This is a genomic window from Rhodanobacter sp. UC4451_H18, from assembly GCF_052978225.1.
The window spans coordinates 1,756,071-1,812,044 of the sequence record NZ_CM129663.1 but is presented as its reverse complement, the minus strand read 5'-3'; the positions used below and the strand labels follow the sequence as shown (position 1 = coordinate 1,812,044).

General features: G+C 68.7%; 53 protein-coding genes and 1 pseudogene (2 of these 54 running past the window's edge). 34 read left to right on the top strand and 20 right to left on the bottom strand.

Going from position 1 to position 55,974, the window contains the following annotated elements:
* The 3 genes from ACVCMG_RS08325 to ACVCMG_RS08315 all read left to right on the top strand — a co-directional run.
* Positions 1-606 carry the 3' end of a M3 family metallopeptidase gene (locus ACVCMG_RS08325; RefSeq protein WP_447097393.1) on the top strand. It extends 1,584 nt beyond the left edge of the window, so 606 of the gene's 2,190 nt are visible here — the last part of the coding sequence; its start codon lies off the left edge, out of view; it ends in the stop codon at positions 604-606.
* 164 nt (positions 607-770) lie between these two features.
* Complete coding sequence (locus ACVCMG_RS08320) at positions 771-2,537, top strand: sensor domain-containing diguanylate cyclase (RefSeq protein WP_447115372.1); 1,767 nt, start codon at positions 771-773, stop codon at positions 2,535-2,537.
* Positions 2,534-3,013 carry a YbaN family protein gene (locus tag ACVCMG_RS08315; protein ID WP_447115371.1) on the top strand — a complete coding sequence of 160 codons (480 nt, stop codon included), beginning with the start codon at positions 2,534-2,536 and terminating at the stop codon, positions 3,011-3,013. The genes ACVCMG_RS08320 and ACVCMG_RS08315 overlap by 4 nt, the downstream gene beginning before the upstream one ends.
* A 48-nt stretch (positions 3,014-3,061) precedes the next feature.
* On the opposite strand, the gene ACVCMG_RS08310 is transcribed toward ACVCMG_RS08315, so the two are convergent.
* A complete protein-coding gene (locus ACVCMG_RS08310) occupies positions 3,062-3,751 on the bottom strand; it encodes a murein L,D-transpeptidase catalytic domain family protein (protein ID WP_447115370.1) in 690 nt (229 codons plus the stop codon).
* A gap of 148 nt (positions 3,752-3,899) precedes the next feature.
* Between ACVCMG_RS08310 and ACVCMG_RS08305 the strand changes: the two genes are divergently transcribed.
* On the top strand, positions 3,900-5,594 hold the full coding sequence (locus tag ACVCMG_RS08305) for a L,D-transpeptidase family protein (protein WP_447115369.1): 1,695 nt from the start codon (positions 3,900-3,902) through the stop codon (positions 5,592-5,594).
* 230 nt (positions 5,595-5,824) lie between these two features.
* On the top strand, positions 5,825-6,070 hold the full coding sequence (locus tag ACVCMG_RS08300; RefSeq protein WP_395116102.1) for a hypothetical protein: 246 nt from the start codon (positions 5,825-5,827) through the stop codon (positions 6,068-6,070).
* On the opposite strand, the gene tsaA is transcribed toward ACVCMG_RS08300, so the two are convergent.
* On the bottom strand, positions 6,065-6,628 hold the full coding sequence (gene tsaA, locus ACVCMG_RS08295) for a tRNA (N6-threonylcarbamoyladenosine(37)-N6)-methyltransferase TrmO (protein WP_447105472.1): 564 nt from the start codon (positions 6,626-6,628) through the stop codon (positions 6,065-6,067). The two genes, ACVCMG_RS08300 and tsaA, sit on opposite strands and share 6 nt — an antisense overlap.
* Positions 6,629-6,673: 45 nt before the next feature.
* Between tsaA and ACVCMG_RS08290 the strand changes: the two genes are divergently transcribed.
* Positions 6,674-7,048: a YciI family protein gene (locus ACVCMG_RS08290; RefSeq protein WP_447101035.1), complete on the top strand. Its 375-nt coding sequence runs from the start codon at positions 6,674-6,676 to the stop codon at positions 7,046-7,048.
* Positions 7,048-7,800: an HAD family hydrolase gene (locus ACVCMG_RS08285; RefSeq protein ID WP_447115368.1), complete on the top strand. Its 753-nt coding sequence runs from the start codon at positions 7,048-7,050 to the stop codon at positions 7,798-7,800. Before ACVCMG_RS08290 ends, ACVCMG_RS08285 begins: the two co-directional genes overlap by 1 nt.
* Here ACVCMG_RS08285 and ACVCMG_RS08280 read toward each other — a convergent pair.
* Together ACVCMG_RS08280 and ACVCMG_RS08275 are read right to left on the bottom strand one after the other, a co-directional pair.
* Positions 7,797-8,051, bottom strand: coding sequence for a hypothetical protein (locus ACVCMG_RS08280; RefSeq protein WP_395116110.1), 255 nt, complete (start codon positions 8,049-8,051; stop codon positions 7,797-7,799). The genes ACVCMG_RS08285 and ACVCMG_RS08280 overlap by 4 nt on opposite strands.
* A 79-nt stretch (positions 8,052-8,130) precedes the next feature.
* Entirely contained in the window at positions 8,131-10,113 is a 1,983-nt protein-coding gene (locus ACVCMG_RS08275) for a winged helix-turn-helix domain-containing tetratricopeptide repeat protein (RefSeq protein ID WP_447115367.1), read from the bottom strand.
* Between the two features lie 286 nt (positions 10,114-10,399).
* On the opposite strand from ACVCMG_RS08275, the gene ACVCMG_RS08270 reads away from it, so the two are divergent.
* The 3 genes from ACVCMG_RS08270 to ACVCMG_RS08260 all read left to right on the top strand — a co-directional run bounded on the left by ACVCMG_RS08270 (position 10,400) and on the right by ACVCMG_RS08260 (position 12,310).
* A complete protein-coding gene (locus tag ACVCMG_RS08270; RefSeq protein ID WP_447115366.1) occupies positions 10,400-11,467 on the top strand; it encodes a hypothetical protein in 1,068 nt (355 codons plus the stop codon).
* 139 nt (positions 11,468-11,606) lie between these two features.
* On the top strand, positions 11,607-12,065 hold the full coding sequence (locus tag ACVCMG_RS08265; RefSeq protein ID WP_395121324.1) for a putative toxin-antitoxin system toxin component, PIN family: 459 nt from the start codon (positions 11,607-11,609) through the stop codon (positions 12,063-12,065).
* A gap of 56 nt (positions 12,066-12,121) precedes the next feature.
* Complete coding sequence (locus tag ACVCMG_RS08260; RefSeq protein WP_395116116.1) at positions 12,122-12,310, top strand: CPXCG motif-containing cysteine-rich protein; 189 nt, start codon at positions 12,122-12,124, stop codon at positions 12,308-12,310.
* A gap of 83 nt (positions 12,311-12,393) precedes the next feature.
* Here ACVCMG_RS08260 and pncA read toward each other — a convergent pair whose 3' ends face one another.
* Positions 12,394-13,023: a bifunctional nicotinamidase/pyrazinamidase gene (pncA, locus tag ACVCMG_RS08255; protein ID WP_395116118.1), complete on the bottom strand. Its 630-nt coding sequence runs from the start codon at positions 13,021-13,023 to the stop codon at positions 12,394-12,396.
* A 108-nt stretch (positions 13,024-13,131) separates the two neighbouring features.
* Between pncA and ACVCMG_RS08250 the strand changes: the two genes are divergently transcribed.
* The 7 genes and pseudogenes from ACVCMG_RS08250 to ACVCMG_RS08220 form a co-directional block, all read left to right on the top strand.
* Positions 13,132-13,503 (top strand): hypothetical protein, encoded by a 372-nt coding sequence (locus ACVCMG_RS08250; RefSeq protein WP_447105476.1) that lies wholly within the window; start codon positions 13,132-13,134, stop codon positions 13,501-13,503.
* Between the two features lie 337 nt (positions 13,504-13,840).
* Positions 13,841-14,746, top strand: a complete 906-nt coding sequence (locus ACVCMG_RS08245; RefSeq protein ID WP_447115365.1) for a M9 family metallopeptidase N-terminal domain-containing protein — start codon at positions 13,841-13,843, stop codon at positions 14,744-14,746.
* A gap of 95 nt (positions 14,747-14,841) precedes the next feature.
* Positions 14,842-16,029 carry a M9 family metallopeptidase N-terminal domain-containing protein gene (locus ACVCMG_RS08240; protein WP_447115364.1) on the top strand — a complete coding sequence of 396 codons (1,188 nt, stop codon included), beginning with the start codon at positions 14,842-14,844 and terminating at the stop codon, positions 16,027-16,029.
* A 3-nt stretch (positions 16,030-16,032) separates the two neighbouring features.
* Positions 16,033-17,724: a collagenase gene (locus tag ACVCMG_RS08235; RefSeq protein ID WP_447115363.1), complete on the top strand. Its 1,692-nt coding sequence runs from the start codon at positions 16,033-16,035 to the stop codon at positions 17,722-17,724.
* Positions 17,725-17,848: 124 nt separating this feature from the next.
* Positions 17,849-18,133: a hypothetical protein gene (locus tag ACVCMG_RS08230; protein ID WP_447115362.1), complete on the top strand. Its 285-nt coding sequence runs from the start codon at positions 17,849-17,851 to the stop codon at positions 18,131-18,133.
* 107 nt (positions 18,134-18,240) lie between these two features.
* Positions 18,241-18,993, top strand: a complete 753-nt coding sequence (locus ACVCMG_RS08225) for a helix-turn-helix domain-containing protein (protein ID WP_447115361.1) — start codon at positions 18,241-18,243, stop codon at positions 18,991-18,993.
* A 29-nt stretch (positions 18,994-19,022) separates the two neighbouring features.
* Positions 19,023-19,304: pseudogene (locus tag ACVCMG_RS08220) on the top strand (IS3 family transposase); the annotation flags it as partial.
* Positions 19,305-19,553: 249 nt separating this feature from the next.
* On the opposite strand, the gene ACVCMG_RS08215 reads toward ACVCMG_RS08220, so the two are convergent.
* The 9 genes from ACVCMG_RS08215 to ACVCMG_RS08175 form a co-directional block, all read right to left on the bottom strand.
* Complete coding sequence (locus ACVCMG_RS08215; protein WP_447115360.1) at positions 19,554-21,122, bottom strand: APC family permease; 1,569 nt, start codon at positions 21,120-21,122, stop codon at positions 19,554-19,556.
* A gap of 115 nt (positions 21,123-21,237) precedes the next feature.
* Positions 21,238-22,992 (bottom strand): DUF885 domain-containing protein, encoded by a 1,755-nt coding sequence (locus tag ACVCMG_RS08210; protein WP_447115359.1) that lies wholly within the window; start codon positions 22,990-22,992, stop codon positions 21,238-21,240.
* Between the two features lie 36 nt (positions 22,993-23,028).
* Positions 23,029-24,246 carry a M24 family metallopeptidase gene (locus ACVCMG_RS08205; protein WP_447115358.1) on the bottom strand — a complete coding sequence of 406 codons (1,218 nt, stop codon included), beginning with the start codon at positions 24,244-24,246 and terminating at the stop codon, positions 23,029-23,031.
* The gene (locus ACVCMG_RS08200) at positions 24,243-25,838 is read right to left on the bottom strand and encodes an aldehyde dehydrogenase (NADP(+)) (RefSeq protein WP_447115357.1); all 1,596 of its coding nucleotides are present in this window, start codon (positions 25,836-25,838) and stop codon (positions 24,243-24,245) included. Before ACVCMG_RS08200 ends, ACVCMG_RS08205 begins: the two co-directional genes overlap by 4 nt.
* 1 nt (position 25,839) lies before the next feature.
* Positions 25,840-26,745, bottom strand: a complete 906-nt coding sequence (locus ACVCMG_RS08195) for a dihydrodipicolinate synthase family protein (protein ID WP_447105484.1) — start codon at positions 26,743-26,745, stop codon at positions 25,840-25,842.
* 21 nt (positions 26,746-26,766) lie between these two features.
* Positions 26,767-28,044: an FAD-dependent oxidoreductase gene (locus tag ACVCMG_RS08190; RefSeq protein WP_447115356.1), complete on the bottom strand. Its 1,278-nt coding sequence runs from the start codon at positions 28,042-28,044 to the stop codon at positions 26,767-26,769.
* Positions 28,037-28,291, bottom strand: a complete 255-nt coding sequence (locus tag ACVCMG_RS08185; protein ID WP_447115355.1) for a (2Fe-2S)-binding protein — start codon at positions 28,289-28,291, stop codon at positions 28,037-28,039. Before ACVCMG_RS08185 ends, ACVCMG_RS08190 begins: the two co-directional genes overlap by 8 nt.
* Positions 28,288-29,388 (bottom strand): NAD(P)/FAD-dependent oxidoreductase, encoded by a 1,101-nt coding sequence (locus tag ACVCMG_RS08180; RefSeq protein WP_447115354.1) that lies wholly within the window; start codon positions 29,386-29,388, stop codon positions 28,288-28,290. The genes ACVCMG_RS08185 and ACVCMG_RS08180 overlap by 4 nt, the downstream gene beginning before the upstream one ends.
* On the bottom strand, positions 29,388-30,326 hold the full coding sequence (locus tag ACVCMG_RS08175) for a proline racemase family protein (protein ID WP_447115353.1): 939 nt from the start codon (positions 30,324-30,326) through the stop codon (positions 29,388-29,390). Before ACVCMG_RS08175 ends, ACVCMG_RS08180 begins: the two co-directional genes overlap by 1 nt.
* 155 nt (positions 30,327-30,481) lie before the next feature.
* Between ACVCMG_RS08175 and ACVCMG_RS08170 the strand changes: the two genes are divergently transcribed.
* Both ACVCMG_RS08170 and ACVCMG_RS08165 read left to right on the top strand, forming a co-directional pair.
* Positions 30,482-31,195 (top strand): AraC family transcriptional regulator, encoded by a 714-nt coding sequence (locus ACVCMG_RS08170; RefSeq protein ID WP_395121326.1) that lies wholly within the window; start codon positions 30,482-30,484, stop codon positions 31,193-31,195.
* Between the two features lie 344 nt (positions 31,196-31,539).
* On the top strand, positions 31,540-34,587 hold the full coding sequence (locus ACVCMG_RS08165) for a TonB-dependent receptor (protein ID WP_447115352.1): 3,048 nt from the start codon (positions 31,540-31,542) through the stop codon (positions 34,585-34,587).
* A gap of 223 nt (positions 34,588-34,810) precedes the next feature.
* Here ACVCMG_RS08165 and cls read toward each other — a convergent pair whose 3' ends face one another.
* From cls to ACVCMG_RS08145, 4 genes are all read right to left on the bottom strand, one after another.
* Complete coding sequence (gene cls / locus ACVCMG_RS08160; protein WP_447115351.1) at positions 34,811-36,202, bottom strand: cardiolipin synthase; 1,392 nt, start codon at positions 36,200-36,202, stop codon at positions 34,811-34,813.
* Between the two features lie 18 nt (positions 36,203-36,220).
* On the bottom strand, positions 36,221-37,588 hold the full coding sequence (locus ACVCMG_RS08155) for an FAD/NAD(P)-binding protein (RefSeq protein WP_447115350.1): 1,368 nt from the start codon (positions 37,586-37,588) through the stop codon (positions 36,221-36,223).
* A gap of 32 nt (positions 37,589-37,620) precedes the next feature.
* Positions 37,621-38,199: a cysteine dioxygenase gene (locus ACVCMG_RS08150; protein ID WP_447115349.1), complete on the bottom strand. Its 579-nt coding sequence runs from the start codon at positions 38,197-38,199 to the stop codon at positions 37,621-37,623.
* 172 nt (positions 38,200-38,371) lie between these two features.
* A complete protein-coding gene (locus tag ACVCMG_RS08145; RefSeq protein WP_447115348.1) occupies positions 38,372-39,028 on the bottom strand; it encodes an energy transducer TonB in 657 nt (218 codons plus the stop codon).
* A gap of 239 nt (positions 39,029-39,267) precedes the next feature.
* Here ACVCMG_RS08145 and ACVCMG_RS08140 point away from each other — a divergent pair, with 239 nt between their 5' ends.
* Positions 39,268-39,696, top strand: coding sequence for a hypothetical protein (locus tag ACVCMG_RS08140; RefSeq protein WP_395121327.1), 429 nt, complete (start codon positions 39,268-39,270; stop codon positions 39,694-39,696).
* Positions 39,697-39,790: 94 nt separating this feature from the next.
* Positions 39,791-40,459, top strand: coding sequence for a PAQR family membrane homeostasis protein TrhA (trhA, locus tag ACVCMG_RS08135; RefSeq protein WP_447115347.1), 669 nt, complete (start codon positions 39,791-39,793; stop codon positions 40,457-40,459).
* A gap of 9 nt (positions 40,460-40,468) precedes the next feature.
* Here the strand turns inward: trhA and ACVCMG_RS08130 are convergent, their stop codons facing one another.
* Both ACVCMG_RS08130 and ACVCMG_RS08125 read right to left on the bottom strand, forming a co-directional pair.
* Positions 40,469-40,951, bottom strand: coding sequence for a DUF456 domain-containing protein (locus tag ACVCMG_RS08130; RefSeq protein WP_447115346.1), 483 nt, complete (start codon positions 40,949-40,951; stop codon positions 40,469-40,471).
* A gap of 198 nt (positions 40,952-41,149) precedes the next feature.
* The gene (locus ACVCMG_RS08125; protein ID WP_447115345.1) at positions 41,150-41,926 is read right to left on the bottom strand and encodes a ferredoxin--NADP reductase; all 777 of its coding nucleotides are present in this window, start codon (positions 41,924-41,926) and stop codon (positions 41,150-41,152) included.
* Between the two features lie 409 nt (positions 41,927-42,335).
* Between ACVCMG_RS08125 and ACVCMG_RS08120 the strand changes: the two genes are divergently transcribed.
* The 13 genes from ACVCMG_RS08120 to ACVCMG_RS08060 all read left to right on the top strand — a co-directional run.
* Positions 42,336-43,316 carry a sigma 54-interacting transcriptional regulator gene (locus ACVCMG_RS08120; protein WP_395116164.1) on the top strand — a complete coding sequence of 327 codons (981 nt, stop codon included), beginning with the start codon at positions 42,336-42,338 and terminating at the stop codon, positions 43,314-43,316.
* 263 nt (positions 43,317-43,579) lie between these two features.
* On the top strand, positions 43,580-45,025 hold the full coding sequence (locus ACVCMG_RS08115) for a C2 family cysteine protease (protein ID WP_447115344.1): 1,446 nt from the start codon (positions 43,580-43,582) through the stop codon (positions 45,023-45,025).
* Positions 45,026-45,268: 243 nt separating this feature from the next.
* Positions 45,269-45,544: a hypothetical protein gene (locus ACVCMG_RS08110; RefSeq protein WP_395116168.1), complete on the top strand. Its 276-nt coding sequence runs from the start codon at positions 45,269-45,271 to the stop codon at positions 45,542-45,544.
* A 37-nt stretch (positions 45,545-45,581) separates the two neighbouring features.
* Positions 45,582-47,099 (top strand): phage tail sheath family protein, encoded by a 1,518-nt coding sequence (locus ACVCMG_RS08105; protein WP_447115343.1) that lies wholly within the window; start codon positions 45,582-45,584, stop codon positions 47,097-47,099.
* A gap of 10 nt (positions 47,100-47,109) precedes the next feature.
* A complete protein-coding gene (locus tag ACVCMG_RS08100) occupies positions 47,110-47,634 on the top strand; it encodes a phage tail protein (RefSeq protein ID WP_447115342.1) in 525 nt (174 codons plus the stop codon).
* A 5-nt stretch (positions 47,635-47,639) separates the two neighbouring features.
* Positions 47,640-48,377 (top strand): T4 family baseplate hub assembly chaperone, encoded by a 738-nt coding sequence (locus ACVCMG_RS08095; RefSeq protein WP_447115341.1) that lies wholly within the window; start codon positions 47,640-47,642, stop codon positions 48,375-48,377.
* On the top strand, positions 48,374-49,129 hold the full coding sequence (locus ACVCMG_RS08090) for a hypothetical protein (protein ID WP_447115340.1): 756 nt from the start codon (positions 48,374-48,376) through the stop codon (positions 49,127-49,129). Before ACVCMG_RS08095 ends, ACVCMG_RS08090 begins: the two co-directional genes overlap by 4 nt.
* Complete coding sequence (locus ACVCMG_RS08085; protein WP_447115339.1) at positions 49,126-50,370, top strand: DUF4255 domain-containing protein; 1,245 nt, start codon at positions 49,126-49,128, stop codon at positions 50,368-50,370. The genes ACVCMG_RS08090 and ACVCMG_RS08085 overlap by 4 nt, the downstream gene beginning before the upstream one ends.
* Complete coding sequence (locus ACVCMG_RS08080; protein WP_447115338.1) at positions 50,367-52,547, top strand: ATP-binding protein; 2,181 nt, start codon at positions 50,367-50,369, stop codon at positions 52,545-52,547. Before ACVCMG_RS08085 ends, ACVCMG_RS08080 begins: the two co-directional genes overlap by 4 nt.
* The gene (locus tag ACVCMG_RS08075) at positions 52,544-52,831 is read left to right on the top strand and encodes a hypothetical protein (RefSeq protein WP_447115337.1); all 288 of its coding nucleotides are present in this window, start codon (positions 52,544-52,546) and stop codon (positions 52,829-52,831) included. Before ACVCMG_RS08080 ends, ACVCMG_RS08075 begins: the two co-directional genes overlap by 4 nt.
* Before the next feature lies 1 nt (position 52,832).
* Complete coding sequence (locus tag ACVCMG_RS08070) at positions 52,833-53,657, top strand: hypothetical protein (protein ID WP_447115336.1); 825 nt, start codon at positions 52,833-52,835, stop codon at positions 53,655-53,657.
* Positions 53,650-55,464: an eCIS core domain-containing protein gene (locus ACVCMG_RS08065; protein WP_447115335.1), complete on the top strand. Its 1,815-nt coding sequence runs from the start codon at positions 53,650-53,652 to the stop codon at positions 55,462-55,464. The genes ACVCMG_RS08070 and ACVCMG_RS08065 overlap by 8 nt, the downstream gene beginning before the upstream one ends.
* Positions 55,461-55,974: the beginning of an eCIS core domain-containing protein gene (locus ACVCMG_RS08060; protein WP_447115334.1), read on the top strand. Its footprint extends 914 nt past the window's final position; the window shows 514 of its 1,428 coding nt (coding positions 1-514); it begins with the start codon at positions 55,461-55,463; its stop codon lies beyond the right edge, outside the window. The genes ACVCMG_RS08065 and ACVCMG_RS08060 overlap by 4 nt, the downstream gene beginning before the upstream one ends.

Sequence of the window (55,974 nt, the reverse complement as noted above, 5' to 3'; positions counted from 1 at the left end):
TACCCGCGCTTCAGTGGTACCAGCGTGCCGCGCGACTTCGTCGAGTTCCCCTCGCAGGTGAACGAGATGTGGGCCGACTGGCCCAGCGTGCTGGCCAACTACGCCAGGCACTACCAGACCGGCGCGCCGATGCCCAAGGCGCTGCTGGACAAGGTGCTGGCCACCTCGAAGTTCAACCAGGGCTTTGCCACCACCGAGTATCTGGGCGCGGCGATGCTCGACCAGAGCTGGCACCAGCTCGGCGCGGACAAGATCCCCGACGCCGGCGGCGTGATGGCGTTCGAGGCGGCCGCGCTGAAGGCCAACGGCACCGATTACGCGCCGGTGCCGCCGCGCTACCGCACGCCGTACTTCAGCCACATCATGGGCGGCTACGCGGCCGGCTACTACGCCTACATCTGGTCCGAGGTGCTGGATGCGAACACGGTCGAGTGGATCAAGAGCCACGGCGGCCTGACCCGGGCCAACGGCGACCGCTTCCGCGCGACCCTGCTGTCGCAGGGCGGCAGCAAGGATGCACTGCAGCTGTTCCGCGATTTCGCCGGCCACGAGCCGCGGATCGAACCGCTGCTGGAGCGTCGCGGACTGGACGGCAGCGCCGAGTGACCGGCGTCGCCTGAGGGCGGCATGACGAAGCCGCCCGGAGCGATCCGGGCGGCTTTTTCGTGGCGGCAGCGGCCGAAACTGCGGTCGCGTGCGTGGCCGATTCAGATGCGGACTGCTACGGTGGCCACACGATGTGCCGACCCGCGAGCCGATTGCCGCCCCGTATGTCCGCTGCCTCCCACCACGCTGACGAAACGCTGCGCCTGGCGACGCTGCGCGCCATGGGTGCGCTGGATACTCGCGCCGAGCCGCTGTTCGATGCGCTCGTGCGCAGCGCTGCGGCGGCGAGCGGGCGGGCGCTGGCGCTGATCGTCCTGGTCGATGCCGACGGCCGCGGGCTCGCCGTGCATGGGCCGGCGGCGGATATCGACGAGCCGAGCGTGCTGCGGGTGCTGGCCAAGGCGAGTTCCGGCGTGCTGGCGATTCCCGACGCACGGCTCGATCCGCGCTGCGCCGACGATCCTCTGGTTGCCGGCGCGGCGGGCATCCGTTGCTTCGTCGCCGTGCCGATCAGACCGGGCGAGAGCGCGAAGGCGGGCGCATTGTGCGTGCTCGATCGCGTGCCGGGTACGCTCGACGAGCGGCAACACGAGACGCTGCGGCAACTGGCCCGCGCGGTGGCACAGGTGCTGGAAACGCGTCCGGTCGCGCACCGGAACAAGCCCGCACCGGTCGGCGCGGCACCGTCGCTGCGGCAGCCGCCGGAGTCGGCCCGCGAGACGGAACCGAAGCGGCGCACCCACGCAGCGCTGCTCGAACGCACCGGATGCCTGCTCGGCGCCGGCGGCTGGGAGCTGGACCTGGCCACCAAGGCGATCACCTGGTCGGACCAGACCTGCCGCCTGCACGACGTGCCGCCGGGTTTCCACCCGAGCCTGGAAGAAGCGGTGAGCTTCTACGATGCGGGGGCGCGGCCGGTGATCGACGCGGCCGTGCGCAAGAGCATCGACACCGGCGAGGGATGGGATCTGCAACTGCCACTGACCACCGCCACTGGCCGGAGGATCTGGGTGCGCGCGGTCGGCATCGTGGAACGCGCCGAGGATGGCACCCCGCTGCGGCTGGCCGGCGCTTTCCAGGACATCACCCTGCAGCGGCGCGCGATCGCGGCGTTGGAGGCCAGCGACCGCCGCTACCGCAAGCTGTTCCAGTACAGCCCCGGCCTGATCTGCACGCACGACCACGAGGGCGTGCTGCTGTCGGTGAACCCGGCGGCGGCCAAGTCGCTGGGCTATTCGGTGGGCGAGATGATCGGCCGCCCGCTGACCGATTTCATGTGCGCCGAACAGCGCCCGCGGTTCGCCGAATATCTGTTGCGCATCATGCGCAAGGACAGCGACACGGGCATGCTGCAGGTGATCGCCAAGGACGGCAGCGAACACGTTTGGCAGTACCACAACGTGCTGGACGACGACGTCGAAGGCGACGATCCCTACGTGCTGGGCCATGCGCTGGACGTCACCGAGCGCTTCCGCCAGGAGAGCCAGTTGCGCGAGTGGTCGATCCACGACGCACTGACCGGTTGCTTCAATCGCCGCTACCTGGCCGAGCTGACGGCCGGCCCGGCCGCGGGCTGGGGCTGCATCGTGTTCGACCTGGACCATTTCAAGCAGGTCAACGACACCCATGGCCACGCGCGCGGCGATGAGGTGCTGGTGGCCATGGCGACGTTCCTGCGCAACCATGTGCGGCCGCAGGATGCAGTGATCCGCCTCGGCGGCGACGAGTTCCTGGTGTTGCTGCGCGGTGCCGGCGAGGAGTTGACGCAAGGCGTGGTCGACCGGCTCGATGCCGATCGCGCCGCTGCGCCGATCGGCTTCACCATGGGCGCGACCACGGTGGTGCCGGGCGCCTCGCTGGAAGCCGCGCTGGGCGAAGCCGACCGGCGTCTGTACAAGGCCCGCGAAGGCCGGCCGAAGCGCGCAACGTGAAGTCGTCCGATCGCGGGCAGCCGGCGGAACAGGGCGGTGGACACGACCCGCACCCCGCGCATCCCCGCCACACCGGTCTGGTGCGCTGGCTGCTGCTCATCGCCGGCGGAGTGGCGTTGTTGCTGGGGCTGATCGGCCTGATGCTGCCGGTGATGCCGACCGTGCCGTTCCTGCTGCTGACGGCCGCGTGCTGGTCGCGTGCGTCGCCGCGCTGGCATCGCTGGCTGCTCTCGCTGCCCCGGTTGGGTCCGGCGATCGCGCGGTGGGAGCGCGATCGCAGCATTTCGCGGCGCGCGCGCTGGATGGCGCTGGGCCTGGTCACGCTGTCGATGGCCGGCACGATCTGGTGGTTCCGCGGGCACGCCTGGTTGCCGTGGCTGCTGGCCGCGCTGGTGGTGCTGCTGTGGCTGCTGATCCTGCGCCTGCCGGTGACGCCGGACGAGGGCGGCGCGAGCCTGCAGCAGACTCGCGAGTGAGAGGTTGCCCGCCGCGCGCTCCGCGGGGAGGGCAACCGTGCGGATGGATCAGGGCGCGCCGAGCGCGGGCGTCATCGCCAGTCCGCCGCCGCACTTGAGGTAGGGCGAGGCGCCCAGCCACCTGGCATCGGGATAATAGGAGAACACGTACTGGCCGCCCTTGAGCGCGTCGATCAGCGGTCGCGCGATCGCGCTGCGGACCGCCGGGCAACCGTAGCTGCGACCGATGCGGCCTTGCTCGCGGGCCAGTGCCGGGTTGACGTAGGCGGCACCGTGGATCACCAGCGCGCGCGCCAGTGCGCGGTCGTTGGTACCCGGCTCCAGCCCTTGCAGGCGCAGCGAATAGCCGTTGCGGCCGGCATAGGTGTCCAGCGTGCGGAACAGGCCCAGGCTGGATTGCCGGCTTTCCGGCGCGTTGGAGAACCTGCTGGCCAGGTTCTCGCCGGTGTTGCGCCCGTGCGCCACCAGTTCCTGATACAGCAGCTTGCGCCGGGCCAGGTCGAACACCCACAGCCGCGGCTCGGTGGATGGCCGGGAATAGTCGATCACCGCCAGTCGCGCGGGCGGCGGCTGGCCTTGCGCGGCGGCGCAGTCGGTGGCCGCCAGCGCCAGCGCGATCACCTGCGGATTTGCCTGCGGCGCGAGTTTGCTGAGCGTGTCGCGCAGTGTCGGCGCGGTCGCGTGCGCCGTACCACAGAGCGGCAGCAGCAGGATGGCAAGGAGGCGCAGTCGACTCATCGGGACGGCTTGGGCTTGGGGCGCGAACAGGCGTCGATGCTAGCAGTCGATCGTTAAGAACCTGTCCCGTGCGACCGGTCGCCGCGCCCGCCTGCGCCGGCCGGCGGTTGTGCTATGACTGGTCGCATCCTCCCGCACAGGACTTTCCATGTCGTCCGGCTTTTCCCGCGCCGTTTGCGCTGCTGCCTTGCTGGGCTGGCTGGCGGTCGCCGCGGCGCCTGCACAGCCGGCCGCAGTCGAGTCGGTCGGCATGGAACAAGCCGTGGCCCCGCTGCCGGGCCCGGTGGCCGAGCAGATCCGCGAACGGATCGAGCAATGGCGCGTCGCGCAGGCCGATGGCGCGACGGCCGCGGCGCCGGTCGCCGCGGTGGCGGCGTTCTACGAGCAGAACCGGTTCGCGCCGGCATGGACGCGACCGGACGACCTCGACCAGTTGCTGGCCGCGCTGCGCGGCATGGCCGCCGACGGCCTCGACCCGCAGGACTACGCGCTGGACGAACTGCAACGTCGGCGCCACGTGCTGGACGACCCGCAGGCCACCGCGCAGCAACGCGCGCAGTTCGACCTGCTGGCCACCGACGCCTGTTTCACCGCGTTGCTGCACCTGTATCGCGGCAAGGTCGATCCGGCCACGCTGGACACGCACTGGAACTTCGACCCGCGCCAGCTCGATCGGGCGCGGGGCCTGCAGGCGGTGCGCGAGGCGCTGGCGCAGGGCACGATCGGCGAGCTGTTCGCGCGGGCGCGGCCGCAGCACCCGTACTACGCCCAGCTGCGTGCGGCGCTGGCGAAGTTGCGCGGGGTGGCGGCGCAGGGCGGCTGGCCCGTGATCGCCGACGGCCCCACGCTGAAACCGGGCAGCCACGATCCGCGCGTGCCGACGCTGCGCCAGCGCCTGCAACGGGTCGGCTTTGCGGTGGGCGAGGGCATGGATGACCTGTACGCCCCGGCGCTGGAAGCTGCGCTGAAACAATTCCAGCGCGAACATTACCTCGTCGCGGACGGCCATCTGGGTACGGCCACCCTGGCCGCGTTGAACGTGCCGGTCACCACGCGCATCGAGCAGCTGCGCGCGAACCTGGAGCGCGCGCGCTGGCTGCTGCACCAGCTGCAGGGCGAGTTCGTGGTGGTCGACATCGCCGGCTACCAGGTCATCTACTACAAGGACGGCAAGCCGGTATGGCGCTCGCGCGTGCAGGTGGGCAAGCCGTACCGCAGCACGCCGGTGTTCAAGTCGAAGATCACCTACCTCACGCTCAACCCGACCTGGACGGTGCCGCCGACCATCCTGAAGAACGACATCCTGCCGAAGCTGCGCAGGAACCCGGGCTACCTCGCCGCCAACCGCATCCGCGTGCTGGACAGCCAGGGCCGCGAGCTGTCGCCGGCCAGCGTGAACTGGGCCAACCCGCGCGGCATCGTGCTGCGCCAGGACGCCGGCCCGGGCAATTCGCTGGGCCGGCTGGTGATCCGCTTCCCCAACGACTACGCGGTGTACATGCACGACACGCCGCACCAGGAACTGTTCGCCAGCGAGCAGCGCACGTACAGCTCCGGCTGCATCCGGGTGGAACATCCGCGCGAACTGGCCGAGCTGCTGCTGGACGATCCGGTGCAGTGGAATCGCGCGGGCATCGACCGCGCGATCGACACGCTGAAGACGCAGACCGTGATGCTGCCCAGGCCGGTGCCGCTGCTGCTGGCGTACTGGACGGTGGACCTGCGCGAGGACGGCCGGGTCGGCTTCCGCCCCGACGTCTACCGGCGCGACCCGCCACTGCTCGCCGCGCTGGCGCGCCCGCGCGTGTCGCCGTGGTTGCCGGCGGCCGCGACGCCGCCCTGAAAAAAAATGCCGCGCCGACGGGGGTGCCGGGCGCGGCCAAGGTCTGAACCGATCCACTGCCAATGCATCGGGCGCCGGCGACGGAGCGAGCCGCGCCGGCCCGGGCAGTTTGCCGGGCGCAGGTCTCACCGGCTGGGATCGCCCTGATCCCGGTCAGGGCGCGCGGCCGTGCCGGCCGCCATCATCGCCCCCGGCGGATGTGCCGCCTCTCAACCCTGGAGACCGTACCGATGCTGTTTCAAGTGAAGGATCTTGCCGGTGACACCGGCGCCATCGCCGCCATCCTGCGTGCCCATGACGCCAACGCGCAGGTCACCGGCGATCCCGTCGCGGGACAGATCGACGTGGCGGCGCAGTTGACCTCCGGTCAGGTCATCACCGCCCTGCAGGAGGCCGGTTACGAGGCCAGCCGCGTGTCCGAGCCGCGGCAGATCCACGTCAGCGGCGGCAGCACCTGCTGCGGCAGCTGCTCATGAGCCGCTGACGTCCCCGCCGCGCGGCCGCGTGCGCGGCTTGCGCGGCCCCGGCGCGGAATGCCGGCCCTGCGCCGCGTCGATCGCGTCGATCCAGCCCGCGCGTGAACCCGGAAACGCATCCGCGTACGGCACGTACGGCTTGATGTCGAGGATCGGCGTGCCGTCCAGCAGGTCGACGCCGCGCACGCGCAACGCGCCTTCCTCCACCGCCACCAGCTCCACTGCCGACAGCCCGATCGCATTCGGTCGGTGTGGCGAGCGCGTGGCCAGCACGCTGCGCTTGCCGCCGCCGCGCGGCGGGCGCACCTCGGCCTTCCAGCCCTCGCTGCGGTGGAACGCGAACAGCAACCAGATCCGCTCGAAGCCGGCCAGGTCGCGCCAGGCCGCCGCCGGAAAATCCGCCACGAACGCGATCACCGCGTTGGCTGCGGCCCCGCTTTCGGTGCCGGCCACCACGGTGGGCTGGTGCGGCGCGTCGATGCGCTGCGCGTAGGGCGAACGCACGAAGGCGATCGGCCGGCAGGACAATTCGCTGAAGGTATCGGCGCGGGTGTTCATTGCGGCATTATCCCTCTTCGCCCCGCCTTCCCCGCCGAGGACGCCATGAAATATCTCGTGATGATCTATTGCGACGACCAGCTGCTGGACGCGCTGCCCGAGGGCGAGTTCGACAGCCGCATGAAAAGCTGTTTCGGCAAGGCCGACGCGTTGCGCGCGCAGGGACAGTTGCTCGATTCGCAGCAGCTGGAAGCGCCGGGGACCGCGCGCACCGTGCGCGTGCGCGACGGCCGCACCAGCGTGGTCGACGGTCCGTATGCGGAGACCAAGGAATACCTGGGCGGCTTCAACCTGATCGAGGCGGCCGACATGGACGAGGCGGTGCGCATCGCGCAGTCGTTCCCGTGGTCGCAAACCGGCGCCATCGAGATCCGCCCGGTGCGCGACATGGATGCGGTACGCACGCGGGTGGGCGCCTGATGCTGCAACTGGTCGGCTTCGACGGCGACGACACGCTGTGGCACAGCGAGGACTACTACCGCCAGGCCGGCGACGCGTTCGCGGCGATCATGGCGCGCTACGTGGACGTGGCCGATCGCGATGTGCACGAGCGCATGCTGGCTACCGAGCAGCGCAACCTCAAGCTGTTCGGCTACGGCGCCAAGGGCATGGCGCTGTCGATGGTGGAAACCGCCATTGCGGTCTCGGACGGGCGCATCGGCGCGGCCGACATCCACGCCTTGATCGAGCTGGGCAAGACCGTGCTGCAGCATCCGGTGGAACTGCTGCCGGGCATCCGCGCCGCGGTCGAGGCGGTGGCGCAGCAGTACGAGGTGGTGCTGATCACCAAGGGCGACCTGTTCCACCAGGAGAAGAAGGTGGCGCAATCGGGCCTGGCCGACCTGTTTCGCCGCATCGAGATCGTCTCGGAGAAGGACGCCGCCGCCTACCGCCGCGTGCTCGGCGAGTTCGACATGCAGCCGGCGCAGTTCGCGATGGTCGGCAACTCGCTGCGCTCGGACATCGAGCCGGTATTGCGCCTGGGCGGCTGGGGCGTGCACATGCCCTACCACGTGACCTGGGCGCACGAACTGGAAAACGGCCTGGCTGCCGACGAGCCGCGCATGCTCACCGTCGATGCGCCCGCGGCCATCCCCGCCGCGGTGGAACGGCTGCGCGCCCTGGCCGCCGCGGCGCAGGGCGCGCAGCACCAGCCGGTCCGGCCCGCCTAATCGTCGAAGCCGGTGTAGTCCTCGGGAAAGATCGGCGTGCCGTCCGCCTCCAGCCCGGTCATGTCGGCCAGCGCTTTCGCCGCGGCGGCTTCGGCCACGTCCTTGTCGCGGAAGCTGCGGTTCTCGCAGATCGCGTAATACACCGGAAAGCCGTGGCGGCGCGGCGTGATCGCCAGCCACGCCGCGTAGCGCGAGCCTTCCAGGGTGGCGCCGGAGCGGGCCAGGTAGTCGTCGAACGCGCGCTCGGCCATGGTCGTCGGTTCCGCTCGGAAAGCCCGCATTGTATCGGCTGGGTCCGGGTTTGCCGCCGATCCCGGCGCTTCCCGCGCCTCAGCGGTTGCGCGTGCCGTTCGCGGCGCGGATCTGGTCGATGCTCAACGCTTCGCTTTCGCCCGGGGGCGGCAGGCCGATCCTTTCGCAGAAGGCGATGAAGCGCGGATCGTCGCGCAGGTTCAGGATGAACGGATCGGTCGGCAGGAACAGCAGATCGGCGGCCGAAGCATGCTGCAACCATTCCACGGCGTGGCCGGCATCGCCGCGCAAGGCGTAGATCTGCGCGATCAGATGCGGATCGGCGTTCGCCTCGGCCTTGCCGGCGAGGGCGTTCGCCAGCGCGGTGTCCGCGGCGGCGCGATCCGGCCCGATCTGGGCCGCCAGCGCCGTGTACGGGTTGCGGTACTTCGCGGGCATTTGCAGCGCGCTGCCCATGGCCTTGACCGCGTCGCCACGCGCCAGGGCAACCGCCATGCGCAGGAACAAGGATGAATAGCGCCAGTGCGCGTTCGTCTGCGGCAGGCTTTCGGCGGTGCCAAGGTATTTCTCCGCTTCGTCCAGCCGGCCGGACGCCAGCAACAGCTTCGCGTACTGCTGGTAATTGATGATGTACAGCGGCTCGATTGAAAGCAGATGCTGCCTCGACCGGATTGCCTCGCGCAGTTTCCCGACCTGGGCAAACACATAACCGCAGCCATTGAGGACGGTCCCGTCCTCCGGCGCCAGTTGCACGGCGCGACGGCATTCGGCCAGGGCGCCGCGATGGTCGAAGCTGTAGACCATCAGGTAGGCGCGGGCCGCGTGGGCCGCCCCCAGCCCGGGCGCCAATTGCAACGCCTGGTCCGCTGCGCGCCTTGCCTCGTCCATGTGCTGGCGGGCGGCCTCGACGGACTCGTTCGAGAACGTGGCGACGGTGCTCAGCGATCCCGACAGGTGTGCCCATGCCATCGCATAGCCGGGGTCGAGTTGCACGGCCTTGGCCATGTATTCGGATGCCCGGCGGAAATCCTCGTCGTGCCAATGCTTCAGGCCCTGCAGATAGGCGTTGTAGGCATCGATGCTGCCGCTGGGCGGCCGGTCGTCATGCCTGACGGATTCGCCGGGCGACAGCAGCTTCACCTGCAACGCACCGATGACCGCGGACGCGATTTCGTCCTGCAGGGCAAACAGGTTCCGGTACGGGCGATCGTAGTGCTCGGCCCACAGCGTGCTGCCGTCGGCGGCCCTGGTCAGCGCGGCGTTGATGCGCACGACGTCGCCCACGTGCTGCACGCTGCCGCTGAGCAGGTAGGACACACCCAGCTTGCGGCCGATGGTGCGGCTGTCGTCCCTGCTGCCGCGGAACTGGAAAGCGGAATCGCGACCGATCACTTTCAGCCCGCCGAAGCGGGAAAGGGAGTTGATCAGGCTTTCCGACAAGCCGTCGGAAAAGAACTGCTGTCCCTTGTCGTTGCTCGCGTTGACCAGCGGCAGCACCGCGATGCTGCGCTCCGGCGCCGGCTTCGGCGCGCTCGGCGCATGCGGCCACCACTGCCAGCCGGCCACCGCGAGCAGCGCCAGCAGCGGCAGCAGCCACCACATGGCGCGCGCCATGCCGTGCCGGTCGCCGGCGCGCCGCCGGGCCACCGGAGGATGTGACGCGGCGGGCAGCACCGGCACCGGCATCGTCGGCGCTTGCGACGCGGGGATCGGAACGGCCCGCGACGGCGCGTCGGGCGTGGCTTCGGGAAGGTCGAAGCGGTAGCCCACGCCATGCACGGTGTGCAGGTAGCGCGCCACTTTCGCGTCCTCGCCAAGCGCATGCCGCAGCAGGGTCATCAGCCGGTTCAGCACCCCGGGGGTGACGTGGCGGTGGCCCCAGACCGCGTCGAGTATCTCGTCGCGGGTGAAGACGCGGCCGGGCGTGCCGGCGAGCAGCGCGAGCACGGCGAAGGCCTTCGGTTCCAGCGGCTGTCCGATGCCCCCGCGCAACAGACGCCGGCCGGCGAAGTCGATCGTGCAGTCGTCGAAGGCGAGCGGGGCGGGCGTTGACGGGTCCATGGCGTCCTGTGGCGGGTAGCGCACGAGAGTGGACGAAAACCGGTGCTGCGGGCGACCCCAATGTTTTCCCAAGGAATCCAAGCAAAGTCCAGTCTTTCCCGAGCGGCCGCCTCAAGACCCGCCGCGCCACACCCCCGAAGCTGGACGCGCCGGCCCTCGCCGGCACGCTCGCGTGCAGTCGCGATGCCCGCGCCTGCACAGGGTGAGCGACGCGTCGCCATGGCGCAACCAGTCCGCGGGGAAGGGTTTTCTCCGCGGTCGTCCACACCCATGCAAGGAGAGACCCATGAACCGCAAGTACCCACAGTGCGCACTGGCCATCGCCGCCATCCTGTCCGCCAATGTCTACGCGCAGCACTACGGCGCGTGGAGCAACGCGCAGCTTGCGCCCGGCATCAACACCGCGGCCGCCGAAGGCTGTCCGATCGAGTCGCCGGACGGGGACAACCTGTACTTCATGTCCACCCGCAATGGCGGCCTGGACAACTGGCGCGCAACGTGGAATGTCGCGATGCGCAGCTGGGACCACGTCACCAACCTCGGCGCACCGGCGAATTCGCCCACGGCCGCCGACTACTGTCCCACGCCGTTGCCCGGCAAGTGGCTGCTGTTCGTCAGCTCGCGGCAGAACGCCGAGGATTGCACCGGCTGCAAGGCGATACCGCCGCCGCCGCCCGGCAGCCCGCCGGCCGGCGACATCTTTCTGACCCGCGAGAATCCCGCGCACGGCTGGGCGACGCCGGTGGATCTGGGCGGCTATGCGGACGGTGGCCCGAACACCAAGGGTTCGGAATACAGCCCGTCGGTAGTGAAAACCGCCCAGGGTACCTTCCTGTACTTCTCCAGCGACGGCTATCCGGACAGCAAGGGCCATGACATCTACATGAGCCGCCAGCGTGCCGACGGCAGCTTCGGGCCCGGCGTGCGCGTGGCCGAGCTGAGTACCGATGCCGCCGACCTGATGCCCAACGTGCGCAGGGACGGGCTGGAAATCGTGTTCAGCAGCAACCGGGCCAGCGCCGATCCGCGCAACCAGGACATCTGGTACGCCACGCGCCCGAACACCGCTTCGCCATGGACGGTGCGCGGCCGGATCGAGAATCCCGCGGTCAACACGGCGGACGGCGCGGAAACCCGCGCCACGCTGTCCAGCGACGGCACCCGCTTGTACTTCGGCCGCAAGCACTTCGCCCAGGTGCCGGCCGACCCGGGCGATGTCTACGTCAGCACGCGCGTCAGGTTGACGTGGGGACGCGGCCACGACGAGCACCACGGGCGCGACGAGCACCACGGGCACGACGATCGCCACGGGCGCGGCCGCTCCCACGATCACCACGGACACGGCACGCACTGAACCCTGCGTCGGCGGGACGGAACATGCGGTCGCGGCGGTGGTCGTCGCCGCGACCGCATGCGCAGCCGGAGCCCGCTCGTCCGTGCCGCGGGGGAGGCATCACGTACATCGCGTGACCCGCTTGCCGCATCATGTGCCGATGATCGCCGCATTCCCGAATGTGCCCCGTGTGGTGCTCGACACCAACGTGTGCCTGGACATCTTCCTGTTCCACGATGCGCAGTCCGCCGCGCTGCACGTGGCGATGCACGAGGGCCGCATCCAGGCGGTGACGCGCGCCGACTGCCGCGCCGAATGGCTGCGCGTGCTGCACTATCCGCAGGTGCCGCTCACCGCCGAAGCACGGCCCGGCGTCGAGGCCGCGTTCGATGCCCTGGTGCACTGCCTGCCCGACGATCAGGCCACGGCGTCGCCCGAGATGCCGCTTCCGCGCTGCGGGGATCCGGACGATCAGAAATTCCTGGAACTGGCACAGGCCGCGGGTGCGCGCTGGCTGGTCAGCAAGGACAACGAGTTGCTGAAGCTGGCCCCGCGCTGCAAGCGCGACGCGCTGTTCTGGATCGGCCTGCCGCAGGCGTGGTCGTTGCGCCACGCTTGACGATCGCGTCACCCGGAGCCGTGCTTCACTGGCCCGGCCATCCGCGGAGACACGCCATGCTCACGCCCCACACCATCGACTGCCCGTACTGCGGCGAACCCGTCGAAATCCTGCTCGACGCATCGATCCCCAGCCAGCAATACATCGAGGACTGCCAGGTGTGCTGCCGCCCGATCACGCTGACAGTGGACGTGGACGACGATGGCGCGATCGCGGTGCGCGCCCGCGGCGAGAACGACGCCTGAGCGAACTTCATGCCAGCGCGCTCCGCGCGCGATGCTCTTGCGAATCCCGAATCCGTGGGAAGAGCATCGCGCACAGGGCGTTCCTACAGGGCGTCGATGTCCTGCGCGAGCAACGCGGCGCGGGTGGCTTCGTCGCTGGCCGGGGTGACCGGGCGGGTGAGCTCCCACAGCATGCGCGCGCGAAAGCCCAGCGCCACGGCGTCCTGCGCGGTCCACAGCACGCACACGTCGCGCGCCAGTCCGCACACCACCACCTCGTCCACGCCGCGCTCGCGCAGCCAGCCGGCCAGGCCGGTGCCGGGGCGCGTGCCTTGCGGGCCGTGGTTTTCGCGAAAGCCGCTGTAGGAATCCACGCCCGGGTCGCTGCCCTTGCGGATCACCGCGTCCAGCGCCGACCAGTCCACCTGCGGATGCAGCGCGGCGCCCGCCGTGCCCTGCACGCAGTGATCCGGCCACAGGGTCTGCGGCTGGCCATGCAGGGTGATCTCGTCGAACGGCGCACGGCCCGGATGCGAGCTGGCGAACGACGCGTGGCCGCGCGGATGCCAGTCCTGCGTGGCCACCACATGGCGAAAGCGGCGCGCGCGCAGCAGCGCGTCGATGCCGTCGATGATCGCGTCGCCGTCGTGGCAGGCCAGCGCTCCGCCGGGCATGAAGTCGGGCTGCACGTCGACCACGATCAGGGCCGTCGTGGCGGAAACGGCGTGAGTCATGCAGACTGCTCCGGACAGGTGGAGCGGCAGTCTAGCGTGCGCGCGCGGCAGGCGGACACGCGCGCGGCATCCCGAAGGGGCAGAGCAGTGCATTACGACCAATCATGGATGGGCAGTGGCATCGTCGGCGGCCTGCAGGCCGGCGCGATCTCGGCAGCGGCCGGGCTACTGCTGTTCCTGGCGCTGCACTGGCTGGGCCGACGCCGCGGCTGGAGCGCCGCGCGCAAGATCGGCTGGGCGTTCCTGCTGGCCTGCGTGCTCACCGTCAGCGGCGACCTGTGGGACATGTTCTATCTCAACTACGCCAACCTGCAGTCGCTCGCCCTGCTGCAAGCGGTGCTGGCCGGCATGCACGATCCGGAGCACCTCGGCCTGCGCGTGCTGTGCGAGTTGCTCGGCGTGTCGCTGGGCATCGGCGTGGGGTACGCATCGTGCGGTGGGGATCGACGCGGCCGTGGCGGCAGCGACGCACGGACGTGATGGCGAGTTGACCGTCTTTCTCCGGATGGCGAGCCTCGCTCTCGCGCGGTGAACTCAAGCCGCCGGCTGCACCCCATTTGCAAATGATCGACGCGCCGACGGCACTCGTCATCCGGGAGTCGCCTCCGTGCGCCGGTGCGCGACGCCAGCGCCATCGCATCGCCGTCCGGGAGAATTTCATGCCGACTTCAGCGCCAGTCCTGGCCAGGATCGCCTAGAGCGACAGCATGGTTGACCCGTAGCATGGCGCTCGGTTCGTCGGTGCGTCGGGAGCGCACTCCATGCGCATCCAATGCGTGATGAACCAGGCCACGGGGGGCCTTTGCTGGAGGGGAACATGAATACTTGCGCACGCAAATCGCGTCCGCGATGCGCCAGCCTGTCGCTGTTGACGCCCGGATGCAGTCTGCCGCGCTATGCGGCACCGACAAAGGCCCGGAAAAAGGCACCGGCACCCGCCGCGACTGCCTTGCGCACCACCAGCTTGTTGCCGACGGTACGGCATCAGCAGGCCCGCCCACTCAAGCCGAGCGGGCGCCCGCCGCAATCGTCGTCGAAGGCTCACCTGTACACCGACTACGGTCGCCCGGAGCGCAATCCGTCGGCTTCGCTGCGCATGAGCGTGGCGGCCGCCGCCACCCATGATGTCAACGCGTTTGCGTCGGCCGGCGGCAGCAGCCTGGTCACCCTGGTACGCAACTCGTCGGTGGACGCTTGCATCGACACCTTGTTCAGCGTGACTGGTGCCAGCGCCGGCCAGGTGTTCAACCAGGCGAAGATGGTCACCATCGCCAACGCACTGCAATCCGGTGCACCCGGTCACACGAAATGCGGACGCGCTTCGCCGGCTTTTTTGGCGTATTCGCTACTCGACGCGGGCGTTTCCGCCTATCTCCGCACACCCGACCGGTTCAATCTTTCGCAGGTCCAGAGCCGCTGGGGGTGGGCGCGGCGAAGTCGGAGATCGCCGGGAACAGGCCCTGGACAGTTTGATCTGCATGCAGGATCGGCACTCGAGATCCTGTGCTGGAGCGCGAGCGTCACCGTCTCTTGGGGAGGTGGCGTGAATGACATCCGTTCACGCCAGCGAATTTGCAGGAGTGACCGAATCCCCGCGAAATCCATCCCGGTGGCGCGCAGCAACACCAGAAGGATCAGATTTTCGTCAGTCGCCGTTGTTTGTTCCCTCACAGAGCTGGAGCAGGCTTCGAATGTCTGCTCCTCCAAGGAGATTTCAGCATGAACCGTACGCGACCCCCGACTTTCAAGACGACGTTAAAGACATCGTCACTTGCCCTTCTCTTGGTCTTGTTCTCGCAAAGTGTCTTGGCATCGGGCGTGAGCCAGCACAAGCGTTCGATGCGACCCGCTCCGGCGGCAAATGCCAATGCGGTGAAGGCGATCGTGCACGCCAAGTCCGGTACTCCCGACTTCCGCCCCAGGCCGCCTGTCGGCGCTCGGCTCCCTGAACGCTATCTGGACTACGACCACAGCCCACAGACCTCATCTGCACGGTTCATCGTCGACAACTCGACCCAGGCAAAGCATTTCGCGCAGCTCGACACCAGGAGCCATACCGCTGCAGTTGCCGCTGCAGTTGCCAGTTGCGACACGAATGCCTTCGCCAGTGCCTCGAGCAGCACGATGGGCGAGTTGGTCCGGACCTCTACACTCGATTGCCTCAATACGCTCTTCAGCGTTTCGGGAAGTACCGGCGCCTCGGTGCTCTCGGCGAGCAAGATGAGCGCGGTGGCGAACTACGCCGCCGCGTATGCCGCGTCGTATCCGGGCGATGACACCACCGGCGTGCAGCAATTCGCGTTGTATCTCCGCGCTGGATATTACGTCCAGTATTACAACTCGAGCTCGATCCCCACGTACCCGTCCAGCGTCACTTCAGGCGTGACTGCGTATCTGGATGCCTTCTTTGCCAGCTCGCACAGTTACGACGTGAATGACGCCCACGGCGCGGTGTTGAATGAGGTCATTACCCTGACGGCCAGCTCAAATCAGGAAGCCCGCTACGCAAGCAGGTACAAGGCGCTGTTGAACGATTACAACAGCAGCTACAACGCCTATTACAACATGCAGGCGGCGATGGATTCGGTTCTGACTGCATATTTCCAGGGTGCCTGGCAGCCGGACTGGGTCAGCACGGTGAACTCCGATACTTCGATGGTCACCACGTTGTACGACTTCGTCACCCATAGCAGCTTCAACGCCAACACTTCCAACGAATGGTTGACGCGTGACGCTGCCGGCGAACTGGCGCACTTCCTCGACAACACCGTCTACGCGGCCAATGTCGTCAGTACGGCCAAGCCCTTGGTGGCCGGCGTCATCTCCAGCTACAACTACACCAACAACGGTCCGTCGATCTTCATTGCCGCGGTGTCCGGTCAGGATTACTACGACAGCGCGAACTGCAGCTATTACGGGACCTGCAACACCAAGGCGGATGTCAAGGCGTATGTGCAAGGGCAGACGTATCAGTGCCCCGGCGATGCGATCAAGATCGTTTCATAGGGCATGACGGCTCAACAGTTCAGCGATTCCTGCGCCACGCTCCACAATGAGGTCGCCTATATTCATGGCCTCATGCAAGACTCCGGCGCGGTTGCCGGCGACAACACGATCGGTCTCGAAATCGACGAGTTCAACTCTTCAGCTGATTACGCGACCTACGCCGGCTACCTGTATGGCATCAGCACCAACAATGGCGGCTTGAGCATGGAGGGTGACCCCTCGCAGCCCGGCAATGTCGCTCATTTCTACTGCTATCACGCCGATTGGATCACGGCCGACTGGGAGATCTGGAATCTCTGGCACGAGTTCACGCACTACATGGATGCCAAGTACGACCTGGCGGGGGATTTTTCCGCTGCACCGACGTCGAATGCCGACCTTCCTTATTCGACCGTGTGGTGGATCGAAGGCTTTGCGGAGTACGTCAGTTATTCGTATCGCAATCTGGTTGATTCGGGGGCCGTCAGCACCGCCACGAATCACTCCTACACTCTCCCGACGCTGTTCGACAATACGTACGACATGTCCAACTATGAGGACAGGACGTATCCGGGCGGCTATCTCGCTGTCAACTTCATGATCAACAACCATCGTGCGGACATCGACACGATGTTGGGGATCTTCCGCGCGGGTGCATACGGCACCAGCTATCACACGTTCATGGACGGTATTCGCAACAGCTACAGCTCGGAGTTCGAAGCGTTCGAAACCTGCTTCGCGAACAACGGTGGTACCGGCGGCTGTGGCGGCGGTGGCGGTGGCGGTGGCCCGACGGCATCGCTCAGCTCGGGCAGCCTGACCTTTGGCAGCACGAATGTGGGGTCCACGAGTGCGGCCCAGAACGTGTCGTTGATCAACAACGGTCCTGGCACGCTTTCGGTCAGCTCGGTGTCGATATCGGGCGACTACTTGCAAACCAACAATTGCAACTCCGCGCTGCCGAGCGGATCAAGCTGCACCGTTTCCGTGACTTTCAAGCCGACAGCAAGCGGAACGCGGACGGGCAGCTTGACCGTCAGCGACAACGCAACCAACGGTCCGCAGACGGCCAGTCTCACGGGCACCGGGGCCAGCAGCTCCGGCAGCGTGCTGACGAATGGTGTGGGCGTGGCGATTTCAGATGCGTCAGCCAATCATCCGCAGAACTGGACGATGGTGGTGCCTGCAGGAGCCACGAACCTGGTGTTCTCGATATCGGGAGGCACGGGTGATGCAGACCTGTACGTGAAGTTCGGTTCTGCGGCAACCACGAGCAGTTACGATTGCCGCCCGTATATCAGTGGCAACAACGAAACCTGCACGATTGCCAATGTGCAAGCGGGTACCTACTCCGTGATGGTGAATGGGTATTCGGCGTACTCGGGCGTGACGCTGAAGGGTAGCTATGCCGGCGGCGGTACCGGGGGCGGTGGCAACATCAGCTTCGCGGGAACTGTCGCTACGCAGGGCGGTTACGCCTATACCCCTCAATTCACGAGTGGGGCGGGGAACGCGACGGCGACGCTCAGTGTTCCGTCGGGTACCCAATGGAGATTCGATGTGATCGACAACAGCGCCAACCAAGTGCTGAAGGAAAAGAGCGGTAGCGGCCCATTGAATCTCACGTTCACGGCGACCGCGGGGCATAGTTACAGCTTCTTCGTGGAATCCACCTTGGGATCGGGCGCTTGGTCGATTACGGGATCGCATCCTTAATCTTCGAAAGCGTATCGCTCTAAGCTCTCAAATGGATGACAGGGCCGGCCCCGCAACGGGGCCGGCCCCCTCGGCCAGCGGAAGACGCAGGTGTACTGGAGTTGACGCAACGAGCAGCGCGTCGATGACGCGCGCCCGGGGTAGCCAGTTCACCGATCGCTTCACCCGCAAGGCCAAAGCACGGACCGGCCAGCACGCGTTCGATCGCGAGTGCGCCTTGTTCGGCATCCAGCGCCGCCTGATCATCGCCCGCCATCCGCAGACCAACGGCATGGTCGAGCACTTCAGTGAGCGCATCAGCGACATACTGGCGACCACGCGCTTTCGCTCGCGTGAGAATCTCCACGCCACGATCGAGTGCCACCAGACGCTTTATAACGACCGCCTGCCGCGGCCTGAAGTGACGTAACGTCTTCGGCTTCCATACATGTCGGTTGACTACAATTTGTGTGGGGTTGTACACGGTTTTTGCTATTTCCGACGGTTACCGTCGAATCGGGCAAATCGGGGTGGGGAATGCGGGACAGATGGGAGTGGCAGGCGACCTTTCTGGGTCGCATTGCATCGCAGGGTTATGTCGAGGGCTTGTTCGATCGCCTAGCCGACATCGTGTATTCGATCAAGGATCGCCAGGGACGCTACGTATTGATGAGCGCCGCAGCGGTCGCGCGTTGCCATTTGCCGAGCAAGGCGCATGCGGTCGGCCTGACTGCTTTCGACCTGTTTCCGGCACCCATGGCCGAGCGCTACGCGCGACAGGACGAGCAGGTTTTCCGCACGGGCAAACCAGTGCTGGACAGCCTCGACCTTACGCTGTATCCGGATCACGCCACTGGCTGGTGCATTTCCACCAAGATGCCGTTGCACGACAGTGCCGGCCAAGTGGTCGGCCTCGCATGCGTCTCGCGTGATCTGCACGAACCGGGACGTTCGGCGATGATCGATAGCGCCTTCGCCGATGCCGTCGAGTACATGCACGCGCACCTGTGCGAGCCGTTGCGCGAGATGCAGTTGGAGCGTCTGAGCGGATTGACCGCCGCCCAGTTCGAGCGGCGCATGCGCAAGCTGTTCCAGCTTTCGCCAGCGCGCTATTTGCTCAAGTTGCGCATTGATTCGGCCGCCCAGTGGCTGGTTCGCACCGACAGACCCATCGGCGAGATCGCCCAGCTTACTGGCTTCTGTGACCAGAGCGGCTTGTCGCGGCACTTCCGCAATCTTACCGGCCTCACTCCTCGCCAATACCGCCAGCTTAACCGCCCCGGGATTTGAGGGGCTCCAACTCCTGAGAGGATGGAGCCATGAGCAAGTCCACGAAGTATTCCCCCGAACTTCGCGAGCGCGCGGCCCGCATGGCGCAGGAGCACCGCGGAGATTACCCATCGCTGTGAACCGCGGTGGAGTCGATGGCGCCGAAGATCGGCTGTGTGCCGGCGACGTTGCTGGGCTAGGCGCAGCGGCATGAGGTCGACACCCGTGTCCGCGGCGTCGTAACCGCGGCTGAGGCGCAGCGAGTGAAAGAACTCGAGCGTGAGGTCAAGCAGCTGCGTCGGGCCAACGAGATCCTGAAGTTGGCGACATCCCTGTGTTCTGCCGCTGAATTCAACACACGCCATGCACCAAGCGATTGATGAGCGGCGGAATCAGCAGCAGGATACCCGCGCCGGCAAGAAGCCGGAAACTGATCGGTGCCCGTGGCGAGCTGATTCCCAAGTGTCTGATAGTCCGGTTGCCGGTTCCAAGGTCTTGGCGTCAATGCTCATGCGCGCCCTCGGCAGCGCTGGAGGCCGTCGTGCAGCAAACGCCGGACAGGTGCGCCATGTGGCGGGCGCTCAGTCGTCATCGCGGCCCAGGTCGAGCAAGTGGGCCGGCAGTCCGCTGCGCGCGCCCCAGTGGTAGATGAGCAGCGCCACGACGGTGGCGGCCAGCGAATCCCAGGGATGGCCGAGGAGGTTGCTGCCGCCGAAGCTGCCCAGGCAGGACAACGCGATGAGCAGCGCGTAGTAGGCGACCAGCCACGACGACGAATACACCTCCTGGCGCAGCCTGGAGCGGCCTTCGGGCGACGGCAGCCTGCACAGGACATGGATCGCGAACAGCACGATCTGCAGGCCCAGCAGCCATGACACGGTTTGCCAGCTCGACCAGTACACGATCAGGGTAGCCACCATGAAGGAGAGCGGCCCGAGCAGACCGAAGCCACGTACCAGGAACGGTCGCGGCAGTTCCGGTGCGGTGCGGCGCAGGGCGGCCACGGTGATCGGCGCCACGGCATAGCTCAGCACCAGGGCCGCCGACACCACGCTGATCAGGGCTTCCCACGAAGGGAACGGCAAGGTCCAGAACACCGACAGCGCAAAGCTCAGCCACAGCGCGGGGCGCGGGATGCCGGAGTCGGCATCGACGCGCGCGAACAGCTTGAAGAACGAGCCACTGCGTGCCCAGCCGTAGACCACGCGAGGCGTGGCGTTCATGTAGATGTTGCCGGTGCCGCTGGGCGAGATCGCCGCATCGCATACCACCAGCGCAGCCAGCCAGCCGATGCCCAGGGTGATGGCGATATCGTGGTATGGCAGCGAGAACATCGCACCGATCCCGCCCCAGCCCTGCGCCAGCATGTGCGTGGGGATGCTGCCCAGAAAGGCCACCTGCAGCAGCAGGTAGATCGCCGTGGACAGGAGCACCGAGAGGATCAGCGCGATCGGGATCGTGCGCTGCGGGTCGCGCACCTCGCTGGCCACCGAGATGATCGGGGTCAGTCCCAGGTAGGCGAAGATGACGCCGCCGGCGGAGACCGCCTCCTCCACGCCACTGAAGCCGTAAGGCGCAAAACCGTGCAGGCTCATGTTCTGTGGCTGGAAGTGGGACAGCAGCACCACGATGACCAGCAGGGGCACCAGGAATTTGAAGATGCTGACGAGGTTGTTGGCCCGGGCAAAGGTCTTCACGCTGAAATAGTTGAGCGCAAAGAACAGCGTCAGCAGCGCCAGCTGCACCAGCCAGCCCAGCAGGGTGGGGGCGCCGCTTGCGTCGCGATTCAAGGCGGGAAACCAGGCGGCCGCATATTGGCGGCAGGCCACGGTCTCGATGGCGATGAGGCTGGAGAACGCGATCAGGGTGATGAAGCCCATCAGCGAACCCAGCAACCGGCCGTGCGAGTATTCCGGATAGCGCACCACGCCCCCGGCACGCGGCAACGCCGCACCCAGCTCGCAGTACACCAGGCCCAGCAGCAGCACCGCCGCACCGCCGATCAGCCAGGACAATATCCCGGCCGGTCCGGCGATGGCCGAGACATGGCTGGCCGCGAACAACCAGCCTGAGCCGAAGATGGCACCCAGGCCGATAAAGGTGAGGTCGGTGAGGCTCAGCTGTCGATGAAACTTTCCGGTCGAGGACATGGGGCGTGATCCGGCAACGGCTTGGAGGGGGCCTGCGACCGCAACGCACGGGTACAGGGAAGTGAGTGCGGGCGTGGGCGCTGCGTTGGCCTGCGGCCGCGCAGCACCGCGGTGGTCAGGGCGACTTGCAGGGCTTTTCGTCGGCGTAGGGCGACTTGCCGCCTTCGGCGATGAAATGGTCGACCTGCTGCTGCAACACCGGCAGCGGCACCGAACCGAGCGCCAGGACGGTGTCGTGGAAGGCGCGCAGGTCGAAGCGCTCGCCCAGCGCCTTTTCGGCGCGCGCACGTGCATCCACGATGGCCATTTCGCCAAGGTAGTAAGCCAGCGCCTGGCCCGGCCACGCGATGTAGCGATCCACTTCTGTTTCGATCTCGTGTTCGCCCAGCGCGGTGTACTCGCGCAGGTAGTCGAGTGCCTGTTCGCGACTCCATTGCAGATGGTGGATGCCGGTATCGACCACCAGCCGGCAGGCGCGCCACATCTGGTAGCCGAGGTAGCCGAAGCGCTCCCAGGGCGTGTCGTACAAACCCATTTCCACGCCGAGCCGTTCCGAGTACAGCGCCCAGCCTTCGGTATAGGCGGAGAGGTGGTTGCTGCGGCGGAATGCCGGCAAATCCTCCTGCTCGGCCGCCAGCGGCATCTGCAGGGCATGGCCGGGAGAGGATTCGTGCAGGGTCAGTGCGGTGAGGGCATACAGCGGGCGCGATGGAAGGTCGCCGGTGTTGACCATGTAGTAGCCGGCGCCCCCGCGGCCGCCGGTATAGAACGGCGCCAGATCCGCCGGCACCGGCTCGATCACGAAGCGCTGGCGTGGCAGCCGGCCGATGTACTGGCCGATTTTTCCATTGACCCGGTTGGCGATCCAGGCGGCCTGCCTGAGCAGTTCGTCGGCGCTCTTCGGGTAGAACTTCGGATCGGTGCGCAGGTCATGCAGGAACGCAGCGAAGCTCCCCTGGAAGCCGGTCTCGCGGATGGCCTGTTCCATCTCCGCGTGCAGGCGCGCCACCTCGCGCAGACCCAGCGCATGGATCGCATCGGGGCTCATGTCCAGCGTGGTGAACTTGCGGACCTGCGCGCGGTAGAACGCCTCGCCGTCCGGCATCGCCTCGGCGGCGAGGCTGTCGCGCGTCTGCTTCATGTACACGTTGCGCATGAAGTCGAGCAGCCGCGCGTGGGCCGGCGCCACGGCATCATGGATGGCCGCCAGGCCGGCGGCGCGCAGGCGCGCCTGTTCGTCCGCCGGCATGTTTGCGGGCATCTGCCGGAACGGCGTGTAGAACAGGCTGTCCACGCCTCGTGCATCGACCACCGCGGCGATCGCCTGATCGCGTCCGGCCAGGGCCACCCGCGGCACGCTGAAGCCGCGCGCAAGGCCGGCGCGCATGTTCGCGATCTGCTCGTCGAAGTAGCGCGGGATGTCGCGCAGCAGTCCGATGTAGCGGCGGTAGTCGGCGACGTTGCGCAGCGGCCGACGCGCGGTGAAGCCGAGGTTGGCCCAGAACGAGGTGTCGCTGTTGAACGGCATCTGCCAGGTGCGGAAGTGCTGGTCGGCCAGCAGGGTTTCGACCTGGTTGCGGTAGACCAGGTAACTGACCTGCTCGTCGCGGTGCAATGCATCGACGGGGATGGCGTCGAGCTGGTTCAGCACATCGGTCCAACAGCGTTCGCGCAGGGACTGGGTGGCGGCGTCGACGCGCGGCAGGTGATCGGCCAGTTGCGCCTGGACGTCTTCTTCGTCGGCGCCGGCGAACTGGGCCTGCCGCCACGTCCATTCCTGAGAGGAGAGCGCGCGGAAGCGTCCGGCGTGATCATGGCTCGCCGCCGTGGCGATGGAGGCGATGCCGGGGCGGTCGGTCAAGTCGAACATGGCGGCGCTCCGATGGCGTGGATCAGGGCATGCCGGTCAGGCAAACGGCTGGTCGATGGCGGGCGACGGTTCGGTGAACCAGGCGGCGCCGTCGGCGGTGACGTGGAAATGGTCTTCCAGGCGGATGCCGAAGCGGTCGGGCAGCACGATCATCGGTTCGTTGCTGCAGCACATGCCCGGCTCCAGCGCGGTGGTGTCGCCGCGCACCAGGTAGGGCGTCTCGTGGATGCTGAGGCCGCAGCCGTGGCCGGTGCGGTGGGGGATGCCGGGTAGGCGGTAATCCGGCCCAAGGCCTGCACGCTCCACCACCGCGCGCGCGGCGGCGTCCACTGCCTCGCACGGCACGCCGGGGCGTACCGCGTCGAACGCGGCGCGTTGTGCGGCCTGTTCCAGCGACCAGATCCGCGCCTGCTCGGCGGTCGGGCGGCCGTACACGTAGCAGCGGGTGATGTCGGAGTTGTAGCCCTGCACTGCGCAGCCGGTATCGATCAGCACCAGCTCGTTCGCGGTCAGCCGCTGCTCGCCGGGAATACCGTGCGGGTAGGCGGTGGCCTGGCCGAACTGCACGATGCAGAAGGTGGAGCCGTTGTCGGCGCCCAGTGCACGATGCGCCTCGTCGATGAAGCGCACCAGCTCATGGTTGCTGATGCCTTCGTGCAGCACGCCCGCCGCCAGTCGCTGCACCTGCAGCGTCATCGCGGTGGCTTGCTGCATCAGGGCCAGCTCGGCGGCGGACTTGCGCATGCGGCAGCCGTCGATGATCGGGCTGGCGTCGGCGAGGCGATGCTCGCCCAGTACGGCCTGCAGGCGCGTGGCGACGGTGTACGCCGCGGCCGGGTCGAGCGCCAGATTGCCGGCGCCGCGCTCGCGCAGCGCTGCCGCCACCAGGGCATGCGGGTTTTCGTGTTCCTCCCACGCGCGCAGTTCGGCGTCGATTTGCAGCACGTGCTCGAGCGAGCCGGTCTCGAACCCGGGGCAGACCAGAATGGGCTTGCCGCGCGTCGTCAGCAGCAAGCCGACCAGTCGCTCGCTGGCGCCCCAGGCGATCCCCGTGAAGTAGCGCAGCGATGCGCCGGCGGTGACCAGCAGCGCATCGGCGCCATGCTCGCGCATCAGCAGGCGCGCGTGCAGAAGGCGCCGCTGGTACTCGTCGCGACCGATCGAAGCGGCGACGACCGGCCAGCGCGTCAGGCCGGCGCGTGCCCGGGCGAGGTCGAGGCCGCCGATCTGTCGATGGGTGTGCGCATGCGTCATGGTGCAGGACTCCGTTCGGGCTCCAGGTCGTCGTTGCGCCAGCAGCCATCCACCTGTCGCGCGACGCCGCCGGGGTTGCGATCACGCAGCTCCGGCGGCAGCAGCGCATCGGCGACGTTGTCGTAGCAGTGCAGCGCGGCGAAGCGGCGGATCGCGGCCGGCATGCCCACCGCGGTGAAGCCCGGGTGGCTGGTGCTCGGGTATGGCCCGCCGTGGTTCATCGCGGCGCTCACGGCGACGCCCGTAGGCATGCGATTGGCGATCAGGCGGCCGACGCGCGGGCGCAGGACTCGCGCCAGCGGTGCCATGTCGTCGCTGCCATCGGTGGCGCCGTAAAGCGTGCCGGTAAGGTTGCCTTCGAGGCTTGCCGCCAAGGCCAGCATCTCGTCGGCATCGCGTGTGCGCACCAGCAGGCTGGCCGGACCGAACGCCTCGCGCTGGAACTCGGCGGGATGCTTGAGGAACGAGCGCGCGCTGATCTGCAGCAAGGTGGGCCGGTAGCGGTAGCCCGGCCCGGCCGAAGCACCGCCGACGAGGCAAGTGGCGCCCCAGTCGCGCAGCGCGCCCACTGCCTGGTCGAGTTGCTCCAGCACGCCACGGGAGAACAGCACGCCCGGCGGTGCGGCATGGAACAGCGCGAGGGCGGTGCTGACGAAAGCGTCGCCGGCGGCATCCTCCGGCACCACGACGAGCCCCGGGTTGGTGCAGAACTGCCCGCTGCCCGTCGTGCACGAGGCGAAAAATTCCTGTGCCAGCGCGGCACCGCGTTCGGCCAGCGCGCCTGGCAACAGGAACACCGGATTGATGCTGGACATTTCCATGTACGCCGGAATGCCCGCCTGGTCGGCGGCGGCCTTCAGGGCAAGGCCTCCCTTGCGGCTGCCGGTGAAGCCGATCGCGCCGAGCCGTGCGTCGCCAGCCAGGCGCCGGCCCAGGCACTGGTCGAAGTGGTAAAGCATCTGCACCGACGCGGCGGGCAGGCCAGCCCGCAGCAAGGCCCGATGGGCGAGCTCGGCCAGTCGCTGGCTGGTCGCCGGATGCGACGGGTGTGCCTTGGCGATCACCGGGTTGCGCGCCGCGATGGCCGAGGCGAAGTCGCTGCCGGCGACGGCGTTGAACGCCAGCGGGAAGTTGTTGGGGCCGAAGATCAGCACCGGTCTGTGCAGGGGAGCGTAATGCGCGCGCAGGCCGGCGGCGGTATCGATCACCGGCTGTGTCCAGGCGAAGCTGCGCACCGCCCGAGCCGCCAGCCGCAGCTGCCGGCTGGTGCGCGGCAGTTCCACCTTGGCCAGCCGGGTGTCCGCCGGCAGCGCCGTCTCCGCATGCGCCAGCGCAACCAATGTCGCCGCGTCGTCGTCAATGGCCTGGGCGTAGCCGTCGAGAAAATCCGCGATGCCCGACGGCGGCGCCCCGGCGAGCTCGTCGGCCACCGCGCAGGCGCTGGTCAACGCTGCCTGCAGATCGCTTTCGCCACTGACCGGGAAGGCCGGCCCGATCGCTTCGCCGCTGGATGGGTCGACGGCGCGGAAGCTTTCGGCTGATTCGCGTGCGGCGCGCCATTCGCCGGTGATCAGCAACGGCTGGACATCCATCTCAGCGCCCCGGGCGGTTGGCGACGGCGGCACGGATCTCGCGCAACGCGGCTTCGCGCTCGGCGCCTTCCAGCACCAGGCGCGGCGCGCGCACGCGCTCGCTGCCCAGGCCCACCACTTCCTGCGCGAGTTTGATCAGCTGCACGAACTTGGGCACGGTGTCCATGCGCAGCGTCGGCAGGAACCAGGCGTAGAGGTCGGCGGTGTTTTCCACACCGCCCGGCTGGCTGGCGCGCTCGAACAACTGCACCGATTCCCGCGGGAACGCGTTGACCATGCCGGCGATCCAGCCGGTTGCACCCATCTGCAGGCTCTCCACGATGATGTCGTCGACGCCGACCAGGATCTCCAGGCGATCGCCGAGCAGCGCCTTGAGGCCGGCGATGCGACGCACGTCGCCGGAGGATTCCTTCACCGCCTGCACGTTGGGGTGGTCGGCCGCCAGCGCCGCCAGCTGCGCGGGCGAGAAGTCGGTCTTGTAGGCCAGCGGATTGTTGTAGATCATGCACGGCAGATCGGTGGCCGCGATCACCGCCGAGACGTGCGCGCCCATTTCACGCCAGTCGGTGGAATACACGTACGGCGGCAGCACCATCAGCCCGGCGCAGCCGGCCGCCTTGGCCGCGCGCGCCAGCTGCACGGCCTCGCCGGTGGACAGCGCGGCGATGCCGGGGACAACCGGCGCGCCGTCCGATGCCTCGACCAGGGTGCGCATGATCGCGACCTTCTCGTCGAAACTCAGCGTGGCGCCTTCGCCCAGCGAGCCCAGCGGCACAATGCCGGTGCAGCCGGCGTCAAGCATGATGCGAGCGTGCTTGGCGAGGAAGGCGTGGTCGACCTTGCCATCGACCGCGAAAGGCGTGGTGATGGCAGGAATGACGCCACGCCAGATGGACTGCTTGCTCATGCGGAAAAGCCTCGTTGGTAGTCAGGGGGTAGACGGATCGCCGGTGGCCAGCGTGGCCAGCCGTGCGGGAAACAGCGGCGGACGGGTGCCGCCGTGCGGGAAACGGTCGAGTTCGGCCAATGTCGTGCCGCAGATGCGGCCCTGGCATGCGCCCATGCCGCAGCGCGTGGCGAGCCTGGCGGCGCGAGCGTCGGTGAAGCCGTCCAGCGCCGCGAGCGTCACGTCTTCGCAGCGGCAGATGATGGTGTCGGCGCCGGCCAGCGTGCGCGTGCGCGCGTCGAGCGCGAAGTGCTGCGCCAGCAGGCCCGCAAAGCGGCGTGCGCGTTGGCGCGAAGGGAGCAGGGCAGTCGCCGCTGCCGGGAATCCAGCCGCGGCATGGCCGGCCATGCTGCCCTCGATGCGTGCAGCGGCAAGCCCGGCGATGCCGCACGACTCACCCGCTGCGTACACATTCGCGGTACTGGTGCGCAGCAAGGTGTCCACCCGCACGCAGGGGTGGATCCGGGTGTGATCCAGGGCGCAGCCGAGCATGCTGGCCAGCTCGACGTTGGGTACCAGGCCGTAGCCGACGGCGAGCAAGTCGCAGGGGATGTGCAATGGACCGTGCGGATCATCGACGTCGACGCCGCATAGCGCGTCGCGGCCATGCGCCATGCGGACGAACGAGCCGCAGCGATAGGGAATGCCGGCCAGTCGCGTGCGCAGAACCGCGGCCTGCACCGCGCGCGCCGGCCAGCGCCACAGCTGCATCGCAAATGCGGCTACCGCCGCCGCCGGAGCCTGCTCGCAGATGCCAAGCACGCGAGCGCCATGCCGACGCAACGTGGCGGCGGCGGCCAGCAGCAGCGGACCGCTTCCCGCCACCACGACGCGCTTGCCGCGGACAGGCCAGCCCTGCTTGGCCAGCGCCTGGATGCCTCCGGCACCCGTCACGCCAGGCAGGGTCCAGCCCGGAAACGGCAAGAGCAGTTCGCGCGCGCCGGTCGCCAGCACCATCGAACCGCAAGACAGTCGAACCGCTGCGCGCGGCGTTTCCACCAGCAGCGTTCGATGGTCGGCGGATATCACCTGATGCTGTGGCAGCCATTCCACGTGCCCGCGGGTACGGGCAAGCAGGTCGAAGGCTATCCGTGCAGGCCGTGGCGTGCCGTGGAGCACGTCGTGGCGCCAGACCTGGCCGCCATGGCGGGCCTGCGCGTCGAGCAGGCCGACCCGTGCACCATGACTGGCGGCGGCCCGCGCTGCCGCCAGCCCCGCCGGGCCGGCGCCGACGACCAGCACGTCGTAGCGCTCAGTCATCGGTGCTCACCTGCATACCCTCCCGCGCCGGCGTCATGCACGCGCGCTGATGGGGCGTGTCGTCGATCCGTACGCGACATTCGAAGCACACGCCCATGCCGCACACCGCCGCGCGCGGCTCGCCGCGCACCGAACGCCGGAAGCGGGCCGCGGCGACGCTGGCCACCGCGGCAGCCACGCTGCTGCCGGCCGGTACGGCGACCGGCTCGCCATCCACGCTGAGCCGCACGGTGCCGGCCGCGATCATGCGAGCGCCCTCGCCGGCGCGTAGGGCGCCGGGTCGATGGCCGGTGGACGTCCCTGCAACAGGTCGAGCATCAACCGGGCGCTGCCCAGCGCGGTGGTGACGCCCAGTCCCTCGTGGCCGGCGGCGACCCACAGGTCGGTGCTGTCCGGAACGGCGCCGAGATAGGGACGTCCATCCGGCGTGGCGGGGCGGAACCCGGTCCAGGCGCGGATCGCCTGCAGCCCGCGCAGGGCCGGCATGAAGTCGAAAGCGCGCTGCAGCATGCGCTGCAGCATCGGTCCGGAGACGGCCGGATCGGTCACGTCGAATTCGCGCGAGGAGCCGATCAGGATCTGCCCGGTTGGACGCGGCTGCACGTTGAAGGCGACGCTGCTGCCGGTCGTGCTGTGCGCGCTGCTGGCGTAGCCCAGTTCGAGCACCTGGTGATGCAGCAGCCCTGGATAGCGGTCGGTGATGAGCAAGTGTCCCTTGCGCGGGCGCAGCGGCAGTTGCGGCAGCAGTTCGGGCAGCGCGCAACCGGTGGCGACCAGGGTCGGGCCGGCCAGCACGGTGCCGTCGTCCAGCGTCACCGTGGCCCTGCCCAACCGGCGCGCGGCGCGGCCGGCATACAGACTTGCGCCGCGTTGCCGGGCGCGACGCACCAGGTGCAGCGCCACCCGCGGCGGATACACCACGGCCTCGCGCGGCGCCAGCATGCCGCCGCACAGGCCGGGCGCCAGTGCCGGTTCGAGCCGATACAGTGCCTGCGCGTCGACGGCCTCCGCTTCGCCGCCGGAGGCTTCGAGCCGTGCGACGCGCTGCGCGATGCCTGCGGCTTCGGTTTCGTTGCGGGCAACCCACAAGGTGCCGCAGCGGCTGAATTCGGCTTCGGCGAGGTCGGCATGATCCTCCCAGCGGCGCAGCGAATATCGCGCCAGCGCGAGTTCGGCGGGATCGTCGTCCATCGCCACGAGATGGCCCATTCCGCATGCCGTGGCACCGCCGCCGATGGGGCCAGGTTCCACGATGGCGACACGAAGGCCGGCTGCCGTTGCCTCATCGGCGCAGCTGGCGCCGACGATGCCGGCGCCGACAACGATGAGGTCGTAGTGGCTCATTACGCACTGCTGCCCCAGGCAAACGGGTCGTTGTCGTCGATCAGCAGCGTCGACCGCGCCGTGACGTGCGCCGTCCCGGTGATCTGCGGCAGCACGCCTCGCCCGTCCGTCGTGTAGCGCGCTTCGAACACGCTCCCGAGGATGCTTTCCTGTCGCCAGAGTTGCCCGGGCGCCAGCTTGCCGTCGGCGGCAAGGCAGGCCAGCTTGGCACTGGTGCCGGTGCCGCAGGGCGAACGGTCGTACTCCATGCCGGGGCAGAGCACGAAGTTGCGCGCGTCGACGCCCGGGGTGGTGGATGGAGCATTGATCTCGATATGGTCGATCTCGTCGCCGTTTGCGCCGCGGATGGCTGCGGCCTCCAGCGTGTGGCGGATGGCTTCGGCGTAGGCCGTCAGCGCGCGTTGATGGCGAAGCTCCAGCGGCAAGGGCGTATCGCGGGTGATGAAGAACCAGTTGCCGCCCCAGGCGACATCGCCACGCACCGTGCCATAGCCCGGCACGTCGATGCGCAAGTCGGCCGCGTGCCGGTGGCTTCTGACATTGTCCAGGGAAACACGCCCGTCCTCGTGCAGCTCCACCCCGACCTTGCCCACGGGAGTGTCCAGGTAGTGCCTGCCGGGGGCGATTTGGCCCAGATGCGCCAACGTGCGGACGACCCCGATGGTGCCGTGCCCGCACATGCCGAGGTAGCCGACGTTGTTGAAGAAGATCACGCCGGTGCATGCGTCGGCGCTCTGCGCGGGGCGCAGCAGGGCGCCCACCATGGCGCTCGAGCCGCGCGGCTCGCAGGTCACTGCGCGTCGCCACGCGTCGTGGTTGTCGCGAAAACGCTGGCGTTGTTCGCTCAGGCTGCCCTCGCCCAGGCAGGGCAGTCCGCCGAGGACGACGCGGGTCGGCTCGCCGCCGGTGTGCGAATCGATGACGTGGATGGTGTGCATGTGCTCATGTTCGCGGCACCCCATCGGAGCGTCTAGGCAAGTCCAGCGCCACGCCATGCGGAATTGAGCACAATTGATGCGTGGCGAACAACTGCTTGCTACTGTCCAGAGCGTCATCGCACAACCTCTCGATCACGACTCGGGGAGTACGACGTATGGACGTTAAGATTCCTGCGGGCGAACTGCAGACACTGTTCGATGTCCTTCCGGATGCGGTGTTCTTCGTGAAAGATCGTCTCGGCCGTTATACGCACGCCAACATGACCTTGGTGCGGCGGCTGGGCCTCAAGCGACGCGACGAGGTGATCGGCCACGCCGTGACCGAGCTGTTTCCGCGCGTGCTGGGGGCGTCCTATGCATCGCAGGACAGCCGCGTTCTGGCCGGCGAGGCGATCGAGAACCAGCTGGAAGTGCACATACTCCCCAATCGCGTGCCGGGATGGTGCCTCACCTGCAAGTATCCGTTCCGTTCGCGCGGCGAAGTGTGTGGCGTGATCGGCATATCGCGGGATCTGCGCAAGCCTGACGGGCGGCACCCGACCTACGCACGCCTCATCCATGTGATGGAGTACATGCAGGCCCACTATGCGGAGAATGTGCGCGTGGCCACCCTGGCCGAGCTCGCGCAGGTTTCGGTGGCCCAGCTCGAGCGGCATTTCCGACGGGTGTTCCAGATCACGCCGCAGCAGGCCATGACCAAGCTGCGCATCGAAGCGGCGATGCAGATGCTGCCTGGCAAGGACAGTGTGGCAACCGTGGGGCTGGCGTGCGGCTTCACCGACCAGAGCGCTTTCGCGCGACAGTTCAAGGCGACTGTGGGCATGACCCCGCGCGCGTACCGCGCCCTGCGCGGCGGCGATCGCGCGTAGGCAGATCGGCACCGGCCGGTTTCGAGCGGCGGCATGCCGCATTGGCAGTTGTGCCGAACTCAGCGTGCGGACGACCGAAACCGATCAAGACGTGCCCACGCGACGTCTACATCATGAGGCCGGGTTCTTGGTGCGGCCATCGCTTTCGATCAATCGCCGTTGCGATGAACGGCGTCGAGGTGGGGCCCGTCCGGCAGCGGTCGGATGGGGGGAGGGCGACAGGGGGAGCAAGTCGCCATAAGCCGAATCGAAGGGCTCCAGAAACGGCAACCGCCGCCGGGCCGGCGCGTCCGTCCATGACGAATGCGGGGGCACGGCATTGGAATGATCTGGAGAAACTACTGATGAGCAAGCATGTGACGCGAGCGGCGTTGTGCCGTCGCAACGTCCTGGCCTTGGCCCTGTTCGCGGGGCTGGCCGTTTCCACCGGTGCGATCGGCCAAGCCACGACCGGCAGCATCTTCGGCCAGGCGCCGGTGGCGTCCGGCGAGACGGTTTCCGTGAGCAATGCCGCAGGCCTGACCCGCAGCGTGACGGTCGGCGCGCAGGGCCGCTACACCTTCGACAACCTGCCGCTGGGCACCTATACCGTCACCTTGATGAAGGATGGCGCGACGGTGGACTCGCGCTCGAACGTCACCCTGCGCGTGGGCGGCGGAACGGAAGTTTCCTTCGTGGCGCCAGGCGTGAAGAATCTCGATGTGGTCACCGTGAGCGCCAACTCGCTGCCTGCCATCGACGTTACCGGCGTCGACTCGCGCACGGTGATCACCGCCGAGCAACTGGCCAGGCTGCCGTTGGCGCGCAGTGCCGAGGCCATTGCGCTGCTCGCACCGGGCGTGGTCGAAGGCAGCGGATATTTTGACGGCCCTACCGGCGGCTCGGTGATTTCCTTCGGCGGCTCCTCGGTCACCGAGAATGCCTATTACATCAATGGATTCAACACGACCGACCCCTTGAGCAACTTCGGCGGCTTTGCGTTGCCCTACGGATCGATCGACCAGCAGGAGATTCTCAGTGGCGGCTACGGCGCCGCCTACGGACGCTCCGATGGCGGCGTGATCAGTCAGGTCGGCAAGCGAGGCACCAACGCCTGGCACTTCGGTGGCCAGGTGTTGTGGACGCCCGCATTTGCCCGCGGCGACCAGAAGGACATCTATTTCGTCAGCGGCTCCGACAAGGGCAAGTTGTATGACCGCAACGCCCAGGACAAGTCGTGGACCACGGTGGCCAGTGCCTACGCCGGTGGCCCGCTGATCGAGGACAAGCTGTTCCTGTTTGCCTCGGTGGAGGCGGAGCAGCGACAAGGCAACAGCATCGGCAGCACCGATTCGCCGTATGACACCAGGTACCGCAACGATTACCCCAAGTGGTACGCCAAGCTCGACTGGAACATCAACGACAGCAATATCCTGGAGCTGACGGGTGCTTCCACCAAGCGCTCCTATTCGGCGGATCGCCTCGCATACGACTACGACACCGGCAAGACGGGCGCGCTTGCCAACCGCGCCATCCCGACCAAGACCGGCGCGGATCTCTACGTCGCAAAATTCACCAGCTACCTCACCGACGACCTGACCTTGTCGGCCATGTACGGGCGCATGGACGGTACCTACTTCAACCAGGTGACCAATCTGTACCCGGACATCGCACGCCTCTACAGCGCCAGCAAGCAGAATCCGGCGCTGAACGGCGGCACGACCATCATCAGCCCGCAGACTCTAGGCGCCGTCGACGATCCGACGCATACCTCGCGCAATACCAACCTGCGTCTCGATCTGAGCTATCGACTCGGCAGCCATACCCTTTCGGCTGGTATCGACAACCAGACCATCGAGGACAACAACGACGGCAACAGGATGGCCGATCCGGGCTATGCCTGGGAGTACAACAAGGGCGCCGCGGGCACCCCGATCATCGGTGTGCCCGGCGCTGATCCGTACGTTGCTGCACCGGGTACCTACCCGGGTGGCGCAACCGGCTACTACGTGGCGAAGTACCGCCGCTACGGCGGTGGTTCGGTGCGCGTGGAACAGCGTGCGCAATACATCGAAGACAGCTGGCAGGTCAGCGACCGCTGGTTGCTCAAGCTGGGCCTGCGCAACGATCAGTTCACCAACTACAACCCGGGTGGCGAGGCCTACCTGCGCCTGACCAAGCCTCAGTGGGCGCCGCGCGTGGGCTTCAGTTGGGACGTCAATGGCGACTCCAGCTTCAAGGTCTACGGCAATGCCGGCCGCTATTTCCTCGCGCTGCCCGCTACCGTGGCGATGCGCCAGGCCGGCGCCCCGCTGTTCACGCGCGAGTATTTCACCTACACCGGCATCGATTCCAACGGCCAGCCGACCGGGCTCACGCCGATCGATACCAGTCGTGGCCCCGGGGCACCGATCTCGGCCAATCGCGAGTATGGTCAGCCGCACGATCCCAAGATGGTGACGGCCACCAACCTGAAGTCGGAGTACCAGGACGAGTTCATCCTGGGATTCGACAAGAAACTCGGAGATACCTGGGTCTACGGTGCCAAGGCCAGCTACCGGAACCTGCGCACCGCCATCGACGATTACAGCGACTCCGGCGCCATCGCGGCCAAGATGGATCGCATGGGCATCGACCCCGGCACCTATGACGCCAACGCGATTTCCGGCGCCTATCTGTTCAACCCCGGGCGCACCAATATTCTCAAGGTACAGAAGTACGATGGCAGCTACTACTCGGTGCCGATGACCACGGCGGATTTCGGTTTCTCGTCCGGAATCAAGCGTCATTACTACGGACTGGAGTTGTTCCTCGAGCATCCGTTTGACGGCAAGTGGTTCGGCAAGGTCGACTACCTGTTCTCGCGCAACTACGGCAACAGCGAGGGCCAGGTGCGTTCGGATATCGGTCAGGTGGACGTATCCGCCACGGTGGACTGGGATTACGCGCAGGTCATGGAGTACGCCAACGGCGAACTCTCCAACAGTCGCCGCCATCAGATCAAGGCGTATGGCTCCTACCAGCTGACGCCTGAGTGGATGTTGTCCGGCAACCTGGCCATCATTTCCGGTGCGCCGCGCAGTTGTCTTGGCATGTACGGCCTGGACGAGACCAACCCGGGACTTGGCTACGGTGCCTATTACCACTGGTGTGCCGGCAAGGTGTCGCGACCGGGCGACGCCGGCCACAACCCGTGGCAGTACACCGTCAGCCTGAGCGCCGAATACCGACCCTTGTGGGCCGACAAGAAGCTCGGCTTCAACGTGATGGTCTACAACGTGCTCAACAACCGGGTAACCACGCAGACCGATCCGTTCTACGGCTCGACCGGGGGCGAGTACACCACCTATCGCATGGCGGTATATCAGTCCCAGCCCCGTTACGTGCGCCTTGGCGTCAGTTACGACTTCTGACGGCGCGCGGCGCCGGCGGCATGGCTTGGCGGTATCGACAGGCCGGGCGCGTCGGCCACCCCTCGGGAGCCCATGGAAAGGCGCTCCCGACACTCACGGTACGAAATGCACGTCAAGCGCGGGTTGCCGCGACAGGCCACCCGGCCCGGAGACTTTCCCCGAGGCAAAGCCGGCACGGGATGTGCCGGCTTCTTTTTCCGGTCGCGCGACGCTGCAGCCGCTCCTACAACAACGGATCGAACAGCCGCGCCACGTGCATCGCGACGCGACGAAGATACGACGCGTCGCGATACTCGCGCTCGTCGATCGCCACGGCACGACTGAAGTCCGTGCGCAGCATCGCTTCGACTTCGCCGGCGAACGTCCGGTCGACGACCAGCGCGCCGACTTCGAAGTTGAGTCGAAACGAGCGGCTGTCCAGATTCAGGCTGCCGATCGCGGCGGCATCGTCATCGATCAGCAGCGCCTTCTGGTGCAGGAAGCCCGGCTGGTAGCGGAACATGCCGATGCCGGCGCGCACCGCGTGGTAGGCGTGCAGGGTGGAGGCGAGGAACACGGTGTGGTGATCCGGTCGCGACGGGATCAGCACGCGCACATCGACCCCGCGCAGCACCGCCAGCTGCAATGCCGCGCGCACCGCGTGGTCGGGCACGAAGTACGGCGTGCTCAGCCACAGTCGCCGGCGTGCGGCGTGGATCGCCGCGGTGAAGAACAGCGAGCCGGTTTCCAGGCGGTCGGCGGGCCCGGCCGCGACCACCAGCGCGCTGGCGCGGCCTTCGTCCTGCGGTGCGTCCAGCAGCGGCGGCAGTTGCCCGGTGATCCATTGCCAGTCGTCGGCGAACACTTGTTGCAGGTCGGCCACCGCCGGCCCGCACAGTTCCAGCATGGTGTCGCGCCACGGCGACAGCGGCGGCTTGCGACCCAGGTATTCATCGCCGGCGTTGAGGCCGCCGACGAAGCCGCGTGCGCCGTCGACCACCACGATCTTGCGATGGTTGCGGAAGTTGAGCTGGAAGCGGTTGCGCAGGCGATGCGTGGCGAAGCGGTGGATCGCCACGCCGCCCTCGCGCAGCGCCTGCACGTAGCGGCGCGGCAGCGCATGGCTGCCGACGCCGTCGAACAGCACGCACACTTGCACGCCGGCGGCCGCGCGCTGCAGCAGCACCTGCTGCAGGCGCCGGCCCAGCGCGTCGTCGTGGATCACGAAAAACTGCACCAGCAGACAATGCTCGGCCGTTGCCATCGCGGCCAGCATCGCCGCGAAGGTGCCTTCGCCGTCGATCAGCAGGCGCAGGCGATGGCCGCTGCGGAACGGCCGCCGCTGCAGCGCGCTGATCGCGGCGAAGCGTGCGCAGGCCGGCTCGACGGTCGCGGCTTCCGTGTTCGCCGTCACCGGCTGCGACGTCGGCGCGCCGTGGCCGGCGTGGTAGCCGAAGAACCGGCTGGAGCCCAGGTAGAGATAGGGCAGCAAGGTCACGTACGGCAGCAGCAATAGGCCCAGCATCCAGCCGATCGCACCCTGCGGCGTGCGTGCGTGGCGGATCGCGTGCAAGGCCGACAGCGCGCCGAGCAGATGCAGTGCGACGATGCAGGCGGTGAGGACGCTGGCAGTCATGGTGACGGCCGCGCCGGTTCAGCCGGCCAGGATCTGGTCGGCCAGGTTGCGGGCCTGCTGGCGGATTTCCGGCATCGCGGTGGATTCCCACAAGGTGCCGCGCAGCAGGCTGCCGATGGCGAACAGGTGCGGCCACGGCTGGCCGTCATGATGCAGGCGGCCATCGCGGCTGGCCACCAGGCCGAGGCCGAGCAGATCGCCGGTGACGTGGGCATTGGTGAGCAACTGGCGCACCAGTCGATGACGGCTGTGCCGCACGTCGGTGGCCAGCCCGGTGGTCTGGATCGCCAGGTCGGCGTGCTGTACCTCGCTGTGCCCGGCGTGCCGGAACTGCAACTGCAGGCCCTGACCGCTCGGCTCAGCGGCCTGCAGGCGGCCGCGTCGGCGCTGCAGGCGACCTTGCTGTTCGAGCGCGACGATGGCCTCGTGCACCTGCGGCGGCATGCGGTGGCGCGCACGTTCCCACGCCCAGCGGGCATGCCGCATGAAGCGCGCGCGCTGCTCGGGCGGCAGCTCGCCCCACAGGTCCGGCAGGTGTGGGCGCAGACTGTCGACGACAGTGCGCCACTCGATGCCATGCGGCGCGATCGCCTCCCGCAGCAGATGCATCCAGCGGCGGATCTCCGGTCCGTCGCGCATGGCATCCACCAGCTCTGCGCTGTCGCCGGCAGGCGTGCCGGCATGGGCCAGGTGCGCCTCGGGCAGCAGGCCATGGCGCGAGGTGGCGACGAAGGTGGTGTGTGGCCAGCGCGCGGAGAGTTCCAGCAACACGTCGACCGCGGTGAGCCCCAGGCCGATCACCGCCACGGTACGCGGTGGCGGCACCGCGTCGAGCTGCGCCAGCCAGGGCCACGGGTCGACGATGTAGCGACCGCTGTCCAGCGCGGCCGCGCTCACGCCCTTCAGCGGCTGCGGCGGCAGTGCACCCAGCGCCAGCACGGCGGCATCGGCGCGATGGCTGCGTTCGCCGTGGATCACGGTGACGCCGTCGCGTTCGGGCACCAGCGCATCGACCTCGAACGGCACCACGTTGACGTGATGATGGCCGCGCGCCATGCCCTGCTGCAGTGCGCGGGCCACCTCGGCCTCCAGGTAGTCGCCGTAGCGCCGGCGCGGCAGGAAATCGGTGCCGCCGATCGCCGGGTCGTCGCGCTGCACGAAATCCAGGAAGCCCTGCGGCTTGCCGGCGAACATGCCCATCGACGCGGCGCGCACGTTCAGCAGGTGGCGCTCCGACCCGGTGCCGTAGGCCACGCCGCGCACCGATTCGCCGGCGCCGGTGAACCAGTCCAGTTGCAGCGGCTGCGGCGGCTCGCGCTCCAGCAGCTCACTGAGCAGGCTGGCGGCCGCGGCGCCGCCGCCGATGATGGCGACCCGTCGAAACATGCGGTTTTCCTGTTCCCCTGGCGTGGCGTCGGTCAGGCCGGCCAGTGCCCGGCCACGGCGCAGTCGGTGGCCCGCGCGGTCCACGGCCCGGCGGGTGCGGTCTGCTCGTACGCCTGATAGTGGTTCAGTTCGCCGCCGTAGACGTGCAGGGTGAGCGCGGTCTCGTGCTGGGACAGATTGCGGCAGCGGTGCACGTGATTGGGGTCGCCCTCGAACCAGATGCCGTCGCCGGGGCCGAGCCAGTCGCGGCCCAGCGCGCGCAAGGTGCCCGAGCCCGGGTCGCGGCGCCACGACTGCACTTCCAGCGCACCGACCAGGGCCAGCTCCAGCCCCCACAGGCCGGCATGATCGTGCACCGGCGTGCAATGGTTTGCCGGCCACGCCATCACCAGCATGCTGACCGGCGGCTGGTTGCGCTGCGCCAGCTGCCAGCGACCGAGGCCTTGCCCGCGCCGCGGCAGGCGCGCCAGCCGCGCAGCGATCGCCGTGTTGTCGCGGTGCACCAGCTGCCCCAGCTCGCGTGCCATCGAAGCCAGGTCCGGGTGCGCCACGCTCGCGTGCTCCAGCGCGATCTCGCGCAACAGCTTCAAGGTTCGCCGTGGTCTGCCCATGCGGGCCTCCCAGCAGGATAAAGGGGCGCCAGTGGATCATGCGCCCGGTTAAAGTGGCGTAAGCCGGCCGGGGCGACAGGTGGCTCCCGGGCTTCCCCGCCGTCCTGCCGGCCAATCCGGCTGCGCCCAGCGTGATCGGTGCGTACCGGGCGGGCGGGTCCGGCCGCCGCGGTCAGCCGCGCAGGGTGAACGTGACCGGCACGCTGGCCCAGGCGCGCGTCGCGTGCCCGTTGACGATGGCCGGCTGGAAGCGCCAGTGCGCCAGGACCTGCTCGCGGGCGCTGCGGTCGAGTTCCGCGTGGCCGCTGCTGCGCAGCACGCCGACTTCGAGCGGCTTGCCGGTCTCGTCCACCAGGACGCGCAGCACCACCGTACCCTCCAGATGCCCGCGCAAGGCATGCGCCGGGTAAGTGATGGGGTGGGCCAGGTAGGCGAGGTTGGCTTCGACCGCGGCGACGGGTGCCGGGGTGCCGCTGTCCGTTGCCGCAGCCGGCGCCGCATCTTGCACGGGCGCGGCGAGCTGGCCGTCGGCGACCGGCATCGACGGTACACGGGCCACCACCGGATGCGGCATCACCTGCGGCGTGGGCAGCGCCTGCGGCAGCGGCTTGAGTTCCACCGGCGGCGGTGCCGGCGGCTGCGGGGACGGCGATATCAGGCGCACCAGCGCCGGCGGCGGGACGAGTCGGGGCAGGGTCGGCAGCGACACCGGCAGCGGCCGTGCGGCGATCAGGATCACGGCAAGGTTCAGTGCGATGGCCGCACTGAGCGCGGCGATGCGGGCGGGTTCCGGGCGGACTTGGGCAAGCGGCAGGCTGATGGAAGACATGACGACCTCCTGGCTGCATGGCGGGAGCGGCAGCCACGCGGCTCGCGCCGGGGGATCGTGCTGTCGCGTCTGCAGCCTATGCCTGTTGCGTCGACGCGCGCAAGTGGACGGCTGGACGTCCATCTGCCGCCAGGCCTCGCGTACGGCGATCGGCGAACGACGCAGGTGGCATCGGGCGCAACCTCTGCGACAATCGTCCCGCGGCGACGGGCCGATTCCACGGGAGCCAAGGCATGCGCATGAACATCTGGTGGGCCGCGGGTCTGCTGGCGGCGGCGTCGATGCTGTCGGTATCGACGGCGCGGGCGGGCGACATCTCGTGCAAGATGACGTTCCAGCTGTCCGGCTGGTCGGTGTTCTACAAGACTGCCAAGGGCACCGGCACGGTCCGTTGCAGCAACGGCCAGAGCCTGCAGGTGAAGCTGCGCGCCAAGGGCGGCGGGCTGACCTTCGGCAAGACGAAGATCACCGACGGCATCGGCAAGTTCACTGGCGTCAGCAACGTGCGCGACGTGCTGGGCCACTATGCCGAAGCGGTGGCGCACGCAGGCGCGGAGAAGTCGGCGGCGGCGCAGGTGCTGACCAAGGGCAATGTCTCGCTGGCGCTCAGCGGCAAGGGCGAGGGCTGGAACCTCGGCGTGGCGTTCGGCGCGTTCATCATCGAATAGCGACACCGCGCGTGCGACCCTGTGCCAAGGCATGCAGGGGCGCACGTGCGCGATCAAGGTGTGTCGGCGCACCCCGCGCCACCGGAGGTTTCCGATGTCCGCCACGTCCGGCGCAGTCATTCCCAGCTACAGCTTCGGCGACGAGCTGGCCAGCAGCATCATCCACGGGCTGGGCATCGTGCTCAGCATCGCCGGGCTGGCCACCCTGGTCGCGTTCGCGGCGCTGCACGGCAATACAGTGGCGGTGGTCGCCTGCGCGGTGTTCGGCGCATCGCTGGTGCTGCTGTACACCGCCTCCACGCTCTACCACTCGATCCCCGCGGCGGGTGCCAAGCCCACCCTGCGCGCACTCGACCACATCGCGATCTACGTGCTGATCGCCGGCACCTACACGCCGTTTACCCTGATCGCCCTGCCGGCCACATGGGGCTGGAGCCTGTTCGCGGCGGTATGGGCGCTGGCGCTGGCCGGCAGCGCGCTGGAGCTGGGCCTGCTCAAGCGCTACCACAAGCTGGCGGTGCTGCTGTACGTGGGCATGGGCTGGATCGGGATGGTCGCGTTCAAGCCGCTCAGCGAACACCTGCAGGCCGGCGGCACCGCGCTGCTGCTGGCCGGCGGGCTGGCCTACACGCTGGGCGTGCCGTTCTACCTGTGGCGGCGGCTGCCGTTCCACCACGCGCTCTGGCACCTGTTCGTGCTGACCGGCAGCGTGCTGCATTTCCTTGCGGTGTTGCTGTACGTGATCCCCGGCCCGCAGCGCTGAGAGGCGTGTTCAGCCCAGCAGCATGGCCAGGCCGAACAGGCCGACCATCAGGAACGACAGCACCAGCTTGAGCAGCGTGCCGAACAGGAGCCCGAGCCAGGTACCCACGCCCACGCGGGTCGCGCGCAGCACGCTGTTGCCCGAGGACAACTCGCCCAGCAGCGCCCCCACGAACGGCCCCAGGACCAGGCCGGGGATGCCGAAGAACATGCCCACCACGGTGCCGATGCCGGCGCCCCACAACGCGCGCCGGCTGGCGCCGACGCGCTTGGCGCCCAGCGCGCTGGCGACGAAATCGACGACCACCCCGACCGCGCCGATCGCGCCGATGGCCAGCAGCCACCACAGCCCGAGATGGCGGTAGCCATCCACCGCCGCCGCCAGCCAGATCCCGCCGAACACCATCGGAATGCCCGGCAGCACCGGCAACACCGAGCCGGCCAGACCGCCGAGCATCAGCAGGGCGGCGAGGATGTAGAGGGCGATTTCCATGGCGGGCTTCCGTTGGCGCGGTCACGCGGGAGTCACGGCCGCACGGCCATGGGGGTGGGGACACTATGGCATGCAACCGCGCGCCGTTCGCACCCTTCGCGGCCGTGGCCGGTCATCGGCGAACTGCAGGAACGCACCGTGTGCGCGATGCTTGCTTTTACGTGACGACCAGGTTGCGCACAGGGTGCGTTCCCGCAGCTATTTCTCGACGAAGGCGCGTTCGACCACGTAATCGCCCGGCTCGCGCGTGCGCGGCGAAGCTTCGAAACCACGGCCGTCGAGCAGGGTGCTGAGGTCGTCGAGCATGGCCGGGCTGCCGCACAGCATCACGCGGTCGGTTTTCGGGTTGAGCGGCGGCAGCCCGGTGGCCGCGCTCAGCGCGCCGTCGACGATCGCATCGGTGATGCGGCCGTGGTGGCGGAACGGCTCGCGCGTGACGGTGGGGTAGTAGATCAGCTTCTCGCGTACCAGCTCGCCCAGGTATTCGTGCTGCGGCAGCTCGTGCTCCAGGTAGTGCGCGTAGGCGAGATCGTCGATGCGGCGCACGCCGTGGGCCAGCACGATCCGTTCGAAGCGCTCGTAGGTGTGCGGGTCGCGAATGATGCTGAGGAACGGCGCCAGGCCGGTGCCGGTGCCGAGCAGGTACAGGTTGCGGCCGGGCTTGAGGTCGCCGAGCACCAGCGTGCCGGTGGGCTTGCGCGTGACGATCAGCGGGTCGCCGGGCTTGAGGTGCTGCAGGCGCGAGGTCAGCGGGCCGTCGGCGACCTTGATCGAGAAGAACTCCAGGTGTTCCTCCCAGCTGGCGCTGGCGATGGAATAGGCGCGCATCAGCGGGCGGGTTTCCGCCTCCAGGCCGATCATCACGAACTGGCCGCTGTCGAAGCGGAAGCCGGGGTCGCGGGTGGTGCGGAAGCTGAACAGCGTGTCGTTCCAGTGCTGCACGTCGATCACGTGCTCGGTTGCCATGGCCACCATCAGGGAGGTTCTCGTCCGGGTGATCGGCGGCGCAGGGCGCCGGCCGTCGGGTTGCAGGAGGTCGTGGCCGCGGCCATGCAGCGGGGCGCGAAGCGCGCGGCGGTCAACCTGCAAGGATACGCCAGCACCCCGGTGATCGCCGAATTGGATTCCGTGACGGGTTGCCGCATCCCCCGTGCGGGCATCGTGTATCAGGTGATCGTAGGTCGCCGCCTACATCCTTGGCCTCCCGCGGATGGCAGCAGACGCGTTCTTGAACTACAGCCGCCGGCTGCGCATACTGCGACCGTTGCTCCGATCCGGCGGCGCCAGGCCGGACGGGAAGGAAGCCAGGGGGATTCCTAGGCACGCCGATCACGGCGCGGCGGGGTTTTCTTGAGGTCGACTTCGGGAGCTGATGATGCCGATCATGATCGGCCAATCCCAGGCAATCGTCGCGGTGCGCGCGCAGTTGCAGCGCTTTGCCGCCTGCGACGTGCAGGTGCTGATCGAGGGCGAAACCGGCACCGGCAAGGAAGTCGCCGCGCGCGAAATCCACTACGCCAGCGCTCGCCGGGATTTTCCCTTCGTGCCGGTCAATTGCGGCGCCATCCCGGACAGCCTGATCGAGAGCGAACTGTTCGGCCATGGCCGCGGCGCCTTCACCGACGCCAAGGTGGCCCAGCCCGGCTTGGTCGACCATGCGCGCGGCGGCACCCTGTTCCTGGATGAGGTCGATGCGCTCTCGGCCAAGGGCCAGGTGACCTTGCTGCGGTTCCTGCAGGACAGCGAGTACCGCCCGGTCGGCGGCGGTGCCATGCGCACTTCGGATGCGCGCATCATCGCCGCCACCAACAGCTGCCTGGCGCGGCAGGTGGAGGCCGGCCGCTTCCGGCGGGATCTGCAGTACCGGCTCAATGCGCTGTACCTGCAGTTGCCGCCGCTGCGCGAGCGAGAGGGAGACGTTGCCCTGTTGGCGCAGCATTTCCTGCACGCGGTGGCGATTCGCCTGCACGGCCCCTTCAAGCACTGGAGCGAGCCGGCGATGGCGGCGCTGCAGGCACATGCCTGGCCGGGCAACGTGCGCGAGCTGGACAACGTCGCGCTGCGTGCCTACATGTGCAGCGACGACGCCATCGTCGGCCTGACCGCGCTGGCCGCGGCCGATCCGGCCTTCATCGGTCCGCGACCGCAGCCGCGGCGGCGGGCGAACGAACCGGAGCTCGGCTTCCGCGTGGCCAAGACCCGTGCGATCCACCAGTTCGAGCACGACTACCTGGTGCAGCTGATGCAACGTGCCAGCGGCAACATCAGCGCCGCCGCGCGGCTGTCCGGCACCGAGCGTCGCCAGCTCGGCAAGCTGCTGGTCAAGCACGGCATCGGCATCAAGGCTTTCCGCACGCGCCAGTGAATTTCCGAGGCCGCCGCGGCCGCGGGTGCGCCGTTACCCATTGCGCGCGCGGAACGGGTCAGCACTGCCCCGGCATCGGGCCGCGGAATCGTTCGCGCCCACCTGCCGCGCCATTTTTCGTCCTCCGTTCCATGGCATGCCTGTTGCCAGTCCAGCGATGGACTGGCGCCGCGGGGAGGTGACGAATCCCGCCGAGCCGGCCCCGCGTCGCGATCGTGGCTTCCGGGCCGCGCAAGGCGCGCCACCTGGCCGGGGAGAACGAGATGGCAACGTCGAAAACCAGCAAGTCGAAAACCGCATCCAGCCGACCCCCTGCGCGGTCGGCATCGGCCCGTGCGCGCACCGCCGCGGCCAGCGGGGGACAAGGGCAGAACTGCGCGGTGATCAACCCCTACGCACTGGCCGAGCTGGTCGCCGGCCAGCCGATTCCGTGGAACGAGGTTCCCGATGTGCCCCGCGTGCTGGAACAGGTGCTGGCCACGCCCTACGAGGAGCTGTTCGATCCCAAGTTCGGCGGCCCGCTCTACATCGGCATGGCACTGGACGCGAACCTCAAGCTGGTGCCGCAGCGCTCGCCGCTGCTCGACCTGCCACCGCGCGGCGAAGGCAACGACGCCACCGGCGGTGGCCTGGAGAGCGTCGACCAGTACGCCACGCTGGCCGCGCTGGCCAGGGCGGGCGCGCTGAAATCCATCCTGGACTGGCCGATCCTGTGCGCCGACCTGTCGCGCTTCGCGCGACTGCAAGTGGTGCTGCGATTGCCGCCGGCGCTGCGCGACTCGCAGCTGGGCAACGCGCTGTCCGCCGACGTGGTGCGTGCGATCACCGTCGACACCCACCTCGTCAAGCAACTGGCCGTCACTGGCTGGACGCCGCCGGGCGCGCACTGGGCCGCATCGGGCGACTTCTTCAACGAGACTGCCGAGTTCTTCGATCCGGTGCAGGGCGCCGTGGCCAATTGCTATTACATCGCGGCGCTGTCGGCGGTGGCCTGGGCCACGCCGTTCCGGCTGGCGCACCAGACCCGCGCCACCGGCCCCAGCCAGGCGCAGTTCAACGACCAGATCAGTTTCTGCGAGCCCGACTCCGGTGGCACCCTGGACCGCGCGATCCAGGTGACCGAAGCGGTGCCGTTGACCGCGGGCGGCTACCCGATCTACTGCCGCTCCAGCGAAAGCGGCGAGAGCTGGCCGGCCATCTACGAGAAGGCCTACGCCAAGCTCAAGACCGGCACCGCCACCGACATGCCCGACATCACCCAGACCGCCTGGGGCGATTGCGTGTGGGCCACCGCCCAACTCAACGGCGGCACGCGTCACTACTACAACACCGCCGACCACAGCGCCGACGAGCTGTGGCAACTGCTGCGCTCCAACTGCCTGTCGCATCGCACCTTCAATCCGATGACGGCGTGGACTTACTCGACCGGCGATGCGGCGCCCGACCATGTCGACTACGCCAGCGCCCACGTGGTGGGCTCGCACTGCTACACCGTGCTCGGCTGGGCGTACGCCCGGTGCCGGCGCTGGATCGTGCTGCGCAACCCCTGGGGCAACACCGAGGCCACCGCCAGCGTGCTGGACGCCACCATCTCGATGTACGACGTGAGCTGGTGGCGGCCAATCACGCTGAAGACCACCGATGGCGTGTTCGCGATGGAGATCGGCGCGTTCAAGAAATACTTCGCCGGTTTCGGCACCGCCCATTGAACGCGCCGTGGCCGCCCTCCGCACCAGACCGAAGCCTGCGCCGCGTCTGCCCCGTGGCAAGCGGCGCGGGAGAAGCAACCGGGCAAACCGGGTGCAATCGTTCGCGCTGCGTCTCGGGGCCGGGTCAGTCCTGACCCGGTCGCAGCGCCGCCGGCGGGGCCGCGGCCCGGCGCCATGCCGTTTTCACGCCGGCGGCCACTGGCACACTCGTTGCCAGAGTCGACGCAGATGCGGGATGTCGCCATGACCAAGCCCTCGACTAGCGGGTCCCCGGCAAGCGATGACGACGAGATTCGCCATTCGGTGCTGGCGTATCTGCAGGATCACCCGCGCGCGGCAGACACCTTGCGCGGCGTCGTCAACTGGTGGTTGCCGCAGCAGCGCTACGAGAACAGCCGCCAGCGCATCGAGCAGGTGCTGTCGGCGCTGGTGGCGGAGGGCCTGCTGCATCGCGACCGGCTCCCCGATGGCGAGGTGTTGTACGCGTTGAACGAGCACCGGCGACCGCCGCCGCATTGATCGCCACAGGGGTTTTCACTTTCGGAGGACCGATCCCATGCCATCTGCGCTCACCTATCCGGGCGTCTACATCGAGGAAATTCCCAGCGGCGTGCGCACCATCACGGGGGTGGCCACGTCGATCGCGGCGTTCGCCGGCTGGGCGCCGCGCGGGCCGACCGGGCGCGCCGCCCTGGTGCTCGGCTACGCCGACTTCGCGCGCCAGTTCGGCGGCATCGACAGCCGCAGCCTGCTCGGCTACGCGGTCAACCAGTTCTTCGCCAACGGCGGCCAGCAGGCTTACATCGTGCGCCTGGTCGACGCCAGCGCGAAGGCGGCCAAGGTCACCCTCGACGGCAAGCTGCTGCTTGCCGCGAGCAGCGAAGGTCTCTGGGCCAACGACTTCGCCGTGGTCATCCGGAAATCGAGCTTCGACGCCAGCCGGTTCCGCCTGAGCGTGGTGAACTGGCAGCTCGGCCCTGCCGGCGTGGCGGTGGAGACGTTCGACAACCTGTCGATGAAGACCGACGACGCCCGCTTCGTCACCAGCGTGCTGGCCGCGCAGTCCGCCTACGTCACCGCCGCGGTGCAGGGCGGCGCCACCGATCCGCCGGCGGACACCGCGGCCGGCAACATTCCCGACGGCGCGAAACTGGTCGGCGGAGCCGACGGCACGGTGCTGGCGCCGAACGATCCCGCGTTCGAGACCGCGCTGCTGCCGCTGTCCGGCAGCGGTGGCCTGTACCAGCTTGATCGCGTCGACCTGTTTAACCTGCTGTGCGTGCCGGGCGAAACCGGCACCGGCACGATCTCCACCTTGCAGAAATTCTGCCGCGATCGCCGTGCGTTCCTGATCGCCGACAGCGCCGATGGCGCCACCTTCGACACGCAGAAGAACGGCCCCGGCGGCATCACTGGCGACGACGCGATCAACGCCGCGTTCTACTACCCGTGGATCACCGCCGCCGATCCGCTGCAGCAGAACCGCCCGCGTGCCTTCCCGCCCAGCGGCTTCGTGGCTGGCATCTACGCGCGCACCGATGCGACGCGCGGCGTGTGGAAGGCGCCCGCCGGCAGCGAGGCCAGCGTGACCGGCGCGCTCGGTGTCGGCACCGTGCTCACCGATGGCGAGAACGGCGTGCTCAATCCGCAGGCGATCAACTGCATCCGCAACTTCCCGGTCTACGGCACCGTGGTGTGGGGCGCGCGCACCCTGCAGGGCAACGACGAGCGTGGTTCGGAATGGAAGTACGTGCCGGTGCGGCGCACCGCGCTGTTCATCGAGGAGAGCCTGTTCCGCGGCACCCAGTGGGTGGTGTTCGAGCCGAACGACGAGCCGCTGTGGGCGCAGATCCGGCTCAACGTGGGCGCGTTCATGCAGAACCTGTTCCGCCAGGGCGCGTTCCAGGGCAAGACGCCGGCCGACGCGTACTTCGTCAAGTGCGACAAGGAAACCACCACGCAGAACGACATCAACCTCGGCATCGTCAACATCGTGGTCGGCTTCGCGCCGCTCAAGCCCGCCGAATTCGTGGTCATCCAGCTGCAGCAGATGGCCGGGCAGATCCAGTCGTGAGGAACAGAACATGGCTCAGTTCAGCGTCAATGCGCAGCGCTTCGATCCGTACAAGAACTTCAAGTTCCGGGTGAAGTGGGACGGCCGCTACGTGGCCGGCGTCAGCAAGGTCTCCGGCCTCAAGCGCACCACCGAGGTGGTCAAGCACCGCGAGGGCGGCGATCCCAGCAGCACGCGCAAGTCGCCCGGCCGCACCGAGTACGAGGCGATCACCGTCGAGCGCGGCGTCACCCACGACACCGAGTTCGAGAAGTGGGCGAACAAGGTGTGGAACTTCGGCGCCGGGCTCGGCGCGGAGGTCTCGCTGAAGGACTTCCGCAAGGACCTGATCATCGAGGTCTACAACGAGGCCGGCCAGCTCGCGCTGGCCTACAAGGTCTACCGCTGCTGGGTCTCCGAATACCAGGCGCTGCCCGACCTGGACGCCAACGCGAACGCGGTGGCGATCCAGCACCTGAAGCTGGAGAACGAGGGCTGGGAGCGCGACACCGGCGTGAGCGAACCGGCCGAGCCCAGCTTCAGCGTGCCTGCCTGAGCGCCATGCACACACCCACGCCCGCGCAGCTGCTGCAGGTCTGGGAACGCGGGGGCGACCCGTCCGCCGCGGCGCGCGCCCTGTTGCTGCTCGGCTGCAGCTGCGACGACGAAGCCGCCCTCGACGAACTGGCCGCGCTGCCGCTGGGCCGGCGCGACGCGCGGCTGCTGGAGTTGCGCGAGCGCCTGTTCGGCAGTGCGATCGAGGCGGTGGCGACCTGCCCGCAGTGCACGGCCACGGTCGAGGCGACGTTCCGTTGCGACGACCTGCGGCTGCCGGAGGCGGGCGCCGTCGCCGCCACGCTGGAACATGCCGCGCATGGCGTGCGCGTGCAGTTCCGCCTGCCCGACAGCCGCGACCTGCTGGCGCTGGAACAATGTGGTGACGCCGAAGCCGCGCGCGGCCTGCTGCTCGACCGTTGCGTGCTCGCGGCGCAGTGCGGCGAGCAGTCGCGCGACGCGCGCAGCCTGCCGCCCGAGCTGCAGGCGGAGATCGCAGGGGCGATGGCGCAGGCCGATCCGCAAGCCGACCTGCAGCTGGCGTTCCGCTGCCCGGAGTGCGATCGCGAATGGCAGCCGCTGTTCGATATCGCGCGCTTCCTGTGGCAGGAGCTGCACGCCTGGGCGCTGCACCTGTTGCGCGAGGTGGACACGCTGGCGCAGGCCTACCACTGGGCCGAAGCCGACATCCTCGCGCTGAGCCCGCGCCGCCGCCAGGCCTACCTGGAGCTGTGCGCGCCATGAGCGATTTCCTCGACCGCCTGGCGGCACGCGCGATCGGCAGCGACGCCACGCTGGCGCCGCGGCTGCCGTCGCTGTTCGAACCGCTGCCGCGCGCGCCGATCATGCCGTCACTGGACGAGCGCGAGGCGCCGGCGCGTCCCCGCGATGCGAGCCCTGCGCTACCGGTCGCGCCGAATGCCGCACCGCCACCGCGCGCGCTGGCGCCCGTGCACGAGTCGATCGCGCCACGAACCGCGCGCAACACGCCGGCAGAGCATGCGCCCTTGCCGATGCCGGAGCGCGTCGCAGCGGATGCGCCGCGCGCGCCGATGCCACCACCGCCACGCGCAGCGGTGCCGGTACGTGCGATGAGCGCCGAACCTGCGCGTGCGGCTTCCGCGCCCGAACGCGCAGCGGCCAGTTCTCCATCCAGGTCGCCGCGGCAGTCGCGTGTCGCGCCCGCTCGGCAGGAAGCGGCGCGCACGCCGGCACCGGGCGGTGCCTTGCTGCCTGCGCCGGTACCGGTGTTCGCCACGACGGGCGGCGCACCCGCACCGGTGCGCCCTGGCCACGCAGCCGCGATGCGCAGCACGCGCAACGCGCAGGCCGAGAACGTGAACCGGGCCGGCAGCGAACCGGTGGTGCACGTCAGCATCGGCCGGCTCGAAGTGCGCGCCGCGCCGGCCGCCGCTGCACCACCGCGTCGTCACGATGGCCTGCAGCCGAGCAGCCTCGACGACTACCTGCGCCAGCGCGGCAAGGCCTCGCCATGAGCAACGTGCTGGCCATCGCCGCGACCACGCGCACGCTGCGCAACCTGCTGCTGGCGCAGATGCCGGTGCTGGATGCGGAACTGAGCGACCTGGAAGTGACCCTGCAGCCGCCGGACGTGGCGCGCAAGGGCATCAGCAAGGCGCAGCTCAACGTGTTCCTGTATCAGGTGGTCGCCAATGCCGCCTGGCGCAACCTCGACCTGCCGGGGCAAGTGCGTCCCGGCGAGACCGCGCCGCCGCCGCTGGCGCTGAACCTGCATTACGTGCTCACCGCCTGGGGCCGCGGCGAGGACGACAACGACGCGATCAGCCATCGCGTGCTGGCCGCGGCGATGAGCACCTTGCACGACCGCGGCGTGCTCGACGGCAACGACATCCGCAACGCGCTGCCGGACAACGATCTCGCCGAGCAGGTCGAGCGCGTGCGCGTGACGCCGCTGGCGCAAAGCGTGGACGAGTTGTCGCGGCTGTGGACCGCGTTCCAGACCAACTACCGCGCCTCGGCGGTCTACGAGGCGGCGGTGGTGCTGATCGACAGCCAGGCGGCGATGCGTGCGCCGCTGCCGGTGTTGCGGCGCGGCCCGCAGGATCGCGGCGTGCTCGCCAGCGCATCCGCCGCCGCGGTGCTGGACGCGCTCGACTATCCGCGCCACCAGACGGCCGTGCGCCTGGGCGAGGACCTCGTGCTGCACGGTCGCCAGCTCGGCACGCAGCACGCGGTGGCGCGTTTCAGCAGTCTTCGCCTCGATGCGCCGATCGACGTCGCGCCGCAGGCCGGCGCCGCCGCCGGCACGTTGGGCGTGCACCTGGCTGACGCCGCCGACGATGCGAACGCCAGCGCGCGCTGGGCGCCGGGCATCTACACCGTGGCCTTGCGGGTGCAGCCGCCGGGGCAGCCGGCGCTGCTCAGCAACGAGCTGCCGCTGGTGCTGGCGCCGCGCATCGCGCTCGGCGCGCTTGCCGCCGCCGCCGGCGATTTCAGCCTGAGCATCGCCTGCACGCCGCGCATCCGCGCTGACCAGCGCGTGTTCCTGCTGTTCGGCGACCGCTTGCTGACCCCGGCCAGCCTGAGCAACCCGGCCGACCCGCAGCAGCCAAGCGCGCTGGTCTTCCAGCTCACCGGCGTGGCCGCGGGCACCTACACCGTGCGCCTGCGCGTGGACGGCGCCGACAGCATCCCGGTCGACTTCAGCGGCAGCGCGCCGGCGTTTGCCGCGGACCAGCAGGTGGTGGTGGCATGAACGACTACGCGCCCTGGCTGCAGGCGAACGACCGCTACCTTGCCGCGGCGCTGGCCGAGTTGCGCGCGCGGCTGCAACGCGCCGCGCAGTCGCCCGACGCACCGGCCACGCCGCCGGCGTCCGCCGCGGCGGCCACCGCGCTGATGGAATCGGCGCCGGCGGTGCGTGTGCCGAACGGGCCGAAGCAATCGTGGTTTGCGCGGGTGTTTGCCACCCAGCCGGCACGCGCATCGCTGGCGAGCGCGCAGGTGGACACTATCGACACGCCGCCGGCGATCGCGCCGGTCGTCGTCGAGGTGCCGGACCCGGGTGCGGCAGTCGCTGCCGCGTCGCCGCCGGGCGGCGCCGACGACGGCAAATACACGCCAGCACTGGCCATGCTCGCCGACCGGCTCGGCCTGTCCGCGTTCGAGCGCGACCTGCTGCTGCTGTGCATCGGCATGGAGCTGGACACGCGCTTTCCGGCGCTGTGCGCGCAGGCCCAGCACGATCCGGCGCGGCCGTATCCCACCTTCGCGCTGGCCTTCGCGGTGCTCGACGCGCCCAGCTGGGATGCGCTGTCGCCGCAGCGGCCGCTGCGCTACTGGCGCCTGCTGGAGATCCACCAGCCCGGCGCGCAGCCGCTGATCGGCGCGGCGCTCGCTGCCGACGAGCGGGTGGTGAACTTCGTCAAGGGCATGAACTACCTGGACGACCGCCTGAGCCCGCTGCTTGCCGCGTTGCCGCCGGCCAGCCTGCCGCCATCGCAGCAGGCGGTGGCCGACCGGCTGCTGGACCAACTGCGCCACGTGCCGCCGGGCGAGCCGCTGCCGGCGGTGCAACTGCTCGGCAGCGACAGCGTGAGCAAGCAGGCGATCGCGCAGACCGTCGCCGCCGCCTTCGGCGCGCAGGCGTACCGGCTCGCGGCCGAGCTGCTGCCGGCTGCGGTGGCCGAGCAGGAAACCCTGCTGCGGTTGTGGCAGCGCGAGAGCCAGCTGTTGCCGCTGGCGCTGTACCTCGACGCGGCCGAGGTCGAGCGCGGCGACGCCACCGCCACCTGGGTCAGGCGTTTCCTGGCGCGCAGCAGCGGGCTCGTCTTCGTCGACGCGCGCGAGCCATGGGCAGGCACGGCCGCGCAGGCGCTCAGCGTCGACGTGGCCAAGCCCAGCGCGGTCGAGCAGCGCGCGCTGTGGCAGCGCCTGCTGGGCGACGCCGCCGGGGCGCAGCCGCAGCAGCTGGCCAGCCATTTCGACTTCAACCTGGGCCGCATCGAGCAGATCGCGCACGGCGCGCTGGCGGCGGCCGAGGGCAAGCCTGCCGCGCTGGCGCAGGCCCTGTGGCAGGGCGCGTTGGCGCATACCCGGCCGGCGCTGGACGAGCTGGCCCAGCGCATCGAGCCGAAGGCGGGCTGGGACGAGCTGAAACTGCCCGACAGCGAGAAGGCCCTGCTGCGCCAGATCGCCGACCAGGTCGCCCGGCGCAGCACCGTCTACGACGACTGGGGCTTTCGCGCGCGGATGAACCGCGGGCTGTCGATCAGCGTGCTGTTCACCGGCGAGAGCGGCACCGGCAAGACCATGGCCGCCGAAGTGCTGGCGCGCGAGCTGGGCCTGTCGCTGTACCGCATCGACCTCTCCGCGGTGGTCAGCAAGTACATCGGCGAGACCGAGAAGAACCTGCGCAAGCTGTTCGATGCGGCCGAGGGCGGCGGCGCGATCCTGTTCTTCGACGAGGCCGACGCCTTGTTCGGCAAGCGCAGCGAGGTGAAGGACAGCCACGACCGCTACGCCAACATCGAGGTGAACTACCTGCTGCAGCGGCTGGAGTCGTTCGGCGGCCTGGCGATCCTGGCCACCAACATGAAGGGCGCGCTGGATGGCGCGTTCCTGCGCCGGCTGCGCTTCGTCATCCACTTCCCGTTCCCCGGCGCGGCCGAGCGCCGCGCGATCTGGGCCTCGGTGTTCCCCGCGCAGGCCGCGGTGGGCGCGCTGGACTTCGACCGGCTGGCGCGGCTGCCGCTCACCGGCGGCAGCATCCAGGGCATCGCGCTGAACGCCGCGTTCATGGCCGCCAAGGCCGGCGTCGAGATCGGCATGCCGCTGCTGCTCGAGGCCGTGCGCGGCGAATACCGCAAGCTGGACAAGCCGGTCAACGAAGCCGATTTCCGCTGGCTGGAAAGCGCTGGAGGCCGGCCGTGAGCATCGAGCTGCACATCGAGCGGCTGGTGATCGACGAGGCCGCGCTCGGCGGCGAGCGCGCCGGCAGCGTGCGTACCGCGCTCGAAGCCGAGCTGGCTCGCCTGCTGGCGCAACCCGGCGCGGTCGCCGCGCTGCGCAGCCTTGGCGCGGCCGCCGCGCTGCCGCCGGTGACGCTGCCGTCGGCCGGCCACCCGCACGAACGCCTCGGCCCGCGCATCGCCACGGCAGTGCAACGCGGCCTGGGCATCACGCCCGCCCCATCCGTCGCGGGCAAGGAGCGTTGACATGACCGCGATCCCCAAACCCCGCCCCGACGGCATCGTGCGTTTCGGCAAACGCAAGGCCAAACGCGACGATCGCAACCTGCTGTTCGCCGCGCTGCTGAAGGCGCCGCCGGCGCTGCCGGCCGAGTACGACTTCGACGTGGTGCATCACGGCATCCCCACGCCGATGTTCGGCAACGACCAGTACGGCGACTGCGTGATCGCCGGCCGCGCCCACCAGACCCTGCGCTTCGAGAAGGCCGAGCAGAACAAGCTGATCGCGATCAGCGACAACGACGTGCTGCACGAATACTTCGGCGAGAGCGGCGGCGTCGACAGCGGCCTGGTCGTGCTCGATTCGCTGAAGGAATGGCGCAAGCGGGGTTGGCTCGCGGCCAGGCGACGCTACAAGATCAAGGCCTTCGCGCAGATCGACCAGGCCAAACGCAGCGAGCTCAAGCGGGCGGTGTTCATGGACATCGGCGTGGGCCTGGGCTTCACCCTGCCCGACGCGGCGCTGACCCAGTTCTACGCCGGCAAGCCGTGGGCGGTGGTCGGCGGCAAGGCCGGCCAGCCGAACCCGCGCAACGGCCACTACGTCTACGTGCCCGGCTATACCCGAAGCGGCCCGGTCTGCGTCACCTGGGGCCGCAAGCAGCAGATGAGCTGGGCCTTCCTCGCCAGGTACTGCGACGAGGCCTACGCGATCATCGACGCGATCGACACCGCGAAGAAGAAGCGCGGGCTGGATGCGGGCAAGCTCGACGCCTTCCTCGCCGCCTTGCGCAAGAAGAAGTCGAAAGCGGCGAAGAAGCCGGCCGCGCGCAGCGGAGCCCGGCATGGCTGAGCGCAGCGCCAGCGTCGTGGCCAAGCCGGCGGCGCCGCATGCCGCGGGACTGCAGCTGCAGCGCAAGTGCGCCTGCGGCGCGCACAGCCACGGTCACGCCAAATGCGCGGAGTGCGCAAGCAAGCACGGCCAGCTGCAGCGCAAGCTTGCGATCGGCGCGAGCAACGACCCGCTCGAAGCCGAGGCGGAGCGCGTGGCCGATCAGGTGATGGCCAGTTCGACGCCACCCGGAATCGGCACGGCCCGACCGCAGATCCAGCGTGCCGGCGGCGGAGGGGCGGCGACGGGAACGATGGTGCCGGACAGTGTCGACGAAGCGCTTGCCGCATCGGGCGAGCCGTTGCCGGCCGGGCCGCGCCACGAGATGGAGGCGCGTTTCGGCCATGACTTCAGCGCGGTTCGCCTGCACACCGGCGAGGCGGCGGCACGGTCGGCGCGCGATGTCGCCGCCAGCGCCTATACCGCGGGCCATCACATCGTGCTCGGTGCGGACGCGCCTGCGCTGCAGGCGCCATTGGGCCGGCGCCTGCTGGCGCACGAGCTGACCCACGTCGTGCAGCAGACGTCGCCAGCGTCGCTGGCGGCGACCAACGGCGAAGCAGGTACACAGCCCGCGCCGAGCCCCGCTGCAAGACAGGTGCAGCGCTTCGTGGCCTGCGAGCAGGCGTCGCTGTCCCTCGAGACGTGTCCTCCACGCGAGAAGGGCGAGGTCGCCGAATCGCATGCGGACCCGATGACCGTGCACGATTACGCACAGCTTTCCGACGAAGGCAGGACGATCAACGGGTTCGCCGTGGTCGGTTTCGGCATCGACAGCAGCGTGGTGAAAAGCAACCTGAAGGGCGCGGCGAAATGGAAGGCGCTGGTGAACCTCATGGCTACCTCCAACACGCAGTGGAGCCTGCACGGCCTGTCCGATTGCTCCGGAAAACCCGATCGGAACCTGGGTTTGCGCAAGGCGCGCGCACACGCCTTGTATGCGGCGTTGCCGCCCGAGGCGCGCAAGCAGATCGTTTCGGTCGACGGCGCGGCGCTCACCGACTGCATCGCCGGCAACCAGCGCAAGCTCGATCGCACGCTGAACCGGGCCGTCGTGATCGAGCAGGTCGGTCGCAGCGTGGATGTCGATCCGTCCGAAGAGAAGCCGGTCGAGGGAACCGCGCCGAAGTTCGTCTGCGGTCCCGACGTGACCGCGCAGGTCGCCCGCGCGGTGGGCCTGGCCCGCAGCCTGTTCGCCGGCTGGACCAGGGAGCAGCGCGAGGACGCTTGCGGCGCACTGGTCGGCGTGCGTGTGGGCTACTGCTCCTGGGACATCGTCCAGCTGCACAACGACCGCTGGATCAGCAGCGACTACCAGCCCAGGCATTGCGCGACAACCGGTGCGCCCAAGGGCCAGGAATGCGGCGAATCCGTGCAGGTTGGTGGCGAGTGCTACTACGCCGGTTCACCGAATTACGTGATCTACGGAACGATGTTCAACCTCTGTGCGCGCGAGAACCCCGACCCTCATTTCGGTTTCACGCGCTCGGACATGAAGACCTTGATCGACCTGTACAAGGGTTCCGGCGTTTCCGGTCTTGCCACGCCTTCGGCGAATTTCAAGCCGGCACTTGCCTGGGCCCATGCCGGTTACGACGGTTGGCCTTCGGGCGGGTCGCCGCCGTCCGGCGACAGGAACAACTGCAAGCCGATGTGCCCGTCGGCATACGCGGGTGACCCATTCGATATTCATTGGTACCCGCATCATTCGACTGAAGGTTGCGCCCCCTCGCTCAAGCAGGCGGTCAGAAAGGGGGCCAAGTCATGATCGGCCTGGTGAGCGACCGCAGGCCGGGAAGAGCGGCGCCTGGTGTCGCTCTTGCCACCACGCGGCCTCCAGGCCGGCTGCAGCGAAAATGCGCGTGCGGCACGCATAGCCATGGCGACGTCGAGTGTGCGGAATGCTCCGCGAAGCGCCGCGCCGTGCAGCGCCAGCTCAGCATCGGCGCCAGCAGCGATCCGCAGGAGCGCGAAGCCGACCGCGTTGCCGAGCAGGTGACGGTAGGGCGTGCACATGCCTATGTGCGGCCTTCCGGGTCAGGCGTCACCGGCGACGCCGCCATGGCGATGCCGGCCAGCGTCGACGAGGCACTGGCCGGCGGTGGGCGGCCGCTGGATGGTGCCTTGCGCCAGGACATGGAGCAGCGTTTCGGTCACGACTTCAGCGGCGTGCGCGTACACGCGGACCCACTCGCGGCGCGCTCGGCGCACGAAGTGGATGCCCACGCGTACACGGTCGGCAACCACGTGGTGTTCGGAGCCGGGCAGTTCGACCCCG

Coding starts and splice junctions, on each gene's coding strand:
- ACVCMG_RS08105 (WP_447115343.1), top strand. CDS start 45,582: ATGCCATCTGCGCTCACCTATCCGGGCGTCTACATCGAGGAAATTCCC.
- ACVCMG_RS08110 (WP_395116168.1), top strand. CDS start 45,269: ATGACCAAGCCCTCGACTAGCGGGTCCCCGGCAAGCGATGACGACGAG.
- cls (WP_447115351.1), bottom strand. CDS start 36,202: ATGACTGCCAGCGTCCTCACCGCCTGCATCGTCGCACTGCATCTGCTC.
- ACVCMG_RS08145 (WP_447115348.1), bottom strand. CDS start 39,028: ATGTCTTCCATCAGCCTGCCGCTTGCCCAAGTCCGCCCGGAACCCGCC.
- ACVCMG_RS08215 (WP_447115360.1), bottom strand. CDS start 21,122: ATGTCCTCGACCGGAAAGTTTCATCGACAGCTGAGCCTCACCGACCTC.
- ACVCMG_RS08115 (WP_447115344.1), top strand. CDS start 43,580: ATGGCAACGTCGAAAACCAGCAAGTCGAAAACCGCATCCAGCCGACCC.
- ACVCMG_RS08130 (WP_447115346.1), bottom strand. CDS start 40,951: ATGGAAATCGCCCTCTACATCCTCGCCGCCCTGCTGATGCTCGGCGGT.
- ACVCMG_RS08085 (WP_447115339.1), top strand. CDS start 49,126: ATGAGCAACGTGCTGGCCATCGCCGCGACCACGCGCACGCTGCGCAAC.
- ACVCMG_RS08235 (WP_447115363.1), top strand. CDS start 16,033: ATGACGGCTCAACAGTTCAGCGATTCCTGCGCCACGCTCCACAATGAG.
- tsaA (WP_447105472.1), bottom strand. CDS start 6,628: ATGAACACCCGCGCCGATACCTTCAGCGAATTGTCCTGCCGGCCGATC.
- ACVCMG_RS08270 (WP_447115366.1), top strand. CDS start 10,400: ATGAACCGCAAGTACCCACAGTGCGCACTGGCCATCGCCGCCATCCTG.
- ACVCMG_RS08140 (WP_395121327.1), top strand. CDS start 39,268: ATGAACATCTGGTGGGCCGCGGGTCTGCTGGCGGCGGCGTCGATGCTG.
- ACVCMG_RS08070 (WP_447115336.1), top strand. CDS start 52,833: ATGACCGCGATCCCCAAACCCCGCCCCGACGGCATCGTGCGTTTCGGC.
- ACVCMG_RS08230 (WP_447115362.1), top strand. CDS start 17,849: ATGACGCGCGCCCGGGGTAGCCAGTTCACCGATCGCTTCACCCGCAAG.
- ACVCMG_RS08090 (WP_447115340.1), top strand. CDS start 48,374: ATGAGCGATTTCCTCGACCGCCTGGCGGCACGCGCGATCGGCAGCGAC.
- ACVCMG_RS08155 (WP_447115350.1), bottom strand. CDS start 37,588: ATGTTTCGACGGGTCGCCATCATCGGCGGCGGCGCCGCGGCCGCCAGC.
- ACVCMG_RS08150 (WP_447115349.1), bottom strand. CDS start 38,199: ATGGGCAGACCACGGCGAACCTTGAAGCTGTTGCGCGAGATCGCGCTG.
- ACVCMG_RS08200 (WP_447115357.1), bottom strand. CDS start 25,838: ATGGATGTCCAGCCGTTGCTGATCACCGGCGAATGGCGCGCCGCACGC.
- ACVCMG_RS08175 (WP_447115353.1), bottom strand. CDS start 30,326: ATGCACACCATCCACGTCATCGATTCGCACACCGGCGGCGAGCCGACC.
- ACVCMG_RS08170 (WP_395121326.1), top strand. CDS start 30,482: ATGGACGTTAAGATTCCTGCGGGCGAACTGCAGACACTGTTCGATGTC.
- ACVCMG_RS08165 (WP_447115352.1), top strand. CDS start 31,540: ATGAGCAAGCATGTGACGCGAGCGGCGTTGTGCCGTCGCAACGTCCTG.
- ACVCMG_RS08285 (WP_447115368.1), top strand. CDS start 7,048: ATGCTGCAACTGGTCGGCTTCGACGGCGACGACACGCTGTGGCACAGC.
- ACVCMG_RS08065 (WP_447115335.1), top strand. CDS start 53,650: ATGGCTGAGCGCAGCGCCAGCGTCGTGGCCAAGCCGGCGGCGCCGCAT.
- ACVCMG_RS08280 (WP_395116110.1), bottom strand. CDS start 8,051: ATGGCCGAGCGCGCGTTCGACGACTACCTGGCCCGCTCCGGCGCCACC.
- ACVCMG_RS08265 (WP_395121324.1), top strand. CDS start 11,607: ATGATCGCCGCATTCCCGAATGTGCCCCGTGTGGTGCTCGACACCAAC.
- ACVCMG_RS08300 (WP_395116102.1), top strand. CDS start 5,825: ATGCTGTTTCAAGTGAAGGATCTTGCCGGTGACACCGGCGCCATCGCC.
- ACVCMG_RS08100 (WP_447115342.1), top strand. CDS start 47,110: ATGGCTCAGTTCAGCGTCAATGCGCAGCGCTTCGATCCGTACAAGAAC.
- ACVCMG_RS08305 (WP_447115369.1), top strand. CDS start 3,900: ATGTCGTCCGGCTTTTCCCGCGCCGTTTGCGCTGCTGCCTTGCTGGGC.
- ACVCMG_RS08320 (WP_447115372.1), top strand. CDS start 771: ATGTCCGCTGCCTCCCACCACGCTGACGAAACGCTGCGCCTGGCGACG.
- ACVCMG_RS08185 (WP_447115355.1), bottom strand. CDS start 28,291: ATGATCGCGGCCGGCACCGTGCGGCTCAGCGTGGATGGCGAGCCGGTC.
- ACVCMG_RS08225 (WP_447115361.1), top strand. CDS start 18,241: ATGCGGGACAGATGGGAGTGGCAGGCGACCTTTCTGGGTCGCATTGCA.
- ACVCMG_RS08180 (WP_447115354.1), bottom strand. CDS start 29,388: ATGAGCCACTACGACCTCATCGTTGTCGGCGCCGGCATCGTCGGCGCC.
- ACVCMG_RS08310 (WP_447115370.1), bottom strand. CDS start 3,751: ATGAGTCGACTGCGCCTCCTTGCCATCCTGCTGCTGCCGCTCTGTGGT.
- ACVCMG_RS08250 (WP_447105476.1), top strand. CDS start 13,132: ATGGGCAGTGGCATCGTCGGCGGCCTGCAGGCCGGCGCGATCTCGGCA.
- ACVCMG_RS08095 (WP_447115341.1), top strand. CDS start 47,640: ATGCACACACCCACGCCCGCGCAGCTGCTGCAGGTCTGGGAACGCGGG.
- ACVCMG_RS08195 (WP_447105484.1), bottom strand. CDS start 26,745: ATGAGCAAGCAGTCCATCTGGCGTGGCGTCATTCCTGCCATCACCACG.
- ACVCMG_RS08245 (WP_447115365.1), top strand. CDS start 13,841: ATGAATACTTGCGCACGCAAATCGCGTCCGCGATGCGCCAGCCTGTCG.
- pncA (WP_395116118.1), bottom strand. CDS start 13,023: ATGACTCACGCCGTTTCCGCCACGACGGCCCTGATCGTGGTCGACGTG.
- ACVCMG_RS08205 (WP_447115358.1), bottom strand. CDS start 24,246: ATGACGCATGCGCACACCCATCGACAGATCGGCGGCCTCGACCTCGCC.
- ACVCMG_RS08080 (WP_447115338.1), top strand. CDS start 50,367: ATGAACGACTACGCGCCCTGGCTGCAGGCGAACGACCGCTACCTTGCC.
- ACVCMG_RS08210 (WP_447115359.1), bottom strand. CDS start 22,992: ATGTTCGACTTGACCGACCGCCCCGGCATCGCCTCCATCGCCACGGCG.
- ACVCMG_RS08260 (WP_395116116.1), top strand. CDS start 12,122: ATGCTCACGCCCCACACCATCGACTGCCCGTACTGCGGCGAACCCGTC.
- ACVCMG_RS08120 (WP_395116164.1), top strand. CDS start 42,336: ATGATCGGCCAATCCCAGGCAATCGTCGCGGTGCGCGCGCAGTTGCAG.
- ACVCMG_RS08290 (WP_447101035.1), top strand. CDS start 6,674: ATGAAATATCTCGTGATGATCTATTGCGACGACCAGCTGCTGGACGCG.
- ACVCMG_RS08125 (WP_447115345.1), bottom strand. CDS start 41,926: ATGGTGGCCATGGCAACCGAGCACGTGATCGACGTGCAGCACTGGAAC.
- trhA (WP_447115347.1), top strand. CDS start 39,791: ATGTCCGCCACGTCCGGCGCAGTCATTCCCAGCTACAGCTTCGGCGAC.
- ACVCMG_RS08190 (WP_447115356.1), bottom strand. CDS start 28,044: ATGACTGAGCGCTACGACGTGCTGGTCGTCGGCGCCGGCCCGGCGGGG.
- ACVCMG_RS08275 (WP_447115367.1), bottom strand. CDS start 10,113: ATGGACCCGTCAACGCCCGCCCCGCTCGCCTTCGACGACTGCACGATC.